This is a genomic window from Salmonella sp. 32031103-2018-00083-FB-01-SM-01 (assembly GCF_017571995.1).
Lineage (GTDB): Bacteria > Pseudomonadota > Gammaproteobacteria > Enterobacterales > Enterobacteriaceae > Salmonella > Salmonella enterica.
In genome coordinates this window covers 229,975-287,645 of record NZ_JAGEQL010000006.1, presented here as the reverse complement: position 1 = coordinate 287,645, position 57,671 = coordinate 229,975, and the positions used below count along the sequence as shown (strand labels likewise).

40 protein-coding genes and 4 pseudogenes (2 of these 44 only partly in view) are annotated in these 57,671 nt (G+C 54.2%); 28 read left to right on the top strand and 16 right to left on the bottom strand.

What is annotated here, in order from left to right; translation table 11 throughout:
• The 8 genes and pseudogenes from bamB to J4614_RS22275 form a co-directional block, all read left to right on the top strand.
• Nucleotides 1–781: the 3' portion of an outer membrane protein assembly factor BamB gene (gene bamB, locus J4614_RS18095; RefSeq protein WP_001177071.1), read on the top strand. Its footprint begins 398 nt before the window's first position; the window shows 781 of its 1,179 coding nt (coding positions 399–1,179); its start codon lies beyond the left edge, outside the window; it ends in the stop codon at nt 779–781.
• A gap of 116 nt (nt 782–897) precedes the next feature.
• Entirely contained in the window at nt 898–2,370 is a 1,473-nt protein-coding gene (gene der, locus J4614_RS18090; protein WP_000249411.1) for a ribosome biogenesis GTPase Der, read from the top strand.
• Between the two features lie 88 nt (nt 2,371–2,458).
• Nucleotides 2,459–2,680 (top strand): zinc ribbon domain-containing protein, encoded by a 222-nt coding sequence (locus tag J4614_RS18085; RefSeq protein WP_000406472.1) that lies wholly within the window; start codon nt 2,459–2,461, stop codon nt 2,678–2,680.
• 346 nt (nt 2,681–3,026) lie between these two features.
• Nucleotides 3,027–5,219, top strand: a complete 2,193-nt coding sequence (gene sinH, locus J4614_RS18080; protein ID WP_058343906.1) for an intimin-like inverse autotransporter SinH — start codon at nt 3,027–3,029, stop codon at nt 5,217–5,219.
• Between the two features lie 57 nt (nt 5,220–5,276).
• Entirely contained in the window at nt 5,277–6,245 is a 969-nt protein-coding gene (locus J4614_RS18075) for a SinI family autotransporter-associated protein (protein WP_001630290.1), read from the top strand.
• Between the two features lie 119 nt (nt 6,246–6,364).
• The gene (gene ratA / locus J4614_RS18070; RefSeq protein ID WP_208293272.1) at nt 6,365–11,968 is read left to right on the top strand and encodes a DUF823/DUF824 repeat adhesin RatA; all 5,604 of its coding nucleotides are present in this window, start codon (nt 6,365–6,367) and stop codon (nt 11,966–11,968) included.
• A 125-nt stretch (nt 11,969–12,093) separates the two neighbouring features.
• Entirely contained in the window at nt 12,094–19,404 is a 7,311-nt protein-coding gene (gene ratB / locus J4614_RS18065; protein WP_208293271.1) for a DUF823/DUF824 repeat adhesin RatB, read from the top strand.
• A gap of 180 nt (nt 19,405–19,584) precedes the next feature.
• Nucleotides 19,585–20,894: pseudogene (locus J4614_RS22275) on the top strand (autotransporter outer membrane beta-barrel domain-containing protein); the annotation flags it as partial.
• A gap of 161 nt (nt 20,895–21,055) precedes the next feature.
• Here J4614_RS22275 and xseA read toward each other — a convergent pair.
• The gene (gene xseA, locus J4614_RS18040) at nt 21,056–22,405 is read right to left on the bottom strand and encodes an exodeoxyribonuclease VII large subunit (protein ID WP_000953169.1); all 1,350 of its coding nucleotides are present in this window, start codon (nt 22,403–22,405) and stop codon (nt 21,056–21,058) included.
• Between the two features lie 160 nt (nt 22,406–22,565).
• Between xseA and guaB the strand changes: the two genes are divergently transcribed.
• The 3 genes and pseudogenes from guaB to J4614_RS18025 all read left to right on the top strand — a co-directional run.
• Nucleotides 22,566–24,032 (top strand): IMP dehydrogenase, encoded by a 1,467-nt coding sequence (guaB, locus tag J4614_RS18035; RefSeq protein ID WP_000944174.1) that lies wholly within the window; start codon nt 22,566–22,568, stop codon nt 24,030–24,032.
• A gap of 68 nt (nt 24,033–24,100) precedes the next feature.
• Nucleotides 24,101–25,678 (top strand): glutamine-hydrolyzing GMP synthase, encoded by a 1,578-nt coding sequence (guaA, locus tag J4614_RS18030; protein ID WP_000138296.1) that lies wholly within the window; start codon nt 24,101–24,103, stop codon nt 25,676–25,678.
• 123 nt (nt 25,679–25,801) lie between these two features.
• Nucleotides 25,802–26,131, top strand: a pseudogene (locus tag J4614_RS18025) (DDE-type integrase/transposase/recombinase); the annotation flags it as partial.
• A gap of 79 nt (nt 26,132–26,210) precedes the next feature.
• Here the strand turns inward: J4614_RS18025 and J4614_RS18020 are convergent.
• Entirely contained in the window at nt 26,211–26,540 is a 330-nt protein-coding gene (locus J4614_RS18020; RefSeq protein ID WP_077906412.1) for a DUF1493 family protein, read from the bottom strand.
• Nucleotides 26,525–26,740, bottom strand: a pseudogene (locus tag J4614_RS22330) (hypothetical protein); the annotation flags it as partial. The pseudogene J4614_RS22330 and the gene J4614_RS18020, both read right to left, overlap by 16 nt.
• A 25-nt stretch (nt 26,741–26,765) precedes the next feature.
• Here J4614_RS22330 and J4614_RS22185 point away from each other — a divergent pair.
• Entirely contained in the window at nt 26,766–27,083 is a 318-nt protein-coding gene (locus J4614_RS22185) for a hypothetical protein (protein ID WP_243760076.1), read from the top strand.
• Nucleotides 27,014–27,157 (top strand): annotated as a pseudogene (locus J4614_RS22180) (hypothetical protein); the annotation flags it as partial. The gene J4614_RS22185 and the pseudogene J4614_RS22180, both read left to right, overlap by 70 nt.
• A gap of 78 nt (nt 27,158–27,235) precedes the next feature.
• Here J4614_RS22180 and J4614_RS18010 read toward each other — a convergent pair.
• Nucleotides 27,236–27,427: a YfgG family protein gene (locus tag J4614_RS18010; protein WP_000075924.1), complete on the bottom strand. Its 192-nt coding sequence runs from the start codon at nt 27,425–27,427 to the stop codon at nt 27,236–27,238.
• Between the two features lie 178 nt (nt 27,428–27,605).
• Here J4614_RS18010 and J4614_RS18005 point away from each other — a divergent pair, with 178 nt between their 5' ends.
• Both J4614_RS18005 and J4614_RS18000 read left to right on the top strand, forming a co-directional pair.
• A complete protein-coding gene (locus J4614_RS18005) occupies nt 27,606–27,743 on the top strand; it encodes a hypothetical protein (protein WP_001581698.1) in 138 nt (45 codons plus the stop codon).
• A gap of 96 nt (nt 27,744–27,839) precedes the next feature.
• Complete coding sequence (locus J4614_RS18000; RefSeq protein WP_000773651.1) at nt 27,840–30,053, top strand: sensor domain-containing phosphodiesterase; 2,214 nt, start codon at nt 27,840–27,842, stop codon at nt 30,051–30,053.
• 35 nt (nt 30,054–30,088) lie between these two features.
• Here J4614_RS18000 and ppx read toward each other — a convergent pair whose 3' ends face one another.
• From ppx to purM, 4 genes are all read right to left on the bottom strand, one after another.
• Nucleotides 30,089–31,630, bottom strand: coding sequence for an exopolyphosphatase (ppx, locus tag J4614_RS17995; protein WP_001123330.1), 1,542 nt, complete (start codon nt 31,628–31,630; stop codon nt 30,089–30,091).
• A 4-nt stretch (nt 31,631–31,634) separates the two neighbouring features.
• On the bottom strand, nt 31,635–33,701 hold the full coding sequence (ppk1, locus tag J4614_RS17990; RefSeq protein WP_000529555.1) for a polyphosphate kinase 1: 2,067 nt from the start codon (nt 33,699–33,701) through the stop codon (nt 31,635–31,637).
• 188 nt (nt 33,702–33,889) lie between these two features.
• Entirely contained in the window at nt 33,890–34,528 is a 639-nt protein-coding gene (gene purN, locus J4614_RS17985) for a phosphoribosylglycinamide formyltransferase (protein WP_001028588.1), read from the bottom strand.
• Complete coding sequence (gene purM / locus J4614_RS17980; RefSeq protein WP_000130477.1) at nt 34,528–35,565, bottom strand: phosphoribosylformylglycinamidine cyclo-ligase; 1,038 nt, start codon at nt 35,563–35,565, stop codon at nt 34,528–34,530. Before purM ends, purN begins: the two co-directional genes overlap by 1 nt.
• Nucleotides 35,566–35,978: 413 nt before the next feature.
• Between purM and upp the strand changes: the two genes are divergently transcribed.
• From upp to J4614_RS17965, 3 genes are all read left to right on the top strand, one after another.
• Entirely contained in the window at nt 35,979–36,605 is a 627-nt protein-coding gene (gene upp / locus J4614_RS17975; RefSeq protein WP_000706208.1) for a uracil phosphoribosyltransferase, read from the top strand.
• Between the two features lie 87 nt (nt 36,606–36,692).
• Complete coding sequence (uraA, locus tag J4614_RS17970; RefSeq protein WP_000198346.1) at nt 36,693–37,982, top strand: uracil permease; 1,290 nt, start codon at nt 36,693–36,695, stop codon at nt 37,980–37,982.
• A gap of 94 nt (nt 37,983–38,076) precedes the next feature.
• Nucleotides 38,077–38,778 (top strand): DnaA inactivator Hda, encoded by a 702-nt coding sequence (locus J4614_RS17965; RefSeq protein WP_061835882.1) that lies wholly within the window; start codon nt 38,077–38,079, stop codon nt 38,776–38,778.
• A gap of 26 nt (nt 38,779–38,804) precedes the next feature.
• Here the strand turns inward: J4614_RS17965 and arsC are convergent, their stop codons facing one another.
• Together arsC and bepA are read right to left on the bottom strand one after the other, a co-directional pair.
• Entirely contained in the window at nt 38,805–39,164 is a 360-nt protein-coding gene (arsC, locus tag J4614_RS17960) for an arsenate reductase (glutaredoxin) (RefSeq protein ID WP_080167167.1), read from the bottom strand.
• A gap of 39 nt (nt 39,165–39,203) precedes the next feature.
• The gene (bepA, locus tag J4614_RS17955) at nt 39,204–40,667 is read right to left on the bottom strand and encodes a beta-barrel assembly-enhancing protease (protein WP_000489631.1); all 1,464 of its coding nucleotides are present in this window, start codon (nt 40,665–40,667) and stop codon (nt 39,204–39,206) included.
• Nucleotides 40,668–40,874: 207 nt separating this feature from the next.
• Here bepA and J4614_RS17950 point away from each other — a divergent pair, with 207 nt between their 5' ends.
• From J4614_RS17950 to J4614_RS17935, 4 genes are all read left to right on the top strand, one after another.
• Entirely contained in the window at nt 40,875–41,942 is a 1,068-nt protein-coding gene (locus J4614_RS17950; protein ID WP_000892056.1) for an AI-2E family transporter, read from the top strand.
• A 275-nt stretch (nt 41,943–42,217) separates the two neighbouring features.
• On the top strand, nt 42,218–43,405 hold the full coding sequence (locus tag J4614_RS17945; protein WP_001533732.1) for a sugar diacid recognition domain-containing protein: 1,188 nt from the start codon (nt 42,218–42,220) through the stop codon (nt 43,403–43,405).
• Nucleotides 43,406–43,472: 67 nt separating this feature from the next.
• Entirely contained in the window at nt 43,473–44,741 is a 1,269-nt protein-coding gene (locus tag J4614_RS17940; RefSeq protein ID WP_000200859.1) for an SLC13 family permease, read from the top strand.
• 5 nt (nt 44,742–44,746) lie between these two features.
• The gene (locus J4614_RS17935) at nt 44,747–45,886 is read left to right on the top strand and encodes a glycerate kinase (RefSeq protein WP_000706377.1); all 1,140 of its coding nucleotides are present in this window, start codon (nt 44,747–44,749) and stop codon (nt 45,884–45,886) included.
• A 46-nt stretch (nt 45,887–45,932) separates the two neighbouring features.
• Here J4614_RS17935 and bcp read toward each other — a convergent pair whose 3' ends face one another.
• Both bcp and J4614_RS17925 read right to left on the bottom strand, forming a co-directional pair.
• A complete protein-coding gene (bcp, locus tag J4614_RS17930; RefSeq protein ID WP_001068686.1) occupies nt 45,933–46,403 on the bottom strand; it encodes a thioredoxin-dependent thiol peroxidase in 471 nt (156 codons plus the stop codon).
• Nucleotides 46,403–46,975 carry a glycine cleavage system transcriptional repressor gene (locus J4614_RS17925; RefSeq protein ID WP_000189061.1) on the bottom strand — a complete coding sequence of 191 codons (573 nt, stop codon included), beginning with the start codon at nt 46,973–46,975 and terminating at the stop codon, nt 46,403–46,405. Before J4614_RS17925 ends, bcp begins: the two co-directional genes overlap by 1 nt.
• Nucleotides 46,976–47,120: 145 nt before the next feature.
• Between J4614_RS17925 and dapA the strand changes: the two genes are divergently transcribed.
• From dapA to tmcA, 5 genes are all read left to right on the top strand, one after another.
• A complete protein-coding gene (dapA, locus tag J4614_RS17920) occupies nt 47,121–47,999 on the top strand; it encodes a 4-hydroxy-tetrahydrodipicolinate synthase (RefSeq protein WP_000494020.1) in 879 nt (292 codons plus the stop codon).
• Between the two features lie 16 nt (nt 48,000–48,015).
• Entirely contained in the window at nt 48,016–49,050 is a 1,035-nt protein-coding gene (gene bamC / locus J4614_RS17915; RefSeq protein ID WP_000331870.1) for an outer membrane protein assembly factor BamC, read from the top strand.
• A gap of 174 nt (nt 49,051–49,224) precedes the next feature.
• Nucleotides 49,225–49,938: a phosphoribosylaminoimidazolesuccinocarboxamide synthase gene (gene purC, locus J4614_RS17910; RefSeq protein ID WP_001171630.1), complete on the top strand. Its 714-nt coding sequence runs from the start codon at nt 49,225–49,227 to the stop codon at nt 49,936–49,938.
• Nucleotides 49,939–50,068: 130 nt separating this feature from the next.
• Nucleotides 50,069–50,932, top strand: a complete 864-nt coding sequence (locus J4614_RS17905) for a neutral zinc metallopeptidase (protein ID WP_001267523.1) — start codon at nt 50,069–50,071, stop codon at nt 50,930–50,932.
• Between the two features lie 15 nt (nt 50,933–50,947).
• Nucleotides 50,948–52,966 carry a tRNA cytosine(34) acetyltransferase TmcA gene (tmcA, locus tag J4614_RS17900; protein ID WP_208293270.1) on the top strand — a complete coding sequence of 673 codons (2,019 nt, stop codon included), beginning with the start codon at nt 50,948–50,950 and terminating at the stop codon, nt 52,964–52,966.
• A gap of 26 nt (nt 52,967–52,992) precedes the next feature.
• On the opposite strand, the gene J4614_RS17895 is transcribed toward tmcA, so the two are convergent.
• Genes J4614_RS17895 through J4614_RS17885 form a run of 3 tightly spaced genes read right to left on the bottom strand, consistent with a single transcriptional unit; the run spans nt 52,993 to nt 54,708 of the window.
• Nucleotides 52,993–53,193 carry a YpfN family protein gene (locus J4614_RS17895; protein WP_000383842.1) on the bottom strand — a complete coding sequence of 67 codons (201 nt, stop codon included), beginning with the start codon at nt 53,191–53,193 and terminating at the stop codon, nt 52,993–52,995.
• Between the two features lie 27 nt (nt 53,194–53,220).
• Nucleotides 53,221–54,348, bottom strand: coding sequence for a succinyl-diaminopimelate desuccinylase (gene dapE, locus J4614_RS17890; RefSeq protein WP_001277822.1), 1,128 nt, complete (start codon nt 54,346–54,348; stop codon nt 53,221–53,223).
• Nucleotides 54,349–54,351: 3 nt separating this feature from the next.
• Nucleotides 54,352–54,708 (bottom strand): ArsC family reductase, encoded by a 357-nt coding sequence (locus tag J4614_RS17885; protein ID WP_000631923.1) that lies wholly within the window; start codon nt 54,706–54,708, stop codon nt 54,352–54,354.
• A 412-nt stretch (nt 54,709–55,120) separates the two neighbouring features.
• Here J4614_RS17885 and ypfM point away from each other — a divergent pair, with 412 nt between their 5' ends.
• Nucleotides 55,121–55,180: a protein YpfM gene (gene ypfM, locus J4614_RS17880; RefSeq protein ID WP_001386977.1), complete on the top strand. Its 60-nt coding sequence runs from the start codon at nt 55,121–55,123 to the stop codon at nt 55,178–55,180.
• Nucleotides 55,181–55,281: 101 nt separating this feature from the next.
• Here ypfM and acrD read toward each other — a convergent pair whose 3' ends face one another.
• Nucleotides 55,282–57,671, bottom strand: the 3' portion of a protein-coding gene (gene acrD, locus J4614_RS17875; RefSeq protein ID WP_183052478.1) for a multidrug efflux RND transporter permease AcrD. It continues 724 nt past the right edge of the window; only the last 2,390 of its 3,114 coding nucleotides appear in the window; its start codon lies off the right edge, out of view; the stop codon is at nt 55,282–55,284.

The window sequence follows — 57,671 nt, the reverse complement described above, 5'->3', positions numbered from 1 at the left end:
GCTGAATACCAGCGACGGTACCACAGCATGGCAGACGAAGGTCGCAGGCGAAGCGTTGTCTCGCCCGGTTGTCAGTGATGGAATCGTCCTTATCCATACCAGCAACGGTCAGTTGCAGGCGCTAAATCAGGCGGATGGCGCCATTAAATGGACGGTGAACCTGGATATGCCTTCGCTATCACTGCGCGGCGAATCTGCGCCGGCAACCGCGTTCGGCGCGGCTATCGTTGGTGGTGATAATGGCCGCGTCAGCGCCGTGTTGATGCAACAAGGGCAGATGATTTGGCAACAGCGTATCTCCCAGGCCACTGGCCCAACGGAAATTGACCGTCTGAGCGACGTTGATACCACGCCGGTTGTGGTAAACGGCGTCGTTTACGCGTTGGCGTATAATGGTAACTTAACGGCGCTGGATCTGCGCAGTGGTCAGATTATGTGGAAACGCGAGCTGGGTTCGGTCAATGACTTTATCGTCGACGGCGACCGTATCTACCTGGTCGATCAGAACGATCGCGTGCTGGCGCTGACCACTGACGGCGGCGTAACGCTGTGGACGCAAAGCGATCTGCTGCACCGTTTGCTGACCTCCCCGGTACTGTATAATGGTGATTTAGTCGTCGGCGATAGCGAAGGTTATCTGCACTGGATTGATGTTGATGACGGGCGTTTTGTGGCCCAACAAAAAGTAGACAGTTCCGGTTTTCTGACCGAACCGACGGTGGCGGATGGTAAACTGCTCATCCAGGCCAAAGACGGTACGGTCTACGCGATTACGCGTTAATCGTCACGGTTGTGCGTTTTAAAAAACGGCTCCTGGTGTAGGGGCCGTTTTCCTGTTTTTAACAATGGCGCAAAATGCGCGCGTTGTCTGATGATTTTTTTAATGAGGCTTTAAACATGGTACCTGTGGTCGCGCTTGTCGGGCGCCCTAACGTCGGAAAATCCACGCTATTTAACCGTCTGACCCGCACCCGAGATGCGCTGGTTGCGGATTTCCCGGGTCTGACTCGTGACCGTAAGTACGGTCGTGCGGAGGTTGAAGGCCGCGAGTTTATCTGTATCGACACCGGCGGTATTGACGGCACCGAAGATGGCGTCGAAACGCGGATGGCGGAACAGTCGCTGCTGGCGATTGAAGAAGCGGATGTGGTGTTATTCATGGTAGATGCGCGCGCTGGCCTGATGCCGGCGGATGAAGCGATTGCCAAACATCTGCGTTCCCGTGAAAAACCGACCTTCCTGGTGGCGAATAAAACGGATGGTCTCGATCCCGATCAGGCGGTTGTCGATTTTTACTCGCTGGGATTAGGCGAAATTTACCCTATCGCCGCCTCACATGGTCGCGGCGTATTGAGCCTGCTGGAACATGTGCTTCTGCCGTGGATGGATGATGTCGCGCCGCAGGAAGAGGTGGATGAAGACGCGGAATACTGGGCGCAGTTCGAGGCGGAACAAAATGGCGAAGAAGCGCCGGAAGATGATTTTGACCCGCAAAGCCTGCCGATAAAGCTGGCGATTGTTGGTCGCCCGAACGTAGGTAAGTCCACACTCACTAACCGTATTCTCGGCGAAGAGCGCGTGGTGGTATACGACATGCCGGGCACCACTCGCGACAGCATTTATATCCCGATGGAACGCGACGAACGGGAATATGTGCTGATTGACACGGCGGGGGTGCGTAAGCGCGGAAAAATCACCGATGCGGTAGAAAAGTTCTCGGTGATTAAAACGTTGCAGGCGATTGAAGACGCTAACGTCGTACTATTGGTTATCGATGCGCGCGAGGGGATCTCCGACCAGGATTTGTCTCTGCTGGGCTTTATCCTCAATAGTGGGCGCTCACTCGTTATCGTAGTCAACAAATGGGATGGCCTGAGCCAGGAAGTCAAAGAGCAGGTGAAAGAGACGCTGGATTTCCGTCTGGGCTTTATTGATTTTGCCCGTGTTCATTTTATCTCTGCGCTACACGGCAGCGGCGTCGGCAACCTGTTTGAGTCCGTACGCGAGGCTTACGACAGTTCCACTCGCCGGGTGAGCACTGCGATGCTGACCCGTATCATGACGATGGCGGTTGAAGATCATCAGCCGCCGCTGGTGCGCGGTCGCCGTGTGAAACTGAAATATGCCCACGCTGGCGGCTATAACCCGCCGATTGTGGTTATTCACGGCAACCAGGTAAAAGATCTGCCAGACTCCTATAAGCGCTATCTGATGAACTACTTCCGCAAGTCGTTGGAAGTGATGGGGACGCCGATTCGCATTCAGTTTAAAGAAGGGGAGAACCCGTATGCGAACAAGCGTAACACACTGACGCCAACGCAAATGCGCAAACGTAAGCGTCTGATGAAACATATCAAGAAAAGCAAGTAATGCTTTTTCAGTAATATTCCAGGCCTGACAAGCGCTGCGCTATCAGGCCTTTCAAGTAAAAGTGAGTCACGCGCCTGAGGAGAATGTTATGGAAATAACCTGCCCCGTTTGCCATCACGCGCTGGAGCGCAATGGCGATACAGCGCATTGCGAGACATGCGCTAATGATTTCTCGTTACAGGCAATTTGTCCTGACTGCCGCCAGCCATTACAGGTTTTGAAAGCCTGCGGCGCAGTGGACTATTTTTGCCAGAACGGTCATGGTTTAATTTCAAAAAAACGGGTTAACTTCGTCATTTCCGATCAATAAAATCGCTGTCGACGTTGCGCCGCAGAGCAGAGGCGCCGACGTCTTATCCGGCTAAGGACAAAAGCGTTATTCGATACTCCCGTAATATCAGCATCGTATCCTGCCCGGTAGCTATTTTATTCTTTTTATTTATTCAACTATTTATAGGGAATATTATTTCCGAAAATTAATATTAGAAATAAATAATAGCTTTCTTTTTTATTTATTATATCAATATTATAAATCTGTTTCATATTAAACTTTTCTTTTTAGGAATATATTTAGGTCTGTTAGTTATGATTCCATCTGAATCATCCATATAATATCTTTTCATAGCGGCGTGTTTATTTAACGACAGGGATATCATATGGTGCGAAGGATTCGCATTCTGGTTTTGCTATTAGTGTCTGGAGTATCAGTTGCGGTTTCCGGCGCAGATAACTCTGTATCTGCAAATGATGAAAGCCACTCCTCCCTGCCTGATTTAGCCAGCGAATCCGCGAAAAAAGAAGAACAGGAAAATAAAGGAAAGACCTTTAAAGAACAGGGCGCTAACTACTTTATTAATTCCGCCACCCAGGGCTTTGATAATCTCACTCCGGAAGCGCTGGAATCCCAGGCGCGCGGTTATATTCAAGGGCAAGTCACGTCTTCTGCGCAATCCTATCTCGAAGGTATGCTTTCGCCTTATGGTAAAGTGCGCACCAGTTTATCTATTGGCGAAGGCGGCGATCTGGACGGCAGTTCGCTGGATTATTTTATTCCCTGGTATGATAACCAGAGCACGCTTTTCTTTAGCCAGATTTCGGCTCAGCGTAAGGAAGACCGCACCATTGGTAACGTTGGGCTTGGCGTTCGCCAGAACGTCGGCAACTGGCTGCTTGGCGGCAACGCATTCTATGACTACGATTTTACGCGCGGTCACCGTCGATTAGGCCTGGGAACCGAAGCCTGGACGGATTACCTGAAATTCTCCGGCAACTATTACCATCCTCTTTCTGACTGGAAAGATTCCAAAGATTTCGACTTTTATGAAGAACGACCCGCGCGCGGCTGGGATATCCGCATGGAAAGCTGGCTGCCGTTTTATCCGCAGCTTGGCGCTAAATTAGTTTATGAACAGTACTACGGCGATGAAGTGGCGCTGTTTGGCACCGATAACCTGCAAAAAGATCCTCATGCCGTTACCGTCGGACTAAATTACACGCCGGTACCGCTGGTCACGGTTGGTACGGATTACAAAGCCGGTACTGGCGATAGTAACGATTTTAGCGTTAACGCGACTGTGAACTACCAGATAGGCACGCCGCTGGCGGCGCAGCTCGATCCAGAAAACGTTAAAATTCAGCACTCCTTAATGGGCAGCCGCACCGATTTTGTCGATCGTAACAATTTCATCGTTCTCGAATATCGCGAGAAAGATCCGCTGGACGTTACGTTGTGGCTGAAGGCCGACGCCACCAACGAACACCCGGAATGCGTGATTGAAGATACGCCTGAGGCCGCGGTGGGTCTGGAAAAATGCAAATGGACTGTCAACGCGCTGATTAACCACCATTACAAAATTATTTCTGCTTCCTGGCAGGCGAAAAACAACGCCGCCCGTACGCTGGTGATGCCGGTAGTAAAAGCTAATGCGTTAACCGAAGGTAACAACAACCGCTGGAATCTGGTGCTTCCTGCCTGGGTTAACGCCGATACCGAAGAGCAGCGCACCGCCCTGAACACCTGGAAAGTACGCATGACGCTGGAAGACGAAAAGGGCAATAAGCAGAACTCCGGCGTGGTTGAAATCACCGTCCAGCAGGATCGCAAAATTGAACTGATCGTCGACAACATTGCCGATACCGATCGCAGCGATCACAGCCATGAAGCCAGCGCGCTGGCCGATGGCGAAGACGGCGTGGTGATGGATCTCCTGATCACCGATTCCTTTGGCGACGCCACGGATCGCAATGGTAACGAACTGGTGGACGATGCCATGACGCCCGTGTTGTACGACAGCAATGATAAAAAAGTCACCCTGGCCCAGACGCCCTGCACTACGGAAACCCCCTGCGTGTTTATTGCCAGCCGTGACAAAGAAGCGGGGACGGTGACGCTTTCCAGCACCCTGCCGGGCACTTTCCGCTGGAAGGCGAAAGCAGACGCCTATGGCGACAGTAACTACGTTGATGTCACTTTTATCGGCGACAACCTGAGCGCGCTGAATGCGGTGATTTATCAGGTCAAAGCCGCCAACCCTGTCAACCTTATCGGCAAAGAAGATAAGCACCCTACGGTCAATAATACCTACCGTTTCCTGCTGTGGCGCGACAAGAATAAAGACAATGTTTTTCAGATGTCCGAGCAGCTCACGGAAGAAGAGATGGCGCTGTACGACTACCAGTGGGAGTTTACCGGGCAGAGTACAAACGGACATACCGGCGCGCTGGCCAACACCATGAATGAAGATCTTGTCCTGCCAGTAACCAATAAAGAGGCGGCGCAGAAGTTTGCCGCCAATGAGGAAGATGGCGTTCAGGGTTACGGTATACGCGTTACGTATAGCCAGAAATAGCGTCAGCGTTGTGGCTGACCAGCCAGCCGCTGAATTTTGAGAAAAAGGAGAGTCTGAATGCAAGCAACAGTAAAACGGCGGCTGACGAAGGTCGCTTTAGCATTAGTAGTTGCCGGGTATTGCGCCGCGCCAGCGGTGGCGGCAAACGGTAATCTGAAATCGGGGCAGTGGCAGATTGTCTCTGAACAGACGGGCACCATTCAGGGTTCGGTGCCGTGGATTACCCGTGCAGCGGATAAAACCGCGGATACCGACAAAGATCACGTGACGGTAACTATCGATCGCGGTGAACGTAAAATTGTGACCGAAGGCGATAAGCAGTTCCACGTTGGCGATAAGGTCACGGTGAACTGGGCGATTGGCGATACGGAAGGCGACCTGGATACCGACAACGCCGCCACGAAATTGACGGTACAGTGGATGAGATACAGCGACCAGAATGGTAGCAATCCCGAAGAGATTGGCACCAAAGGTAGCGATACCTATGAAATTCAGGCGGGTGACGCCGACCACTATATCGGTATCAAAATCACGCCAACCACCACCACCGGTGATCCTGCCGTGGCAGCTGAACTGCTGTTGAAAGACCTGTCGACCGATGCGGGCGGTGGTGCGGATGGTGACGATATTCCGGAAGGTCCGGTGGTGGATGAAAACGTCCATGTGGTTATCTACGAGTCTGGCTCAACCACCAACCTGCTGGGTACCTCTACTCCGCTCAAAACCAACACAACTTATAAAGTTCTGTTGTGGAAAGATAAAGAGGGTGGTACGGCAGGTAAATACGATACCGGTGAAGAGGTTACCAGCCAGTACGACTACCGTTGGAAATTCGTTGGCACCAGCGCAATTGCAGGTACTGGTACCGGCGGTATCGTTAACGAAAGCTGGAACGATAAAGACCTTGTCATCCCTGCCACCAACGCTGAAGCGAAAACGGCGTTCGAGGGAGCAGACGGCGGCGTTACCGTGGGTAGCGACGGTGTCCAGGGCTTTGGTTTGTCCATCGACTACAGACGCAAATAAGTTGTCCTCAACATACCACTCCCCGCGGGGAGTGGTATTTTCCGCGCACTTTGCTTAGCTGCACGCTAAGCAAAGTGGGTTGAATCACGACAGAGAATGAAAACGGGTGGCTATCGCTCATGAACAGGAATCGGCAAGTGAATAAAGTGGTACATTTCTTACTGACATTACTGATCATGTTTGCAGTGTCGATCGCGCCTGCGCAGGCGCTATTGAAGGGCGGGACCTGGCAAGAGCTGAACTCGACGACCGGCGCGGTTAACGGCACCGCGCCGCTGGCCGACGGTGCCACTATTCCCCTGTATCAGGGAAGTATGCTGCTTGACCCTACCAAGACCTATGATATTGAGTTTACCGCCATGCCGCGCGATTTTAGCGCTGATGCCTCCTCAACCTCGATGCGTGCGGTCAACTCCACCGATACGGAAGGCGATCTCTTTACCGATCCGCCCTCCATCGCCTGGGAAAATCAAGAACCGCCGACCATGAGTCTGGTATGGGCCGATGCCGCCACGCCGGATACGCCGCTCTCGCCGCAGCCGATTCTTAACCAGACCTTTTGCGCCCAAAACCTCGCCGGGCGGCAACTGGTGGCCTGGGCGCAGGTGGAAGATGAAACGAACGTTCCCGCGCTGTGGCTCTATACCCGTACCGGGGTGCCGAACAATGCGGTCATTCCGCTACTTAGCCCGAAAGTGACGCTGAATATCAAACCGGCGGTGAGCGATCCTGTTTCTGTGAGCGGCGATCATATTGACGCCAACTTTGCAGCCTCGAAAGTCAAAGCGGGGGAGAGCATTACCCTCACTGTCTCCACCAAAGCCTGTAATGGCGACGTGGCGCCGAATGCTGCCTTCGTGATCCGTCGCGAGGATGCAATAAATCGCCAGGGCGTGGTCAATAACGCTAACCCGGTGCGCGTTGGCGATACCGAGTTAACGACTACGCAAACAGAATATCACGGTGTAACGGACGGGCAGGGCAACGCCACGGTGGTGGTGACGCAAGAGCAAGGTCCGGGGGTAAAAACACGACTCATCGTCTCTTCGCAAAGCTATCCCACGCTGACCGACAATGTCGACGTCATTTTCACTACCATCACCAGTCCTGACAGTGATAAGGCCAACATGTACGGTCATATGCTTGAGAACGCCACGGCGACGCTGAACGGTACGACCTACACTTTCACCCGCCCGAAACTGGCGGCGGAAACCAGCGGAAATGGCGGCACCGTTGTGGACACCAACGAAACCTGGGCGCAGTTTACCTGGAGTGGCGCGGATAACCATTGCGACATTCTGCCGGATGCCGAACAACTGGTGGCGCTAAGGCATGAGCATAGTGCGTTGGCAACGTACACCGGCTGGCCGGTGACGGGCGATGCGGAATACTGGTCGTCAACCAAAGATCAGATAAACGACTACCACGCTGCCGTGCATATGAACAGCGCGTCGGTCGTCAGGGCCGCCAACAGCGACACGCTACTGGTCAGTTGTGTGGATAAGGCCCAGCCTGCGGCGCATCCGCAGATAACGCTCTCTCCAGAGGGGCCGTATAAAGCACAGGTGGGGGAATCGATTGATTTAGTGATGACCGTTGTGGATCGCGACACGCAAAAGCCGCTGCCTTATCGCTATATGGAGCTGTTCATTGACCCTGCGAAAAACCGCAAAGGAGAGCATCAGGACGCGTGGGATAACCAACGGGTTACAATCAACACCGAAGATATGCGCGCCTCGTCGCCGGAACACTATACCGGTGTGACCGACGCCAACGGCCAGGTACACCTGACGTTAAAACACGACAGCGGCCTGGGCGTAGAAACGCCCATCCGCATCGTGATGCCGGATGATGAAGGCGGCAGCATCGAGTTGCCCTTTAGCGTAATTTTCACCGTGATAACCAGCCCGGATGTGGACGGCGCCAACATGTGGGGCCATATGCAGGGCGTGGTGGACGCGGGCAACCTGTATAGACGCCCGCTGCTGGCGGTGGAAACCAGCCACAAAGACGGTCAGTTCAGCGAAAACAACGAAGAGTGGGCGACGTTTAATTCAGTGGAAAAAGCCACCGCGCAGTGCGGCATCGGCCAGGTGCCGGATCAGTCATCGCTGACGCATTTATACAGCGAACATGCTGGCGGCAAGATGGAAAGCGAACACGGCTGGCCAACCGAAGACTATTACATCGCCGCGGACAGCGACGCTTCGGGAACGGCGCACGTCAACCTTGAAAACGGCGATAGCGGTAAATTTACCAATCAACCGAATTACCTGACCTGCTCGGCCAACGAAATGGTGGCGGTGCTGGACGTCTACTTCAACGATGACCCGGCGACCAAAAACAGCGATGCGGTTGCCAAAGTGGGTGAGCAGATTAAGCTGAACATTCATTCGCGCAACGCCCTCAACGGCATGGCGATCGCCTATACCGACTTCACCGTCACCATAGCGAACGGCAAACGGCGCGACGGGTTGACGACCGGTTTTACCGACACCAGCAATGGTCAGATGCTGTTTGATGACGTGGGCTACCTTGCCGGGCAGGCTTATCATGGGATCACCGACGCCAACGGCGATGCGACCATTATCCTCACCCAGCCGAAGGGAGTAGGGCTGCTGACGCCGTTAAGCATTGCGCCCGTCGATTCATTAATCAGCACGCCCGTTTCCCGCAGCGTGAAGTTTACCGTCGCCACCAGCCCGGATACGCCAAAAGCCAAAATGTGGGGCCATATGGCTGATACCATCACCGTCGGCGATCTGACCTTTGAGCGGCCTAAGCTGGCGGATGAAGTGACGCCGGAACGTACTCAGGCTGAGGCTAACGAAACCTGGGCGCGCGTTCTGCATCCTGACGCGGCGGGCAACCCGGATAAGGGCGGCTGCGCGGCGAACCGCCTGCCGCGCATCGATCAGCTTGAGGCGTTGTACAACGCCAACAGCGACGGCGTGATGAAAAGCACCCAGGGCTGGCCGACGCTGCTTAACTACTGGTCTTCGACCTTCCAGAGCGCTACCACGTGGAAACTGATCTCGCTGTTTAGCGGCAGTGAATTCGCCAACGCCAACGTCTCCATTTACGCCAGCTGTCTGGCCAGCGATAACCCGGCGGCGGCCTCGATTACCATTGAACCGGTGGATGCGTCGCAGTGGTACGATGGCAGCGGCGTTCACGCGGTCAAAGCGAAAAAAGGCGACACGATGCAACTGAAGGTGACGGTGAAGGACGCCAGCGGCAACCCGATCCCGGAAGCGCCGTTTGTGCTCACCCGCGGCGACGGTTACGATCGCAGGGGCGAGAAGTACACCGCCAGTGAGGGCAACGATCAGCAAGGCATCGTCACGCCCGTGGTGATCGATGGCGAATCCCTGGCCTGGACCACCACCAAAATGGGGATGCTGACCGGCGCTGACGGCACCCGCATCATCAGCGTTACCCGCCCGGACACACACGGCACCCGAACGGCCATTATCGCCGCGCTGTATGAAAATGCCGCCGTGAGCGCCAGCATTGACACCATCTTTACCGTCATCACCAGCCCGGATGTCGACGTTGCCCGCATGTGGGGGCATATGTTGCCGTCGCTCACGGCGGCGGATGGCGCGGAGTATCAGCGTCCACAGCTCTACGCTGAATTAGCCAATCAGGCAAGTGCCGCGCAATATACCGAAGACAACGAAATCTGGGCGGGGCTTTATGGGCCAGACAGTTCAAAAACCGACCCCGCTGTTAACTGCGCTGCGGGCTATTTCCCTTCCGTCGAGGCGCTGGATTCGCTCTACAGCAAATACCCAAACCGCACGATAAAAACCGCCCAGGGCTGGCCGATCAACCGTTCTTACTGGAGCGGTTCCAGTTCCGGGTCGTTAACCGGCGGAAAGCCCCGATCCTATTACATTGTCGATCTGGATGATGATTCGCGCCGGGGCGTCGTTAATGACGGTGTGAACGACAGGCAATACCAAATTTGCGCAACGACGCCGAAGACGCAGGCTACGCAAATTACGCTCACCTCCACGCTGGCGACGGATGACACTATTCAGGCGGTGAAGGCTAAAAACAGTGAGTCGATCCCACTGCTCGTCACCACCACCGATGCGGCGGGTAATCCGGTGCCTTATACGACGTTTTCGCTTAAGCGCGACGCCGGGACGCCGCGTAAAGCTGACTACCCGTTTACCAACAGCTACACCATGACGATGACGCCGTCTGGTGGCGCGACGCAAGAGTTTGCCTACAGTTCATCGGTTCTTTATGGGGCGACCGGGGCGAACGGTACGTTGGCCCTTTCGCTTGACGAACCTGGCGGAGTCGGGGTGAAAAGCGTGGTGACTGCCAGCCTGTATGATACGCCGACAGTAACCTCGTCGCTGCCGGCAGTGTTTACCGTCATCACCAGCCCGAACAGCGACAAGGCCAATATGTACGGCCATATGCCGGAAACCTTCACCGCCAGCAACGGCGCGGAGTTTATGCGCCCGCTGCTGTATGGCGAACTCTCATCGCAGAATCATACGTCGAGTTACTTCGAAACCAATGAAACCTGGTTTACGGTGAATAATTTTAATACCGGGAATTATGGCGCGTGCCCGATAAATCAGATGGCCACGCAGGATGATCTCCAGTCGCTGTACCGCGATCACCCCAAAGGTAAGATCACGACCGACATTGGATTACCCATCAAGAAAAAATGGTGGGCAGGCGACAGCCTGGTAAAAAATCAATCCATTTACTGGCAATTTACCGATCTCAATACGGGTAATGGCGGCACCACGTTGGAAACTCCGGGGAATTTCTATTACCAGCTCTGTCTGACGGAACCGCGACAGATGAAGATTGCGTTATCTACGGACGTGTGGAACGCGGATAAATCGGCGGCGGTGGCGAAAACAGGCGAGGCGATACCGATGACGGTAACGGTGACTAACGGCGCCGGGCAGCCGCAGGCGGGGGCGACGGTTATGCTGACGCGTGATTACTCTTATTCGCGTGGCACGGTGGATAGCAAATACATTCAGGCCGGTGTGATTGGCGAGCCGGTTGCGTCCAAAGGCGCGTTATCAGACATGACCCTGACGCCGGTATCGCCTGCGGGTGCGGCAGTGGTGTTTAATAACCAGAGGGGAACCAGCACGAAATGGTATGGCGTCACCGGCGATGACGGTAAGTTGCGGTTCACGTTAAACCAGGATAAATCGCTGGGTTTGAGAACATCCATCACGGCGACGCTTTCGGAGCTGGCTGGCGAGACGGCGAGCGTCGATGCGATCTTTACGGTACCAACCAGCCCGGATACGCCGTATGCGTCATACTGGGGCCATATGCCGGATACCGTTGAGGTTAACGGCGTTACGCTGCGCCGCCCATTCCTGAAAACAGAGATGTCCAAAATGCCGCCAGGCACCTGGCCGCTTAATAATGAAACCTGGGCGGCGAACTATATTGATTATGGTGAAACATCCATTCATGCTACGACATCGCTGCCTTATCTTTGCGGCTCGCTGGAAAACGCCGCGACGCTGGACGATCTGAAGGCGCTGAAGAACATCATTGGCGACCTGCACTGGCCTACGGCTGCGCCGGCGTCGTCGTATACATATGACTATGCATCGCAAACGATGGTTGGCGGTAAGTATTGCTCATTTAACGAAACGACCAATACGGAAAACTGTACGCTTTCAAGTCAAGGTTTTGCTTATGCCTCGTGCCGGGTGCAGTAGGTTGGGTGAGGCGCGCCCAACCTGAGTATCCCTTGCGGCTGGCGTTGTGCCGGTCGCGATGCATTTTTAATTCCTTGTATTAATGGAATGAGCTGCAACGAAATGGACTTTTCTCAGGTACGTCAGTGAAATCGAAAAAGTGTGTCGGTTTTTTATCCTGGTTGCTGTTATGCGCCTTTATTTTAACGCCTTTCTTCGCGCAGGCCGTGCGAAGCAGCGGCGCATGGCAGGAACTCACTGAGCAAACTGCGGCTATTAACGGTACTCCCCCTCAGGCCGATAGTGTGACGATCCCGGTCTATCAGGGCAGCGTTCAGTTGCGATCTGATGCGGCTAATTCTGTTGATTACTCCGCGAAACCCAGCCAGTTCAGCACCAGCGATGCCGGCAGCGCGCTGACCTTAACCAATCCGCACGATACTGAAGGCGATATTTTCGCCGATCCGCCGCTGGCCTGGCAGGCTGAACGCGCGCCCACCGTCACGCTGGTGTGGGCCGACGCCGCCACGCCGGATACGCCGCTGTCTCCGCAGCCATCGGCAAACCTGACGTTCTGTGAGCAAAATATGGCGGGCCGCCACCTGGTGGTCTGGCCGCAACTGGATACCTCAACCGCCGTACCGCCGCTGTGGCTGCTTACCCGCACCGGCGTGCCTTATGACAGCGCGGTAGAGATACTCAATCAAAAGATTGCGGTGGATATTGCTCCCGCCGTGGGCGACCCGGTTACTCTCGTCGCCGATCATCTGGACGAGTCGCTAAACGCCGCGAAGGTCAAAGCCGGTGAAAGCATCACGCTGACGGTGAATACCAAAGGCTGTAACGGCGAGCCTGCGGGCAATATCGCGTTCGTGATTACCCGCGGCGATGCGCTGAATCGCCAGGGCGTGGTGAACAATACCGCGCCGGTACGCGTCGGCAATACCGAACTAACCACCACCGCCACCGAATATCACGGCACCACCAATGCGGAAGGCGTGGCGACGGTGACCGTCACCCAGGCTAACGGTCCGGGGGTAAAAACCCCGCTGGTGGCGCACCCGTCAGGCGCGCCTGCGCTGAAAGCCGACGTGGACGTGATTTTTACCACCCTCACCAGCCCGGACAGCGGCAGCGCCAATATGTACGGCCATATGGCGGACAATTCCACCGCCACGGTGGACGGCGAAAGCTACACCTTTAGCCGCCCCAAACTGGCGGCGGAAACCGACGGCGAAGACCGCGCCGTCAGTATCAACAATGAAAGCTGGGCGCAGTTCAACTGGGCTAATGCGGATAAACACTGCGATATTCTGCCGGATGCGCGCCAACTGGAAGGGTTAAAAATTGAGCGCGGCGATTTATCCACCACCCTCGGCTGGCCGGTGGGGCTGACATCCGGAGATGAAGAGTACTGGTCCTCCTCCCAGGGATCGATCGCCGCCGACCATATCAGCATTGATATGCGTAGCCGCAGCCTTACGCAAATGCCGGACGCCACGCAATCGCTGGTAAGCTGCGTGGATAAAGCCTCGCCTGCGGTTACGCCGAAGTTAGTGATTAGCGCCGATAGTTTTGATTCAACGGTCAATGCCGCGAAAGTCGAGGTTGGCGATGAGATCAATATGAAGATCAGCGTGACCGACAGCGCCACCAACAAACCGCTGCCTTATCGCTACTTTAATGTCTATCTGGGCGACGAGCAGAATCGCCAGAATCAAAAGAACGCCGATATTGACGCGGCGCATCAGTGGTCGGATGAACCGGTCGTCATCACCAATCTGGAAGGCAGCGACGGTCACTATCACGGCGTCACCGACGCCAACGGCCAGTTCTCGCTGGCGCTGACCCAGGATCGGGGCGCGGGCGTGTTAACCCCGGTGCGCGTGGTGCTGTTCGACGGGACGGAAGCGACGCAGAACGTCATTTTTACCGTAGTCACCAGCCCGGACGTGGCGCAGGCGCGCATGTGGGGCCATATGCAGGGCGTGGTGGAGGCGGGCAATATCTACAAACGTCCGCTGCTGGCGGACGAAGCCGCGCAGGACACCGGCTCTGAATTTGAGAATAACGAATACTGGGCCACGTTTAACTCGGTAACGGCGGCGACAAACCAGTGCGGCGCGGGCCAGGTGCCGGGGCAACTGCTGCTGGATACGCTGTATGCGGCCCATTCCGGCAACGCGATGGAAACGACCTACGGCTGGCCGACGCAGAAACACAGCTATATCGCGGCGGATACCGATGGCTCCACCACCGCGCACGTCAACATGGCGACCGGCGCGGACAGCATGTTCAGCGGCGCTGAACCGAACTATCTTTCCTGTTCCGGCAACGAACTGGTGACCATCCTGAACGTTTACTTCGATGGCAACGAGTCGTTACGCAATGCGGTCGCCAAAGTGGGCGAACAGGTAACGATGAACGTGCACTCCGTCAACGCGCTGAACGGACTGACTGTGCCTAACGCCGCGTTTACCGTGACCATGTCGCATGGCAAAAATCGCGACAACGCGACGACCGGTTTTACCGATCCCAGCGACGGAACGTTGGTCATGGGGGGAACCTCGTTTGGCTCCTCCCAGGCGTCGATGACGTATCAGGGCATCACCGATGCCGAGGGGAACGCCACGCTGGTGATTGAACAGCCGCAGGGCGTCGGCTTGCTGACGCCGCTGACCGTACTGCCGCTCCACTCGCTGATCACCGCCCCCGTCAACCGCAGCGTGAAATTCACCGTACCCACCAGCCCCGACACGCCAAAAGCGCATATGTGGGGACATATGGCGGATACTATCACCGTGGACAATATGGAATTCCAGCGGCCAAAACTGGCGGCGGAAGCGACTGCCGCGACCAGGACCGAAGATCAGAATAACGAAACCTGGGCGCGCGTTACCCATGCCGATGCGCTGAACAACCCCAACGCCGGAGGCTGCGAGGTTAATCATCTGCCGCAAGATCACCAGCTTAGCGCACTCTATGCCGCGAACGATGGCAATAAAATTCACACCGTATCCGGCTGGCCGACGTCGTATAACTACTGGTCTTCCACCTTCGCCAGCGCCAGTTCGTGGCAGACGGTATCGCTGGCCTCCGGCGACAAAACCGCTTCCGGCGACGCTTCCGATTTTGTGAGTTGCCTGGTTGGCGTCAATCCCACGGCCGCCTCAATTACCATCGAACCGGTAGATACGTCGCTGTGGTATGACGTCGGCGGCGAGCACGCGGTGAAAGTGAAAAAAGGCGACACCCTTCAGCTCAAGGTGACGGCGAAAGACGCCAGCGGCAATCCGGTCCCGGATGCGCCGTTTGTGCTCAGTCGCGGCGACGGCTATACCCGCCAGGGGGAAAAACACATCGCCGGTAGCGGCGACGGCATCGTTTCTGCGGTGGTTATCGACGGTGAATCGCTCAACGATACCGCCACCAAAATCGGCGAACTGACCGGCGAGGACGGCAGCAAAATTATCAACGTCACCCGCCCGGATACCCACGGTACGAAGGTCGCGATTACGGCGGCGCTGTACGATAACGCCAGCGCGACGGCCAGTATCGACACCATTTTTACCGTGGTCACAAGCCCCGACAGCGATAAGGCTAAAATGTGGGGTCATATGCCGGAAACGGTAGCGGCGGCCAACGGCGAGGTATTTAAGCGCCCGCTGTTATCGGCTGAAATCGCCAGCGGTATTACCCACGGCAGCAATACGGAAAATAACGAAACCTGGGGCAGCGTGAATTTTGAGGTGGCGAAAGATGCCTGCGGCGCGGGATTTGTGCCCTCGCTTGCCGATCTCCAGTCGCTGTACGACACCTGGCCAGGCGGCGCCATGAATACCCAGCAGGGCTGGCCGCTGGACGGTAAAAACTACCAGGACAGCACCGCCGATTTAAGCAGGACGTCGGAAAACCGCTACGTTAAGTCGATTAATCTGCGCGACGGCGGCATCGGTTCGCTGCTGTGGGATGAAAAACTCTATTTTGTCTGCCTGCAAAACGCCCATCCGGTGGCGACGCAGATAACGCTGACTTCGCCGCAGTATAACGACAGCGATGGTTTCGCTAAAGCGAAGGTCGGCGAGACGATTCCGGTCACCATCACCACGCTGGATGCCCAGGGCAAGCCGGTGGCGGACACGCCGGTTATCTTTACGCGCGGCGACAGCATTGGGCGGGCGAATCAGGAGGTTAACGGTTCGCAGGCGGCAGCCATACAGATTAACCACAGCGACGCGCGCAACAGCGGCGTTGAGTATTACACCGCTACCGGCGCGGACGGTACGCTGACGCTGGATATCAGCCAGGACGGGGGCGCTGGCTTTAAAACGCCGCTGATGGCGTCGATAGAGCACAGCAACGCCACAACGACCGCGCCATTGCCGGTTATTTTCACCGTGGTTACCAGCCCGGACACCCCGAAGGCCAGCTACTGGGGCCATATGGCGGAAACGTTAACCGACAGCAGCGGCGTGGCGTACAAACGTCCGCTGCTGGCGAGCGAGTTCAGCGCTACGCCCGGCAAAACGCTGACCATCGCCAACGGCTACTACGACAAGGGCGAAACCTGGGGCATGATAACCGTCGATAAAGCCTGGAACGGCGTCAGCGGCGGCTGCGGGCGCGATTATCTGCCCAGCGTCAGCAACCTCCAGACGCTGTACAATACCTGGCCTGATAATGCCATGCGCAGCCGTAACGGCTGGCCGATGACCAGTTCGGGCAACAACAACGTCAGCCGCTACTGGTGGGCGGGGGATTACGTGATATCGTCAGACGGCGCGCAGTCGCTGTACGCAGCGGTCAACCTGTTTAACGACGGCAATGATGTCAAAACGACGACCAGCACCACGGCTTACTACATGCAGACCTGTCTTGTCTCGGCGCGCCGCGCCGCTGCCAGCCTGACGCTGACGCTGGCAGGCCAGGATGAAGCCACCGGAATCGCAAAGGCGAAGAAGGGCGAGCAGATTGCCGCCACCGTCACGGTGAAAGACGCCGCAGGCCAGCCGATGAAAAACGTGATGGTGAAAATCAGCCGGGGAACGTCGTACAATCGCGCCAATAGCGCCACATCGGCTTCAGGCGCCACAGACGATATTACGCTACGTAATGTGATGCCGTCCGGCCTTGCGACATCCCTGCTGGATACCTCCGCGAAATATCTGTACGTGGAAACTGATGAACTGGGTCAGGTGACATTTACCCTGGCTCAGGACAGTACCACAGGTTTAAAGACCACCATCAGCGCCGCCACGATGGACGGCAGCAACCTGACGGACAGTAAAGACGCTATCTTTACCGTAGTGACCAGCCCGGACAGCGATAAGGCCAAATACTGGGGCCATATGCCGGAAACCTTTACCAACAGTAAGGGGGTTGAATTTAAGCGACCGCTGCTGCGCGCTGAACTTTCTTCAACGGCGGACACGTCGGGTTATACGGAAAATAACGAGTCCTGGTATACCTGGAGCCGTTATCCGAATATGTATCAGGACACCGCCAGCCCGTGCGATCGGCTGGGGTTGCCGACGGTAAATGATTTACAGACGCTATATACCGATTATCCCAATGGCGCACTCACGACAACGCTTGGCCTACCAGTGGCATCAGGAAAATATTGGGGGGCGGGTAACTCAGTACCGGATGCCACGCACTCAGACAGTCAGTTCCAGTATGTCAGACTCAGCGATAATAATACGCTGACAACCAAAGCCAATACCGCCACGGCGCAGCTTTGTCTGGCAAAGCGCCGGGACTTGTCGATAGAACTCACCTCCAGCGCCATGGATGCGGATAAAGGCGCTCCAGTGGCGAAGAAGGGCGAGAGTCTGCCGTTGACCGTCACTGTGAGGGATGGTTCTGGCACGCCGCAGCCCAATACTGCTATCCGTTTGGGACGAACGCTTTCGATAGACCGGGCGGGTGTCGTTGATGGCAGTTCCGGCGGAGGCATGGTACTCACATCGGTTGCGCCGTCTACGGGCTCAATGACGTTTAACTGCACGGTATCTTCGTGCACAAGTTATTGGTATGGCATTACGGATGAGGATGGTAAAGCGCAACTCGAAGTGACGCAGGATGACTCCCGTGGCCTGAGAACACCGCTGCAGGCGATGCTTGTCGACGATCCGCTGACAGTTAGCGATATGGACGTCATTTTCACCGTCATTACCAGCCCGGACAGCGAGAAAGCCAAATACTGGGGACATATGCCGGAAACCGTGACTAACAGCGCGGGCGTGAAGTTCCGGCGTCCGCTACTGGCGGCGGAGATGACATCGAATAGCGGTACTTACCTGGTTAACAATGAAACATGGCCCTTAGTCACCGCAGCGAACACTGAAAAAGCGGGCGCAACCGGCTGTGATGTCGAATACCAGCCGTTGTCAGGCGATCTGCAAACGTTGTATGGCGACAATCCTGACGGCGCAATCGGTACAAACTACGGCTGGCCGGTGGCGGGGAACAAATTCTGGTGGGCGGCGGATCGTGCGCCGAATACCGGATATTACCAATTTATAAACCTGAATAGCGGCGATAAAGGCACCGCCAGTTCATCGACTGCCACCGGCGCTCAGGTGTGTCTGGTCGAGCCGCGTACTTCTACTCCTGCCAGTATTACGCTGACCTCGACGGCGATGGACGGCGCGAAAAACGCGGCGGTAGTGGAGAAGGGAAGCGCGATGCCGTTAACGGTGACGGTAAAAGATAGCAGCGGTAACCCGGTCGCCAACGTCGGTTTTACGTTGTCACGTGGCGATTCGAAAAATCGGGCAGGTACGGTGGTAACGGATGGCGACGTGGCAGCGGATGCCGGAGCAGACGATCTCATGCTTAAAGCGCTGACACCCGCAAGCGCCAGCCAAAGTATGACCACCACCGGGAGTATCTTTACCGGCACTACCGGCAGCGACGGTACGGCAACGTTTACGCTTAATCAGGATAAAAGCCTGGGGCTGAAAACGCCACTCACGGTGAAACTGACGGACAATACGACTCTGCACGCATCACTGGATGTGATTTTTATGGTACTTACCAGTCCGGATACGGATAAAGCGTTGTTCTGGGGAAATATGGCGGATACGACATCCGTTAACGGAAAAACGCTGCATCGTCCGTGGCTTCAGGCTGAGCTGCTGTCAGGCGTGACGCCAGTATTTACCAACGGAGTGCATACAAATAACGAGTACTGGGCGATGGCGCATACGGTGGACAACACTAAATGGGATATTGCCAAACAGTGCGGTAGCCTTAGCAAAGCACCGGATAATAACGACCTGTTGACGCTGTATCATTCCATTAGCTCGTTAGGCTGGCCGACGCAGGGCTATCCCTATTTATCTAAATCAACCTCGAGCGGCGGCATGTATTGCGGCGTGGATGAGAATACCAGGAATCAAAACTGCGCCATTAAGCCGGCAAGTTCAGCAGGTTATGCGACGTGCGTGGATTAACGTATTAAGCGTCTGGCACGAAAAAAATCTGCTTTTCATGTTCCATTGAGCTTCATGAAAAAGTAATCGACACATTCATTGAAAAGTATATGTTCTGCTAATTGGAGTCACCACCGTTTGCCGCGAGTGTGTAAAAGCGCTGTCTCGCTTCTGCAACCCGGCATCTGGCACTACCCATATTTAAAATAACATCCGATGTCGCATGATGATCATACCTTTTTGCTTCATTCTAATGAAGTCCCGCTTTCTATCGAAAGGCCTGAGTCAGAATGGACAATTAGTGCAAAACACCATGCACTGACCTTTGCAATTGTTGCCGCGCTTGGGATCGCCAGCCCGCTGGCCATAGCCGATAATCCGGTGTCTTACATTGACGGAGTCGACCACGACCTGAATGCAGAAACGTCGCCGATTTCCTATTCTGGCATCGCTGAAGGTGCCGCGCTGTACCTCGAAGGCCTACCCACTCAAGGCCAGGGCTGGGAGCCAACTTCAGCCACGGACACGAATATCGTGATTGAAACAGACGGCGGCGAGGCCCCCCTTTAGCGAAGCGAGCGGCACTTTTCCCCTCGGTGATAATGAAACGTTTGAAGTTACCTGCGAGCTGAGCAAGGTTTCCCCCGTACCTGGCGGCTGGGACGGCGAAACGCTGTTCAAAGAAGGCGACGGTACGCTCATCCTCAGCAACACGGCGAATGGCTATGGCAATACCACCATTACCGGCAGTACGCTGACGGCTGACCATGCGGATTCGCTGGGTACTGGAGCTGTTGCCAACATCGGCGTGCTTCAGGTCGGGCGAGGGCAAGATGGAAAATACGCTTTCCGGCAGCACCGGTAACCGTGGCGCGGACGGTAGCCAGTTCACCAGCAGCGGCAACGTAGACGGCTACAACCTTGGTGTCTATGCCACCTGGTTTGCCGATGCTCAAACGCATAGCGGCGCGTATGTCGACAGCTGGTACCAATATGGTTTCTACAACAACAGCGTAGAGAGCGGTGATGCGGGTTCTGAATCTTACGATTCAACCGCTAACGCTGTCTCGCTGGAAACCGGTTATCGCTACGATATAGCGCTGAGTAACGGCAATACTGTCAGTCTGACGCCGCAGGCGCAGGTTGTCTGGCAGAATTACTCAGCGGATAGCGTGAAGGATAACTACGGCACCCGGATCGACGGTCAGGATAGTGACAGTTGGACAACGCGCCTGGGTCTGCGAGTTGACGGCAAGCTGTACAAAGGCAGCCGTACGGTTATCCAGCCGTTTGCTGAAGCTAACTGGCTGCACACCAGCGATGATGTGTCGGTATCGTTTGATGATGCTACGGTGAAACAGGATCTTCCGGCTAACCGTGCGGAGCTGAAAGTAGGTCTGCAGGCAGATATCGATAAGCAGTGGAGCGTTCGCGCTCAGATTGCCGGGCAGACTGGCAGCAATGATTTTGGCGATCTGAACGGTAGCCTCAATCTGCGCTATAACTGGTAAGTTAGACAAAACCGGGCGGGTATTCCCTGCCCGGTTTTGAGGCGAATGACAAACCGGTTGATCGTCATATTATGGCTACACCTTATCCAATGTGGCGCGTAGGTTGGCTGAGGCGAAGTCGAACCCCAACATCGCGCTGCAAAGGGTGGGGGAATGTTGGATTACGTGCCCGGCGTGACAGATTTGACTTCACTTTCAAGCCAGCCGTCCTCCAGTCTCGTGGTCATGATATCGCCTGCTTTGACCTGTTTGATCTTTTTCAGCACTTTGCCGTCCGTTGTCGTCGAAACCGTATAGCCGCGCGCCAGCGTGGCTAACGGGCTGACCGCCTCCAGATGCGTGACCGCGTTGCCAAAGCGTTCGCGCTGTTCGCTTAACCGTGAGCGGATATTCTCCGTCAGACGATATTCCAGCTGTTGGATGCGCGACTGCGCGCGGTGAATGCGCGGCTGCGGATTTTGCTGGCTCAGGCGTTGACTTACGCGCTGTTGGCGCTGAGTGGCCTGCTTAATCCTGGCCTCAAGCGCAAATCCCATCCGTTGGCGTAGACGTTCCAGGGCGGTTTGCTGACGGGCCAGACGCAGTTGCGGATGTTGCTGTTGCAGACGGTGAAAAATCTGCGTGAAACGGCGGCTACGGTTGGCGAGGTAGTAGTCCATCGCCATGCCCAGACGCTGCTGGGCGGATTGAATCTGGCGCAACAACTCCTGCTGGTTACGGCTGACAATTTCTGCCGCTGCTGATGGCGTCGGCGCGCGCAGGTCGGCGACAAAATCAGCTATCGTGACGTCCGTTTCGTGACCGACGGCGCTGACCACCGGAATGCGGCTGGCAAAAATAGCCCGCGCCACGCGTTCGTCGTTAAAACTCCACAAATCTTCCAGCGAACCGCCGCCGCGTCCGACGATCAGTACATCACACTCGCCCCGCGCGTTCGCCAGTTCGATAGCACGAACAATCTGCCCCGGCGCGTCGTCGCCCTGGACCGCCGTCGGGTAGATAATTACGGGCAGGGATGGGTCACGACGCTTTAGCACGTGGAGAATATCGTGCAACGCTGCGCCGGTTTTCGAGGTGATCACCCCCACGCAGTGGGCCGGGGAGGGTAACGGTTGTTTATGCTGCTGATCGAACAACCCTTCGGCCTGCAGTTTGGCTTTTAGCTGCTCATATTTCTGCTGCAACAAGCCTTCGCCAGCCGGCTGCATACTTTCGGCGATGATTTGATAATCGCCGCGCGGCTCGTACAGCGTAATATTGGCGCGTACCAGCACCTGCTGCCCGTGCTGCGGGCGGAACGTCACCCGGCGATTGCTGTTACGGAACATCGCACAGCGCACCTGAGCGGTATCGTCTTTGAGCGTAAAGTACCAGTGGCCCGACGCAGGCTGCGTGAAATTAGAAATCTCGCCGCTGATCCATACCTGTCCCATCTCCTGTTCTAACAGCAGACGAACCGTCTGGTTAAGGCGGCTTACGGTAAAAATTGAGGAAGTTTGAGAGGATAACATGTGAGCGGGATCAAATTCTAAATCAGCAGGTTATTCAATCGATAGTAACCTGCTCACGGGGGATCGCAAGCACTATTTGCAAAAAAATGTAGATGCAACCGATTACGTTCTGTATAATGCCGCGGCAATATTTATTAACCTCCCAGGTGAGATATTGCCCATGCTACGTATCGCTAAAGAAGCCCTGACGTTTGACGACGTCCTCCTTGTTCCCGCTCACTCCACCGTTTTGCCGAATACTGCCGATCTCAGCACGCAGTTGACGAAAACTATTCGTCTGAATATTCCTATGCTTTCTGCGGCGATGGACACCGTGACGGAAGCGCGCCTGGCAATTGCCCTGGCTCAGGAAGGCGGCATTGGTTTTATCCACAAAAACATGTCCATCGAGCGCCAGGCGGAAGAAGTTCGCCGCGTGAAGAAACACGAGTCCGGCGTAGTGACCGACCCGCAGACCGTCCTACCAACCACCACGTTGCATGAAGTGAAAGCCCTGACCGAGCGTAATGGTTTTGCGGGCTATCCGGTGGTAACTGAAGATAACGAGCTGGTGGGTATCATCACCGGTCGTGACGTGCGTTTTGTGACTGACCTGAACCAGCCGGTGAGTGTCTACATGACACCGAAAGAGCGTCTGGTGACCGTTCGTGAAGGCGAAGCCCGTGAAGTCGTGCTGGCAAAAATGCACGAAAAACGCGTAGAAAAAGCGCTGGTCGTTGATGATAACTTCCATCTGCTTGGCATGATTACCGTAAAAGATTTCCAGAAAGCGGAACGTAAACCAAACTCCTGTAAAGATGAGCAGGGCCGTTTACGTGTCGGTGCGGCGGTCGGCGCAGGCGCGGGCAACGAAGAGCGCGTTGACGCGCTGGTGGCGGCAGGCGTTGACGTACTGCTGATCGACTCTTCTCACGGTCACTCTGAAGGTGTGTTGCAACGTATCCGTGAAACGCGCGCTAAATATCCTGACCTGCAAATCATCGGCGGCAACGTTGCGACGGGCGCAGGCGCTCGCGCGCTGGCGGAAGCCGGTTGCAGCGCGGTGAAAGTCGGTATCGGTCCTGGCTCCATCTGTACCACTCGTATCGTGACTGGTGTGGGCGTTCCGCAGATCACCGCTGTTTCCGACGCAGTTGAAGCGCTGGAAGGCACCGGAATTCCGGTTATCGCTGACGGCGGTATCCGCTTCTCCGGCGACATTGCCAAAGCCATCGCCGCAGGTGCAAGCGCGGTAATGGTGGGCTCTATGCTGGCCGGTACCGAAGAATCCCCGGGCGAAATCGAGCTCTATCAGGGCCGTTCGTACAAATCATACCGTGGGATGGGCTCGCTGGGCGCGATGTCCAAAGGCTCTTCTGATCGTTACTTCCAGAGCGATAACGCTGCCGACAAACTGGTGCCGGAAGGTATCGAAGGCCGCGTAGCCTATAAAGGTCGCCTGAAAGAGATCATTCACCAGCAGATGGGCGGCCTGCGCTCCTGTATGGGACTGACCGGTTGTGCTACCATCGACGAACTGCGTACTAAAGCGGAGTTTGTGCGTATCAGCGGTGCGGGTATCCAGGAAAGCCACGTTCACGACGTGACCATCACCAAAGAGTCCCCGAACTACCGTCTGGGCTCCTGATTCTCTTCGCCCGACTTCATGTCGGGCGATTTATTTAATCTGTTTCACTTGCCTCGGAATAAGCGTCAATGACGGAAAACATTCATAAGCATCGCATCCTCATTCTGGACTTCGGTTCTCAGTACACTCAACTGGTTGCGCGCCGCGTGCGTGAGCTGGGCGTTTACTGCGAACTGTGGGCGTGGGATGTGACAGAAGCGCAAATTCGTGACTTCAACCCAAGCGGCATTATTCTTTCCGGCGGCCCGGAAAGCACCACCGAAGAAAACAGCCCGCGCGCGCCGCAGTATGTCTTTGAAGCAGGCGTGCCGGTATTTGGCGTCTGCTACGGGATGCAGACCATGGCGATGCAGCTTGGTGGTCATGTAGAAGGTTCTAATGAGCGTGAATTTGGTTACGCGCAGGTCGAAGTATTGACCGACAGCGCGCTGGTTCGCGGTATTGAAGATTCCCTGACCGCCGACGGCAAACCGCTGCTGGACGTGTGGATGAGCCACGGCGATAAAGTGACGGCGATTCCGTCCGACTTCGTGACCGTCGCCAGCACCGAGAGCTGTCCGTTCGCCATTATGGCCAACGAAGAAAAACGCTTCTACGGCGTACAGTTCCACCCGGAAGTGACTCACACCCGCCAGGGTATGCGTATGCTGGAGCGTTTTGTGCGTGATATCTGCCAGTGTGAAGCCCTGTGGACGCCGGCGAAGATCATCGACGACGCTGTAGCCCGCATCCGCGAGCAGGTGGGCGACGACAAAGTAATCCTCGGTCTCTCCGGCGGCGTGGATTCTTCCGTCACCGCCATGCTGCTGCACCGCGCGATCGGTAAAAACCTGACTTGTGTATTCGTCGATAACGGCCTGCTGCGCCTCAACGAAGCCGAGCAGGTGATGGACATGTTTGGCGACCATTTTGGCCTGAATATCGTTCACGTTCCGGCGGAAGAGCGTTTCCTGTCCGCGTTGGCTGGTGAGAACGATCCGGAAGCCAAGCGTAAGATCATCGGTCGCGTTTTCGTTGAAGTATTCGATGAAGAAGCGCTCAAACTGGAAGACGTGAAATGGCTGGCGCAGGGGACTATCTACCCTGACGTTATCGAATCTGCGGCGTCTGCAACCGGTAAAGCGCACGTCATCAAATCTCACCACAATGTCGGCGGCTTGCCGAAAGAGATGAAGATGGGGCTGGTTGAACCGCTGAAAGAGCTGTTCAAAGACGAAGTGCGTAAGATTGGTCTGGAGCTGGGCCTGCCGTACGATATGCTGTATCGCCATCCGTTCCCGGGGCCGGGCCTCGGCGTGCGCGTACTGGGTGAAGTGAAGAAAGAGTACTGCGACCTGCTGCGCCGTGCGGACGCTATCTTCATTGAAGAACTGCGCAAAGCGGATCTGTATGACAAAGTCAGTCAGGCGTTCACCGTCTTCCTGCCGGTCCGTTCCGTAGGCGTCATGGGCGATGGTCGTAAGTACGATTGGGTGGTCTCTCTGCGTGCCGTCGAAACCATCGACTTTATGACCGCGCACTGGGCACATCTGCCGTATGACTTCCTGGGTCGTGTTTCCAACCGCATTATCAATGAAGTCAACGGGATTTCCCGTGTGGTGTATGACATTAGCGGTAAACCACCGGCTACCATTGAGTGGGAATAAGCCGATAACCCTTCCTGTGTTTTCATGAACAGGTAAAAGGAAATTTAACCCTCTGTTTTTGCAGAGGGTTTTTATTTATGTGCATAGATGAGTTTTCTGTGTAGTGCACAGCTTCTGGCGGTAAATTTGACGTAATTACGAACCCACGAAGGTTGGTTGTATCTTGCCGTGGTCGTTGATTTGTTCTCGCGCAAAGTTATCGGTTGGTCAATGCAACCACGAATGACAAAAGACATTGTTCTGAATGCGCTTCTGATGGCCGTGTGGCGACGCCATCCCCAAAAACAGGTGCTGGTTCATTCTGATCCGGGTAGTCAGTACACCCGCTATGAATGGCTGAAATCGCACGGACTGGAGGGCAGTATGAGCCGTCGTGGCAACTGTCATGACAATGCGGTTGCAGAAAGCTTTTTCCAGCTACTGAAGCGTGAACGGATAAAGAAAAAGATCTACCAACGACTCAGAAGTGCCCTGGTTATCCGTGGCTATACAACCCAAATAAGGGGCATTTAAAATATAGTAACTTTATTCTTCAACTATATAACCAACGTCCAGCTTTAGCACTTTCAACGAGCATACCAACCGTTAGTGGCTTACGCGGATCAGTCTCTTTACTTCCAAAGTACTCTGGATTCAGATAGTTGAGTATGTCAAATCCTTCTGGATCTATATTCCAACGCTTGAAGTACTCTTGTAGAAGTTCTTCACTATCTTCAAAAACGAGTTTAAGATCATCCCTAATACTGGTATCAAGCGTGATGGTTCGCTTTGGCCCACAGAGAAAGTACTTTTTAGTGTTATATTTCTGATCGATAAAATCGATAATTTCTTTCTCAATATCTCTCATTAGAAGTACGTCCACTGAATGCGATCTTTAGGAACCGCCACACGATTAAATGTATCTTTAATATCACGCTGGATATCATAAATCGTAGTGAATGTCATAACCCAACCGAGCCAGGGTACATTACGACCAACGAAACGACCTAAATTATTCGTTGAGCTTAGCTGCAATGAATTGATGGTTTTGCCTGTCAACGTTGGTAATCTGATCCCACGTGGCTCTTTACAAAACAAATTCTGACGTATGGGACTGGTCACCTTATTCTCCTCCCACGATGGTTATCTTCCTGATTTCGCATTGGATCTGGCGGATAGGGCGGAACCGCAGGTGACCTTTGAGTATACGTTTACGGTAAAGCACTGCATCGACACAATAGCGGGTTTCCTGAAGCGCGTTGAGGTTGAGCCGCATCCGGCTATCGTAGAGATACTCACACAGTTTGAGAGTACCGTACGCCAGTGCCCGCTGGGATGCCAGATTTGCCCTGAACTTGTGCCAGCTACCGGGAGTTTAACCACGCTGAAGGCTATCGGATTTTGTATTCGGTCGAGGGAATCTTAGTAACCGCGCATATGATCTTATCACCCAGGCAGGATATGCCGCGGTTGCTCTTTAAGCGTCTGATCATGGCCTGAACCCATTGAGTGGGATTGTCTTTTTGCGTTAACGCTAAAGCTCCTTTTTCTTGCGCGGGCTTTTTAACGGATAACAGCTTAACGTTGTCCCGGCGTGGTGACAGAAAGCGATGACTGTTGCGCTTCTTTTTTATCCTGATGGTGCTGCCAGGCGCCGATAGAAGAGTAGACGAAACGTCCAAAGAAGAAGAGAAAACTGATAAGCAGTACGATACGGGTCATGCGAGTGTTAAATCGATGTCGTTTTCGCATACTGTTGGCCTGACTCACAAAGGGTTCCTTAACGTTGGCCCAGCGGTATGGGCGGGATCAGGCTGGGTTCTTCAAGGGTATTATCAAGGCGAAGAACGTAACAAGCCTGCGTTCACTCTACATTAAGGCATACTGCGAACCGATGGTCAATTCCTCTTAATGTAAAATTGCGTCAGTTGATTTATCTTATATTGTTATGGAAGATAATTTTAGTATTTACATTAATAATAAATTAATGATAACAAAGAATAAAAAGACGAATAAAGGCTGCAGGAGAAAGGTAATAATTGACTTAAATCAAATGTTACTTTTGTTTAATAATTACAATCGATGACTATCGTGTGATGTATATCGCATCATCAATTTAAAGTCAGGTGGGATGCCTGTCTGTTAACGCCCCTTTGGGATTGGGGGGTTCTGCTGAGCATCTATGAAACTAAATAAAACTTATATAAATATCAGAGATAAATGGTGGGGACTACCGCTCATTCTCCCTTCGATTTTACTACCTGTTTTAAGTAGCGCAAATACTTATGCGCTTACCAGCACTGGAAATGTGGTTCTTTTTTACCTGCCGTTAGCTTTTATGCTTAGTCTGATGCTCTTTTTCGGCTGGGCAGCACTGCCGGGTATTGTGCTTGCTATCTTCTGGCGCAGATACCCGCAGACAGGGCTGTATGAAACCCTTTCTGTGACAATGCACTTTATCATTACTATCGTGCTAAGTTGGGGCGGCTATCGTGTCTTTTCCCCCCGGCGAAATAATGTTTCCCACGGCGACGCCCACCTGTTGTTTCAACGAATGTTCTGGCAGGTATTTTGTTCAGCAACATTATTTCTGGTCATCTACCAGTTTGCCGCTTTTGTTGGCATGTACGAAAGTAAAGCCAGCCTGATGGGGGTAATGCCCTTTAATATCAACACGCTGATTAATTACCAGGCGTTACTGGTCGGTAACCTTATCGGCGTGCCATTGTGCTATTTTATTATTCGTACTCTCCGCAATCCCCTGCACCTGCGCGGGTATTATCAGCAATTAAAGCTACAGATTGATAGCAAGGCCACTAAAAAAGAGATCGTTATTTGGCTGGCCGTATTGACTACACTAATGTTTATACTGTGCATGCCATTGACTGATAATAGTTCAATATTTAGTACCAACTATACGCTTTCGTTATTATTGCCGGTCATGCTGTGGGGCGCGATGCGCTATGGCTATAAGTTTATTTCAATTATCTGGGCCGTCGTGCTAATTACGTCAATTCATTATTATCAGCGTTATATGCCCTGGTATTCAGGTTATGATACGCAATTAGCGATTACCTCTTCGAGCTATCTGGTTTTTTCTTTTATTGTTAATTATATGTCTGTACTGGCCACGCGCCAGCGCGTAGTGAGTGGTCGCGCACGGCGGCTGGCCTATCTTGACCCGGTGGTACATCTTCCCAATTTACGTGCGTTAAACCGCGCGCTCCAAAATGCGCCCTGGTCTACGATCTGTTTTTTACACGTGCCGGGTCTGGAGCTATTGGGTAAAAATTATGGCGTCATGCTACGCATCCAGTATAAGCAAAAGCTCTCTCACTGGATTACGCCGATGTTGGCCTCAAATGAGTGCGTCTACCAGATGTCAGGGCACGACCTGGTGCTGCGTCTTAATACAGAGGCGCATCAGCAGCGTATTGAAGCGCTGGATAAACATATTAAGCAGTTTCGGTTTATCTGGGATGGACTGCCGCTACAGCCGCCTGTCGGCGTGAGCTACTGCTGCGTGCGTTCTCCGGTTAGCCACCTTTATCTTCTGCTGGGCGAATTAAGCACCAGTTCCGATCTTTCGTTGACGACTAACGCGCCGGAGGATTTACAGCGGCGCGGCGCAATGCACCTGCAGCGCGATTTGAAGGGCAGAATTGCGATGATGAATCGCCTGCAACAGGCGTTGGAGCACGATCATTTTTTCCTGATGGCGCAGCCTATTTTCGGTGTACGTGGGGACGTTTACCATGAAATTTTACTGCGACTCAGGGATGACAACGGCGACGTTATCAACCCGGACAATTTTTTACCCGTGGCGCATGAGTTTGGTTTGTCTTCCGCTATCGATCTCTGGGTGATTGAAAACACGCTGCGGTTTATGGCGGCCAGCCGGGAATATATGCCCGCGCATCGTTTTGCCATTAATCTGTCGCCAACATCGGTATGTCGCGCCCGTTTTCCTGCAGAAGTTAAGCAGTTGCTTAAACAATATCAGGTTGAACCCTGGCAACTGGTTTTTGAGGTAACGGAAAGCAACTCTCTCACCAATGCTGAGCAGGCGCAGTTGACGCTGGGACAGCTACAGCAGTTTGGCTGTCAGATAGCGATTGATGATTTCGGTACAGGCTACGCCAGCTATGCGCGGCTGAAAAACGTTAACGCCGATATTCTTAAAATTGACGGCAGTTTTATTCGCAATATAGTGTCAAACAGTCTCGATTATCAGATCGTGGCTTCTATTTGTCATTTAGCGCGAATGAAAAAAATGCAGGTCGTCGCGGAGTATGTCGAGAGCGAAGAAATACGAAGCGTCGTGCTGTCGTTGGGGATCGACTATCTTCAGGGATATTTAATTGGCGAGCCGCAGCTATTATCTGAGATTCAGTAAAGGCAGACGCCGCGGCGCGGCGTCTGATCCACAATTTACGCGGCGATCTCCGGCGAGCTTTCTTCCTCAATATTGAGACGCCAGCCAGTTACCGCTTCCCAGTACTGCTGTTCTTTTTCCAGATCAAGCAGTACCAGCGCATTCTGGCTGAACCAGTCATGCGGAAAACATAACGTCCAGTGGCTGTCATCGGTCGTTAGCCGCAGCGTCGGCGGCGTGGTGGTCGCCTGTCGCTGATTGTTCAGTAATACGCCCAGCCGAAGTAGCTGAATTAACGGCAGATACTGTTTTTTCTTAAACAGCGTAAAGCGGGGCATATCATCCAGTTTTATGGCTTTACGATGATAACGCACCAGCGTCGCCATCATCATTTGCTGCTCCTGATTAAAGCCGGGCAAATCGCTGTGTTGCAGAATATAAGCCGAATGGCGATGTAAACCGCTGTGATTAATATTCAGTCCAACCTCATGCAGCATTGCCGCCCAACGGAGCAACGCTTCAAGCTGCGGATGCGCCAGTTTTGGCTGCTGGGCCTGCCACTGCTCGTACATCTGCATGGTGGTTTCCAGCACGCGTCTGGCCTGTTCTCTGTCAATGTTGTATTGATTGGCCAGACTTTTTGCGGTACGGCTGCGAACATCCTGATGGCGGAAGCGGCCTTCCATTTCATACAGCACGCCTTCGCGCAACGCGCCGTCGGAAAGGCGAAGCTCGCGGATAGCCAGAGCATCAAAAACGCCGCACAGAATCGCCAGGCCCGGCACAAAGACCGCTTTTCGTTCTTCAGACAGACCCGGCAGGCTGAGCGCATTAAAGGAGCGGTGCTTCAACACTTCTGACTTCAGTTTATCGAGGCGCTCCGGCGTAATGAAGCCATCTTTCTCACCCAGCGCCAGGAGAACTTCATGAGCGGCCTTAATCGTACCGGAAGCGCCCATCGCCACGTTCCAACCCTGAATACGATACTGCCAGGTTAAGGTTTCCAGTTTTTGCGCTGCCGCCATTCGGGCGCGCTGGAAGTTTTCTTTATTGATAACGCCGCCGGGAAAGTAGAGCTGCGCGAAGCTCACGCAGCCCATACGACGGCTTTCAACCAGCCTGGGTTCGAAGTTTTCGCCAATGACCAGCTCTGTTGACCCGCCGCCGATATCGATCACCAGCTTGCGGCCTTTTTCCGGCTGCGTATGTTCTACGCCCATAAAAATCAGGCGCGCTTCTTCGTTACCGGAAATAATCTCTATCGGGTAGGGAATAACCTTTTCCGCGCGTTTGAGAAAATCAGCGGCATTTTGCGCCTGACGTAACGTATGGGTGCCTACGATACAGACGCTGGAAGGGGAGAAACCTTGTAAGCGTTCAGCAAACAGCGACAGACAGCTAAGCCCCCGTTCCATGGCTTCTTCGCTGAGTTTGTTATCCGCGCCCAGCCCGTCCGCCAGATGGACGCGCTGTTTTAAGCGCCCGATAATCTGCATTGCGCCGTCAACCACGCGGGCAATGACCATATGAAAGCTGTTTGAGCCGAGATCGACCGCAGCGAACTCCTGTGGGCGAGGGGATTTATCGTAAATTGGCATAGCGTTAGTCTGGTTGCTCGAGTGATTTGATGTAGTCATAAATTGCCAGCTGCGCCTGGACTTTACGGCGATTGCCGCGCGGCACGTAGCGGTTGCTGAGTTCTTTATCGATAAAACGCGCTTTTACCGTGTCGCTAAACAGAATGTCAATGATATCCAGGACGCGTTGTTTAAGCCGCGGGTCGAGGATAGGCGTAGCGACTTCGATACGGTAGTCAATATTACGCGTCATCCAGTCAGCTGAAGAGAGCCAAACTTGCTTATCACCGCCGTTTTCGAAAATATAAACCCGATCGTGCTCCAGATAGCGATCCACAATGCTAATCGCACGAATATTATCGCTAATGCCTTCCAGTTGCGGAATAAGAGAACACATACCGCGCACCAGCAGATTGACCTGGACGCCCGAACCCGACGCGGCGTATAGCCTGTCGACCAACCCTTTATCGACCAGGTTGTTAAGCTTTAACGTAATCCCTGACGGTAAGCCTTGCTGGGCATTGGCGATTTCACGATCGATCATCTCATACAGCAGACGCCGTGAGTTTTGTGGAGAAACCATCAAATAATCGAAAGTGACCGGGCGATAGGGGTTTTCAATAAAATTAAAGACCCGGCGCACTTCATTGGTAATGCGCGCATCGGCGGTCAGCAGCGAATAATCGGTATACAGCCGCGCTGTTTTTTCGTTGAAGTTACCGGTGCCGATATGCGCATAACGCACCACGTCATCGCCCTCTTTTCGTGAGATGAGGAAGAGTTTGGCGTGAATTTTCAGCCCAGGCGCAGAGAAAATAACATGGACGCCCGCTTCGGTTAACCGCTTGGCCCAGTGAATATTCGCCTCTTCATCGAAGCGCGCCTGCAACTCCACCACCACGGTGACTTTTTTGCCGTTATGGGCGGCATGGATCATCGAGTCAATAATGCGCGAGTCTTTCGCTACGCGATAAATATTGATTTTGATCGCCAGCACGCTTGGGTCAAACGACGCCTGACGCAGCAGTTCCAGCACATGTTCAAAGGTGTGATAAGGATAATAGAGCAGCACATCACGTTCACGAATCGCGTCGAAACCGTTACGAAACTTCTCTTTATCAAACCAAAGATGGCGTAACCGCGGTAACGGTTTATTGACCAGGTTGGCTTTACCGACATTCGGAAAATTAATAAAGTCTTTAAAATTGTGGTAGCGCCCGCCGGGTACGATTGAGTCATACCGGGAGATCGTCAGTTTTTCCCGCAGCACGTCGACCAGCGCGGCGGGCATATCGCGTTGATAGACAAAGCGCACAGGTTCAGCGGTCAGGCGCTGCTTCAGGCTGGAAGACATCAGCTCCATCAGACTGGATTCCATCTCATGCACCAGGTCATATTCGGCATCGCGGGTCATTTTCATCGAATAGGCATTAAGCGCGTCATAGTCGAAGAACCCTTTAAAAATGTCATCCAGGCAGTAGCGCAGAATATTATCCAGAAGGATCATCGGCTTGCGTCTGCGCGGTGTCTCCGGCGGCAGATTAACGAAGCGTGGGACTTTGTCGGACGGTATCTCCAGCAGCGCATAGTTGATGGTGTCGCCGCGGATAATCTCCACCGCCAGATAGGTGTAATCATCCTTTAAAAACTGAACAAGATCCGTCTCCCGGTTAATGAGAATCGGGGTAATATGCTGGCGCAAATAGTGCTTAAAATAGTGGCGCAACCAGCTTTGTTGGTTCACCGAGAGCTGACGCTCGTTGATCAGAAAGATTTGATTACGCGCCATTTCCAGCAGTAATTCGTTGTACAGGCCGTCGAACTCCTGGTCTGCTTTCAACACGCGGGACTGAATTTTGCCTAACAAATGGCGTGAATGAGAATTTGAACCCTGTTCTTCGCTGATAATAATGCGTCGTTTCAGTTCAGCGAAACGCACTTTGTAGAACTCGTCGAGGTTATTAGAATAGATTCCCAGGAACCGCATCCGCTCAATCAACGGGTTGGATTTATCCGCTGCTTCCTGTAACACGCGTTCGTTAAATGCTAACCAGCTCAGTTCTTTCTCGATATATAGCTTTTCCTGACCCATTACTACCTATACTCCGTTTTATTCACGGGACACTGCCTGATGATTATGGCGAGCATTACGCGTTAATGTCCAACTGCGCCAGAAAAATATGACAATAAACTGATAGCATAAAGGAAGGGAAAAGAGTAGGCCGGATAGGCATTTATGCCGCCATCCGGCAAGCAGACGCAGTCCTGTTCGATGACGTATTATTCGTCAGACGCATAACCTTGCGGCGGCAGACGACGCCCGTCCAGCCAGGCGGCGTTATCGCGCATCTTTAGACGCCCCTGCGCAAACCAGCCAATCACCAGCGGATAAATCGCATGTTCCTGAGTTTGTACGCGTGCGGTGATATCATCTTCGCTGTCGTCGGCAAAAACCGGCACCTTCGCCTGGAGAATGACCGGGCCGCCGTCGAGTTCGTCTGTCACGAAATGCACCGAGGTACCGTGCTCCTCATCGCCGTTTTCCAGCGCCTGGCGATGGGTATGCAACCCCGGATATTTTGGCAGCAGGGAAGGGTGAATGTTCAGCAGACGCCCGTAGTAATGCGCGACAAACATCGGACTCAGAATACGCATAAAACCGGCCAGCACGACCACATCGGGCGCATACGCGTCTATCTTGCGAATCAACTCGCGATCGAAGGCGTCGCGGCTGTCAAACCGATCGGCAGTCAGCGCTTGCGCCGGAATACCGGCTTCTCTGGCGCGTTCAAGGCCGAACGCGTCGGCCTTATTGCTGAATACTGCCCTGAGGGTGCCTTTAATTTTCTTCGCTTCGCAGGCATCGATAATCGCCTGTAAATTGCTTCCATTGCCGGAAATCAGCACCACAATATTCATTATTCAATAACCACACGCTGTTCGGAATCAGAGGCTTTGATGATACCGATTTTCCATGCGTTTTCACCTTTCTCGTTTAGCAGAGCAAGCGCTTTGTCTGCTTCCGGAGCGGAGAGCGCAATCACCATGCCGACGCCGCAGTTAAAGGTACGGTACATTTCATGTCGGCTGACATTACCGGCAGTTTGCAGCCAGGTAAAGATAGCGGGCCACTGCCAGGACGACTCATTAATTACCGCCTGGGTATTCTCCGGCAGAACGCGCGGAATATTCTCCCAAAAGCCGCCGCCGGTGAGGTGGGCGATAGCGTGTACATCGACGTTTTCAATCAGTTCCAGAACCGATTTTACGTAGATACGGGTCGGTTCAAGCAGATGATCGGCCAGCGGCTTCCCTTCCAGCAGAGTGGTCTGTGGGTCGCAGCCGCTAACGTCAATAATTTTCCGCACCAGCGAATATCCATTCGAGTGCGGGCCGCTGGAGCCGAGCGCAATCAGCACGTCGCCTTCGGCAACCCGGGAGCCGTCGATGATTTCTGATTTTTCGACTACGCCGACGCAGAAACCCGCCACATCGTAATCTTCGCCGTGATACATGCCCGGCATTTCCGCCGTCTCGCCGCCGACCAGCGCGCAGCCGGATTGCAGGCAGCCTTCGGCAATACCGTTGATCACGCTGGCAGCGGTATCGACATCCAGTTTACCCGTGGCATAGTAATCGAGGAAAAACAGCGGTTCCGCGCCCTGAACGACCAGATCGTTTACGCACATCGCCACCAGATCAATACCGATAGCGTCGTGACGCTTTAAGTCCATCGCCAGGCGAAGTTTGGTGCCTACGCCGTCAGTGCCGGAAACCAGTACCGGTTCACGATATTTTTGCGGCAACGCGCACAGCGCACCGAAACCGCCCAGACCGCCCATAACCTCCGGGCGGCGAGTTTTCTTCACTACGCCTTTGATTCGATCAACCAGAGCGTTACCCGCATCAATATCGACGCCGGCATCTTTATAGCTAAGAGAGGTCTTATCGGTCACTGCCTGGTTCCCCACGTTTTTTCTTGCGGTAAAAGTTAAATTCGGCGCAATTCTAACAGGGAAAGCAAACGTTTGCGAGCGTGGTCTGCGCCCTGGATATCCGGGCGATTTTTTTGGCATGGTTTCGGTCGCTGCTTGAAAATTTCTCTGTTGGTAAAAAAGAAAAGGATATCCAGCACCTGGTTTACGACAGGTGGTCTGGACAGGCCATTCACCCTTAAAATTGCTAAGATTCAATCGGTTGTTAGCCTTTATCGCCTGTTTCAACGTGAGTGATTTATACTCACTTTTCCGCTATCAGCGCTTTTGGTTGATCCAGGTCAAGCATACATTGTGTTGCGCCAGAGAGGAAAAGCGGTATAATCCGGCGATTTTTTTTGTGGTTGCCAGTCATCTGAGGATAGGAGAAGAGTATGAAGATCGTGGAAGTCAAACACCCACTCGTCAAACACAAGCTGGGTCTGATGCGTGAAAACGACATTAGCACTAAACGCTTTCGTGAACTCGCCTCAGAAGTAGGCAGCCTGCTGACGTATGAAGCGACAGCCGACCTGGAAACGGAAAAAGTCACCATCGAAGGCTGGAATGGCCCGGTGGAAATCGACCAGATCAAAGGTAAAAAAATTACCGTTGTGCCGATTCTGCGCGCGGGTCTGGGCATGATGGAAGGCGTTCTGGAAAATGTACCGAGCGCGCGTATCAGCGTAGTCGGGATGTACCGTAACGAAGAGACGCTTGAGCCAGTACCTTATTTCCAGAAACTGGTATCGAACATTGATGAGCGCATGGCGCTGATCGTCGACCCGATGCTGGCGACTGGCGGTTCTGTCATCGCGACCATCGACCTGCTGAAAAAAGCAGGCTGTAGCAGCATTAAGGTGCTGGTGCTGGTCGCCGCGCCGGAAGGCATTGCGGCGCTGGAAAAAGCGCACCCGGACGTTGAACTGTACACCGCCTCTATCGATCAGGGGCTTAACGAGCACGGATACATTATTCCGGGGCTTGGCGATGCCGGCGATAAGATTTTTGGTACCAAATAAGTGAATAAATAATTAAAAGCCGACTTTAAGAGTCGGCTTTTTTTTGAATAAAACAACTCATAACAAACACACTTAGAGGAAAACACTATGACGCGCCGTGCTATCGGGGTGAGTGAAAGACCGCCGCTTTTACAGACAATCCCGCTTAGTTTACAGCACCTTTTCGCCATGTTTGGCGCGACCGTGCTGGTGCCAGTTCTGTTTCATATCAACCCCGCGACGGTGCTGTTGTTTAACGGTATCGGAACGCTGCTGTATCTCTTTATCTGCAAAGGTAAAATTCCGGCCTACCTCGGATCGAGCTTTGCCTTTATTTCCCCGGTACTACTGCTGTTGCCGCTGGGTTATGAAGTGGCGCTGGGCGGTTTTATTATGTGCGGCGTGCTGTTCTGTCTGGTCTCTTTCATCGTTAAAAAAGCGGGCACCGGCTGGCTGGATGTGATGTTCCCGCCTGCGGCAATGGGCGCAATCGTTGCCGTCATCGGTCTGGAGCTGGCTGGCGTCGCGGCGGGGATGGCCGGATTGCTGCCTGCGCAAGGGCAGTCGCCGGACACGAAAACAATTATCATCTCCATGGTCACACTGGCGGTGACGGTGTTCGGCTCCGTACTGTTTCGCGGTTTCCTGGCGATCATTCCGATTTTGATCGGCGTGCTGGCAGGCTATGCGCTGTCATTCGCGCTGGGAGTGGTCGATACCACGCCCATTGCCCAGGCACACTGGTTTGCGCTGCCGACCTTCTATACGCCGCGTTTTGAATGGTTCGCGATCCTGACGATTCTGCCCGCGGCGTTGGTCGTGATCGCCGAGCATGTCGGTCATCTGGTGGTGACGGCGAATATCGTCAAAAAAGATTTAGTGCGCGATCCCGGTTTGCACCGCTCGATGTTCGCTAACGGACTGTCGACGATCGTCTCCGGTTTCTTCGGCTCCACGCCGAATACCACCTATGGGGAAAATATTGGCGTCATGGCGATCACCCGCGTTTACAGTACCTGGGTTATCGGCGGCGCGGCGATTTTCGCCATTCTGCTTTCCTGCGTCGGCAAATTGGCGGCGGCGATTCAGATTATCCCGTTACCCGTGATGGGCGGCGTCTCACTGCTGTTGTACGGCGTTATCGGCGCGTCGGGGATTCGCGTATTGATTGAATCAAAAGTCGACTACAACAAAGCGCAAAACCTGATCCTCACCTCGGTGATTTTGATCATCGGCGTGAGCGGCGCGAAAGTGCATATCGGCGCGGCAGAATTGAAAGGGATGGCGCTGGCGACCATCGTCGGGATTGGCCTGAGCCTGATTTTTAAACTGATTAGCCTGTTGCGTCCGGAAGAAGTGGTACTGGAGGCAAATGATGCGGAGTCTCCGCATCAGTAACGGGTTGCCGGGCAGCGATGCTGCCCGGTTCTATCTCAAGGGAATTATGTGGTAAACTCAGCGCGATTTTATGTCATCCTGGGTTGAGGTATCTCTGAACACACCGGCACAGCTCTCTTTGCCACTTTATCTTCCTGACGACGAAACTTTCGCAAGTTTCTGGCCGGGGGATAACGCCTCTCTACTGGCCGCGTTACAAAACGTGTTGCGCCAGGAACATAGTGGATATATCTACCTTTGGGCGCGTGAAGGCGCGGGCCGCAGCCATTTGCTGCACGCCGCCTGCGCTGAACTGTCGCAGCGTGGAGATGCGGTAGGCTACGTCCCGCTCGATAAACGCACCTGGTTCGTGCCGGAAGTGCTCGACGGTATGGAACACCTCTCGCTGGTGTGTATTGATAACATTGAATGTGTCGCTGGCGATGAACTGTGGGAGATGGCGATCTTTGATCTTTATAACCGCATTCTGGAGTCCGGTAAGACGCGGTTATTGATCACCGGCGATCGTCCGCCAAGACAGTTAAATCTGGGCTTGCCCGATCTCGCTTCCCGTCTGGACTGGGGGCAAATCTATAAACTCCAGCCTCTTTCCGATGAAGACAAACTTCAGGCGCTACAGTTGCGCGCCCGGTTACGGGGGTTTGAACTGCCGGAAGATGTCGGGCGGTTTTTACTCAAACGTCTTGATCGCGAAATGCGCACGCTGTTTATGACGCTGGATCAGCTCGATCATGCGTCGATCACTGCCCAGCGAAAACTGACGATCCCGTTTGTCAAAGAGATCCTGAAACTGTAATACGCCGCGACGGCGGCGTTCAACGGTTAACCGAGGATGTCCAGCACCTGCTCAGGCGGTCGGCCAATGCGCGCCTGACCATTTGCCACCACAATGGGGCGCTCCATCAGTTTAGGGTGTTCAACCAGCGCCTGGATTAACGCCTCTTCACTCAGCTGGCTATCCGCCAGGTGAAGCGTCTTATAGAGATCTTCTTTCTGGCGCATCAGTTCGCGCGCGCTGGACATGCCCAACATACGCAGCAGTTCCCGCACGGTGGCGGCGTTGGCGGGCGTATCCAGATAAAGCACCACTTCCGGTTCCACGCCGTTAGATTTCAGCAGGTTCAGCGTGTCGCGGCTCTTCGAGCAGCGCGGGTTATGGTAGATTTTAATCGTGTCGGTCATGAGTTCTCCTTGTGACACCATCCGGCTAATAAACGGCGATTACATTTTCGTGTATGGCTTGAAGCGTTCCTGTAACTGGCGCAGCTGGTCGATACGCGCATCGTAACGCGCCTGTTGCTGGCTACCCAGTTTTGCCTGGGCGCTGGCGCTACTGAGCAGTGAAATTGCCTGATCCAGTCGTCCCGCCAGCGCATAACTTTCAGCGCGCGCCGCCAGCTCCTGATCGCGGTTGTTCAGCGCGGCTTCGGCCTGAGCAAGCAGATCCCAGCCGTTACCGTCATCTTTATGGCTAAAGGTGTAGCGATTCAGAATGGTTTCCGCCGCTTTCGGCTGGCCTCCCTGGAGGTACGCATTGGCGAGGTTTAACTGCAGCACAGGATTAACGCGCAGATCGCGGGCGTTTTTCAGGCGATTAATCGCGTCGTTGGCTCTTTTCTGTCCGAGGTCAATATCGGTGGCGAGGTCAAGATACCAGGCATTGTTCGGTTCCGCGCTTAATAGCGGCTGCAACGTTTTGCGTGCTTCATCGTACTTGCTCGCTTCCATCGCCTGCAACGCCCGGCCATATTGCGCCGCATGTTGCTGACGCACGTTGCCTTTAGACCACTGATCCAGCAGGTCGCTGGTAAGCTGGTTACGTCCGGAATTGTACATTCCCAGGGCGCGCGCTTTGGCGAGATAGAAGTCAGCGGAAGATTGCACCACGACCGGGCGCATCTGGTTGGCACGGTTGCGGGCATCCGCAAGGCGGCTTTCCGGTAAGGGGTGAGTGAGCAAAATTTCAGGCGGTCGCGTGGAGTAACGCGCCTGGTCGAGCAGTTTTTCGAGGAAAGAGGGCATCGCCTGTGGGTCAAATCCGGCGCGTTGCAGTACCTGAATACCAATACGGTCGGCTTCTTGCTCATTTTGCTGGGTGAAACTTATCATTCCCTGGCGCGTTCCCGCCAGAGTACCGGTTAGTGCCGCCATACCGGCCTGTGGGCTGGCCATGGCCAGCAAAATGGAACCCAGCGCGCCCACCCAGGTAAGCGGCGCGCTGCGCTTTTGATCTTCCATCGCGCGCGCCAGGTGGCGCTGCGTCACGTGGGAGATTTCATGCGCCATGACTGAAGCTAGCTGGCTTTCGTTATCCGCGTAGCGAAAAAGCGCCGAGTGCAGCACCACATTGCCGCCAAAGAACGCGAACGCGTTGATTTCGTCATTATTGATCAAGAAAAAATGGAAGGGCGTTTTGACGGAGTCGGCGTGCGAGACCAGACGCATACCCAGCGCGTTAATGTATTGCACCAGCAGCGGATCGTTGATTAACGGCGCGCTGCCGCGTAGCTGGCGCACATAAAAGTCGCCCATTTGCATCTCTTGTCCGATAGAAAGCGTGCTTCCTGCCGAGGTTCCCATATCGGGCAGCGTGTCGGCAGGGTCGGCAAATGCGGGCGCGACCTGACCGAGAGCCAATGCTGCAATGAGGGTTGCCACCAGGTTTTTTTTCAACTGCCTGAACATAACCTCTATCCTGTTGTTTTGAGATAGCCCTTTGACCAACGTCGTGAAATATCGTTCCACGCTCCGACACTTCATAAGTGTAACTGTGATGAGCACAGACTCACTATTTTAGTTTCCTGAATCAACGATAAAAAGCGAAGTCTTTTTTGTGACATTTCGATACAATTCGGCATCACAATCCCGCAGTTGAGTTCTGGGAAGGGTTTTATGCTCGAAATGTTAATGCAATGGTATCGCCGTCGCTTCAGCGACCCGGAGGCGATTGCCTTGCTGGTTATTCTGGTGGCTGGTTTTAGCATCCTCTTTTTCTTTAGCGGCCTGTTAGCGCCGCTGCTGGTCGCTATCGTACTGGCCTACCTGTTGGAGTGGCCGACGGCGCGCCTGCAGGCGATTGGCTGTTCCCGGCGCTGGGCAGCCTCCATTGTCCTTATCCTCTTTGTCGGCATTCTGTTATTAATGGCGTTTGTGGTGATGCCGATTGCCTGGCAGCAGGGTATTTACCTGATTCGTGATATGCCCGGTATGCTGAATAAACTGTCCGATTTTGCCGCGACCTTGCCGCGACGCTATCCGGCGCTGATGGATGCGGGCATTATTGATGCGATGGCGGAAAACATGCGCACCCGGATGCTTAACATGGGCGATTCGGTGGTGAAGTATTCGTTGGCTTCGTTAGTCGGGCTACTGACGCTGGCGGTATATCTGGTGCTGGTGCCGCTGATGGTCTTTTTCCTGGTAAAAGATAAAGAGCAGATGCTGAATGCCGTGCGCCGCGTGCTGCCGCGTAATCGCGGGCTGGCGGGGCAGGTGTGGAATGAGATGAATCAGCAGATCACCAACTATATCCGCGGAAAAGTGCTGGAGATGGTGGTGGTGGGCGTGGCGACCTGGCTGGGCTTTTTGCTGTTTGGCCTCAACTATTCGCTACTGCTGGCGGTACTGGTGGGCTTTTCGGTCCTGATCCCCTATATCGGCGCTTTTGTGGTGACAATTCCGGTGGTGGGCGTCGCGCTGTTTCAGTTTGGTCTGGGGACGGAATTCTGGAGCTGTTTTGCCGTTTATCTGATTATTCAGGCACTGGATGGCAATCTGCTGGTACCGGTACTTTTCTCCGAAGCGGTGAATTTGCATCCGCTGGTGATTATTCTGTCAGTGGTGATTTTCGGCGGTCTGTGGGGTTTCTGGGGAGTGTTTTTCGCCATTCCATTGGCGACGCTGATTAAAGCCGTTGTCCATGCCTGGCCGGATGGTCAGGTGACAGATGCCTCATCCTGAGCGGTCTGTACAAAAGTTGTAAAGCGTGAACGACATCATAGTGCCCTGCCGCCATTTTGCGCACGCCTGATGAGGGACAAGCGCTTAGAAAGCCGCTCTTTTTTTAATGCCGCGCCGTGTTGCGGCATTTTTATTGTCGGAACCTACAAAATTCTCGCTGTAAAGCCGCCAAAATTTGGTGACTTAACCTAAGCATTCTTCTGAGAAATTCGTTAATAAGTGACATCATTGATGCGAGATTGCTTTTTTAATGTAAAGCGATAACGAAACAGGGAATGAGTGTGTTGAGAAAACATTACTTGAAAGGGTATACCGCGCGGCAAATTGTACAGCGAGCCATGAAAATTATTCCTTACTCGGTAAACGTCATGGATGAACATGGCGTCATTATCGCGTCTGGCGAACCTTCGCGGCTTCGCCAGCGTCACGAAGGGGCCATTCTGGCGCTGAAGGAAAACCGTATTGTAGAAATTGATTCCGCTACCGCCAATCAGCTAAAAGGCGTGCGATCCGGCATTAATCTTCCCATCTCTTTTCATGAACAGCTTATCGGCGTGGTCGGCATTACCGGCGAGCCGGAGGAGGTTCGCGCGTATGCCGAGCTGGTTAAAATGGCGGCGGAGCTGGTGATCGAGCATATGGTGCTGATCGAACAGCGACAGTGGGATAAACGCTATCGCGAAGAGCTGATCAACCAATTGATTTTGCGAGAAAATTCAACAGAGTCGTTGCGCTCCATGGCGGCCTATCTGGGTATTGATCTGGCGGTTCCCAGAGTGGTGCTGATTATTGAACTTTCCCAGCCGGATCGCGAAGCGTTGCGCAATGTAATGGATTATTTCGAGAATCACGCGCGCAACCATTTGGTGACATTTACCGAATTTAATGAATTAATCATTATTAAGCCTATCACGTTAAAAGAGGGAAAGTGGAATACCCGCCAGGAAATGGGCGAATTGCAGATTTTTAAATCATGGGCTGCATCATCGGGCTTTAGCCGTATTTTGGTTGGGGGTTATTTTGCCGGCGAGACGGGATTGCACCGATCTTTGCTCACTGCGAGAGCCACGCAGGCGATGGCGAAAAGACAAAAGCTGCGCAGCCAGTACATTTTTTATCATGACCATGCGCTTCCCGCGCTGCTAAGCGGGCTGTCTGAAAGTTGGCAAGTGCAGGAGTTATCGCGTCTGTGGCTGCAACTGGCGCAACATGACGCGAAAGGCGTATTGCAACAGACGCTGCGAACCTGGTTTGAACATAATTGTGACCTGACGCAAACGGCCAAAGCATTGCATATTCATGTGAATACATTGCGCTATCGCTTACAGCGCTGTGAGGATATTACACACATAAAAATCAACGAGTTAAAAAGTACGCTTTGGCTTTATATCGGTATGGAGCTCCAGGCCGAATCTGTACCGTCCGACAAGTTACCGCTGCCAGGTCGAATCGAAATTTGTTGAAAGCTCCAGCGGATTTTTAGGCGGGTTTTTCCATACTGCGCGCTCCATGTTAAAGGAGGCGCAGTATATGACGTCGATATCCACCCTGGGAGCCATTGCCGCATTGGTTGTGGCCATCGTATTAATTTTAAGAAAAGTGTCGCCAGCCTACGGCATGATGGCGGGCGCGCTGGTCGGCGGTTTGATTGGCGGCGCCGATCTTCTGCAAACCGTGTCGCTGATGGTGTCAGGCGCGCAGGGCATCGTTAATGCCGTATTGCGTATTCTGGCCGCAGGCGTACTGGCGGGCGTATTAATTGAGTCCGGGGCGGCGAATACGATTGCTGAGACGATTGTCCGCAAAGTGGGGGAAACCCGGGCATTATTGGCATTAGCCATTGCCACACTATGTTTGACCGCTGTCGGCGTATTTATTGATGTGGCGGTGATTACCGTCGCGCCGATTGCGCTGTCGATTGCGCGTAATGCAGGCCTGTCAAAAAGCGCTATTCTGCTGGCGATGGTTGGCGGCGGCAAAGCGGGTAACGTGATGTCACCCAACCCGAACGCTATTGCCGCCTCTGATGCGTTTCATGTTCCTCTTACCTCTATTATGCTGGCGGGCGTGGTTCCGGGCATCGTTGGGCTTATTATCGCCTATCTGTTAGCGAAACGGCTGAATAATAAAGGCGCGGGCGTCGCCGATCATGAAGTGACTCACCATGATGACTCCGTCGCCAGACCCGGCTTTCTGGTGGCGATTAGCGCGCCTCTGGTCGCTATTTTTCTGCTTTCTCTCCGTCCGTTTGCCGGCATTTCCATTGACCCGTTAATTGCCCTGCCCGTAGGGGGATTGGTCGGTCTGCTGTTGATGGGACGCGCGCGCCACTGTAACCAGTACATGGTCGCTGGTCTGATGCGTATGGCACCTGTCGCTATTATGTTGCTGGGAACCGGTACGCTGGCCGGCATTATCGCTAATTCCGAACTTAAAGATGTCCTGATTCATGGCCTCACCGCTTCGGGATTGCCATCCTGGCTGCTGGCACCCGTGTCTGGCGCCATGATGTCAATGGCGACGGCCTCAACCACAGCGGGAACGGCGGTGGCGTCCGGCGTTTTCTCTCCCACGTTACTTGAACTTGGCGTTTCCGCCCTGGCGGGAGCCGCTATGATCCATGCGGGCGCCACGGTGCTGGACCATCTGCCGCACGGCAGCTTTTTCCACGCGACGGGCGGCAGCGTCAATATGCAAATTCATGAACGTTTAAAGCTAATGCCGTATGAAACGCTGGTGGGGTTAGCCATTACCTTTATTTCTACTCTGATGTTCGGTTTCTTTGGTTTTGCAGGATAATCCCTATGAAAATTGTTATTGCTCCTGATTCATTTAAAGAAAGTTTGTCCGCAATGGCGGTCGCTGAGGCGATAGAAAAGGGGTTCCGCGAAATTTATCCTGACGCCGACTACGTTAAAGTGCCCATGGCGGATGGCGGGGAAGGAACCGTACAATCAATGGTGGAAGCCAGCGGCGGGCGTTATGTTGACCAGTGGGTACAAGGCCCGCTTGGGCAGCCGGTGGCCGCGCGCTGGGGAATGCTGGGCGATAGCGATACCGCCGTGATTGAAATGGCGGCGGCATCCGGGCTGCATCACGTTTCGCCTGAATTGCGCAACCCGCTTAATACCACCAGCTACGGCACCGGCGAGTTAATCGTCGCGGCGCTGGAGCGTGGCGTAAAGCGTATTATTCTGGGAATTGGCGGCAGCGCGACGAATGACGGCGGCGCGGGAATGATGCAGGCGCTTGGCGTTATATTGCGCGATAAACAGGGACGCTCGCTTTCTCCGGGCGGCGAGGCGCTGGCGGCGCTGGCCTCTATCGATCTGTCCGGTTGTCACCCATTGCTGCGTAAGGTATCGATAACCGTGGCGTGCGATGTCAACAATCCGCTGTGTGGTCCCCAGGGCGCATCGGCCATCTTTGGCCCACAAAAAGGGGCGACAGCGGAAATGGTGAACACCCTGGACGCGGCGCTGGAAAACTGGGGCCGACATATTTATCAGGCTACGGGGCGTGAGGTGATTAATGCTCCCGGCGCGGGCGCGGCAGGTGGAATGGGCGCCGCGCTTTTAGGATTGCTCAATGCGGAATTACGCGCCGGCGTAGAGATTGTTGTGGAAACGCTACAGCTTGAGCAGGCGGTTAAAGATGCCGATCTGGTGATTACCGGAGAAGGGCGGCTGGACAGCCAAAGTATTTGCGGCAAGACGCCGATTGGCGTCGCCAGAGTGGCGAAGCGGTATCATAAACCGGTTATCGCGCTCGCCGGTGGGCTGCAACACGATCATCACGTTGTGTATCAGCAGGGTATCGATGCGGCGCTGTCGATTTTGTCGCATATCGTTACGCTGCCGGAAGCCTTACACGAGGCGGAATATAACCTGAGCCTGTCGGCGCGCAATGTGGCGGCGATATGGCGTCTGGCGCGGCAAGCCTGACGGCGCATTCCCTTTCCAGGCCGCACATCAGCGCGGCCTGAGGCTTTTACGCGTTTTCTTTCAGCCAGTTCAGCACCACATCATGGTGATTGCTGGTTTTAAAATCATTAAAGACGTGTTCAATCTTACCATCAGCGTCAATCAAAAAGCTGATGCGGTGAATGCCGTCATACGTTTTGCCCATAAACGACTTTTCGCCCCAGACGCCGAACTGTTCACACACCTGATGGTTTTCATCGGACAAAAGGGTAAAGTTCAGCAGCTCTTTTTCAGCGAAACGGGAGAGTTTTTCAGGTTTATCGGTGCTGATGCCCAGCACGTCCACGCCTGCTTTTTTGAGCTCGTCCATGTTATCGCGTAAGCCGCAGGCCTGCACGGTACAGCCGGGTGTCATGGCTTTTGGGTAGAAATAAACCAGAACGCGCTGTCCCTGGAAGTCGGTCAAATTTACTTGTTCCCCGTCTTGATCCGGCAAGCTAAATTTCGGTGCGATATCACCGGCTTTCAGTGGATTCATTACTTAACTCCATCCTGTTCATCATGTTGTGAGTAATTGACGACGTTTATACTGCCTTGCGCATTGAGTTCTGTACATAGTGCTTTAAAGGCTTGCTCAATATTTGCGGAATTTTGCGACGCCGGGCTATGTGCGGTGATTTGAATAAATAATTGCGCAGCTTTATCACCTTCAGCCGGCTGTGTGCGGGAGACCAGCTCCGCAATATTCATTTCATGACTATTAAACAGCGCGGTGAATCGCTCAATTAAATGCGGGGAGTCGGCGACCTCAACCTGAACCCATACCGTCGCGGGCATTGCCGGGCGGGGGCGGTCGGACGTCCGTTTCATCACAATCAGCAGATCCAGCTCCGCGCCTTTTAACGGCAATGTCGATTCAATCAAGGTAATCGCGTTCCACGTGCCGGACAACAACATAATAAACGTGAATTCATCGCCCAGCATCGCCAGTCGGCTGTCTTCGATATTACAGCCGCAACTGCTGACATGGCGAGTAATGGTATTCACAATACCGGGCCTGTCGGCGCCCAGCGCAGTGATAACCAAATAGTGTTGTGATGACGGTGTCAAACCAGTTATTCCTTTGAGCGGTGAGGTAATCTTAAGGAAACCATAAAAAAAACCTGCATACAACAATCAGAACGGCTTTGGTCGCTTGCTTTTATTGCCATACCAAACGTACCATTGAGAGACTTGTTTGCACAGAGGATGGCCCATGTTCACGGGAAGTATTGTCGCGCTTGTTACGCCGATGGATGAGAAAGGTAACGTCAGTAGGTCTTGCCTGAAAAAACTCATTGATTATCATGTCGCCAACGGTACCTCGGCGATTGTTTCGGTTGGCACCACCGGCGAGTCTGCCACGCTAAGCCATGATGAACATGGCGATGTCGTGATGATGACGCTGGAACTGGCTGACGGACGTATTCCGGTTATCGCCGGCACGGGCGCAAACGCGACCGCGGAAGCGATTAGCCTGACGCAGCGTTTTAACGATAGCGGCATTGTTGGCTGCCTGACGGTGACGCCGTACTACAATCGCCCCACGCAGGAAGGTTTGTTCCAGCATTTCAAAGCCATCGCGGAACACACTGACTTGCCGCAAATTCTGTATAATGTGCCGTCCCGTACCGGCTGCGACATGTTGCCGGAAACCGTGGGTCGTCTGGCGGAAATAAAAAATATTATCGCTATCAAAGAGGCGACAGGGAACTTAACCCGCGTTCACCAGATCAAAGAGCTGGTTTCAGACGATTTTATTCTGCTTAGCGGCGATGACGCGTCTGCGCTGGACTTTATGCAACTGGGTGGTCATGGCGTGATTTCCGTTACGGCTAACGTAGCGGCGCGCGAGATGGCTGACATGTGCAAACTGGCGGCGGAAGGGCAATTTGCCGAGGCGCGCGCTATCAACCAGCGTCTGATGCCGTTACACAACAAACTATTTGTCGAACCCAATCCTATCCCGGTGAAATGGGCATGTAAGGCATTGGGTCTTGTGGCGACCGACACGCTGCGCCTGCCAATGACGCCTATCACGGACCATGGTCGTGACATCGTCAAAGCAGCGCTTCAGCATGCTGGCCTGCTGTAAAGTTTAGGGAGATTTGATGGCTTACTCAGTACAAAAGTCGCGCCTGGCGAAGGTTGCGGGTGTTTCGCTTGTTTTGCTGCTCGCTGCCTGTAGTTCCGATTCGCGCTACAAGCGCCAGGTAAGCGGCGATGAATCCTATCTGGATGCCGCGCCGCTTGCTGAACTTCACGCCCCGGCAGGAATGATCCTGCCGATAACGACCGGCGACTACGTTATTCCGGTCACGAAGGGGAGCGGCGCGGTTGGTAAGGCGTTGGATATCCGTCCGCCAGCGCAGCCGTTAGCGTTAGTGAGCGGCGCGCGTACCCAGTTCTCTGGCGATACCGCTACGCTATTGGTGGAGAATGGCCGGGGCAGCACGCTGTGGCCGCAAGTCGTCAGCGTGATTCAGGCGAAAAATTATCCGATTGAAAAACGTGACGATGCCAGCCAGACCCTGACGACCGATTGGGTGAACTGGAACCGCCTGGATGAAGACGAACAGTATCGCGGACGTTATCAAATCTCGGTGAAGCCGCAGGGCTATCAGCAGGCGGTAACGGTAAAACTGGTTAATCTGGAACAGGCTGGCAAGCCGGTCGCTGACGCGGCGTCGCTGCAGCGCTATAGCACGGAAATGATGAACGTCATTTCCGCCGGTCTGGATAAGACCGCTACGGATGCGGCAAATGCCGCGCAGAACCGTTCCGCCGCAACGATGGATGTGCAGAGCGCCGCTGATGATACCGGTTTACCTATGCTGGTCGTTCGCGGTCCGTTCAACCTCGTGTGGCAACGCCTCCCGGCCGCGTTGGAAAAAGTGGGCATGAAAGTCACCGACAGCACTCGCTCTCAGGGCAGCATGGCGGTAACGTACAAACCGTTGTCTGACAGCGACTGGCGGGATCTGGGCGCTAGCGACCCGGGCCTGGCATCCGGAGACTATAAATTGCAGGTCGGCGATTTAGATAACCGCAGCAGCTTGCAGTTTATCGATCCTAAGGGGCATACTCTGACGCAAAGCCAGAACGACGCGCTGGTTGCCGTCTTCCAGGCAGCGTTCAACAAGTAATTTAACAGGGCTGGAGTAATCCGGCCCTTTTTTCTGATAAGATACGCAAACGTGTGCGTCGGTACAAAAACGCGATTTAACCGCTATTTCGCACCACAATTACAGGCCGACGTCTCCGGCAGGCGTAGCAGGAAATGAATACTTATCGTTAATTCACACCCAGGAGTGTTAAAGATGCAAAAGCAAGCTGAGTTGTATCGTGGTAAAGCGAAAACCGTATACAGCACGGAAAACCCGGACCTGTTGGTGCTCGAATTCCGCAATGATACGTCAGCAGGGGATGGCGCGCGCATTGAACAGTTTGATCGCAAAGGCATGGTAAATAACAAATTCAACCATTTCATTATGACCAAACTGGCCGAGGCGGGCATCCCGACCCAGATGGAACGTTTGCTGTCTGATACCGAGTGTCTGGTGAAGAAGCTGGAGATGGTGCCGGTTGAATGTGTGGTGCGCAACCGTGCGGCTGGGTCGCTGGTCAAGCGTCTGGGCGTGGAAGAAGGCATGGAGCTTAACCCGCCGATATTCGATCTGTTCCTGAAAAACGACGCGCTGCACGACCCGATGGTGAATAGTTCCTACTGTGAAACGTTCGGTTGGGTAAGTCAGGAAAATCTGGCGCGTATGAAAGAGTTAACCTACAAAGCCAACGACGTACTGAAAAAACTGTTTGATGACGCGGGTCTTATCCTGGTGGATTTCAAACTGGAGTTTGGCCTGTATAAAGGCGAAGTGGTGCTGGGCGATGAGTTTTCACCGGACGGTAGCCGCCTGTGGGATAAAGAGACGCTGGACAAAATGGACAAAGACCGCTTCCGCCAGAGTCTGGGCGGTCTGATTGAAGCCTATGAAGCCGTCGCGCATCGCCTGGGCGTGAAATTAGATTAATTCCGCTTCTGACCGGGGGGCAACCGCTCTCCGGTATCATCCTTTCCTCATTCTGATAGCGTTTACCTGTGGTAATCCTGCGCCTGACCGCCTACGATCATCTGTATAACAAAGAGAGAATGAGGTGATTATGCGCTGGCAAGGGCGTCGTGAAAGCAACAATGTAGAGGACAGACGTAATCGGCCAGGCGGCCCCTCGCTGGGTGGCCCAGGCTTTCGTCTTCCGCGCGGAAAAGGCGGCATCATTCTGTTGGTGGTGGTGTTGGTCGCAGGGTACTATGGGGTGGATTTAACCGGTCTGTTGACCGGCCAGCCGGTTTCGCAGCAGCAGTCGACGCGTTCGATAAGCCCCAATGATGATGAAGCGGCAAAATTTACCTCGGTGATTCTGGCGACGACCGAAGATACCTGGGGTCAACTCTTTCAAAAAATGGGGCGCGGCTATCAGCAGCCAAAACTGGTGATGTACCGTGGTATGACGCGCACCGGCTGTGGTGCGGGTCAGTCCGTGATGGGGCCGTTTTACTGCCCGGCGGACGGCACCGTTTATATCGATCTCTCATTTTACGATGATATGAAAAATAAGCTGGGCGCGGACGGTGATTTTGCTCAGGGTTATGTCATCGCCCACGAAGTCGGCCACCACGTACAAAAACTGTTAGGTATTGAGCCGAAAGTACGCCAGTTACAGCAAAACGCGTCGCAAACGGAGGTGAATCGCCTTTCGGTGCGCATGGAGCTACAGGCGGATTGCTTTGCCGGCGTGTGGGGACACAGTATGCAGCAGCAAGGCGTACTGGAGGCGGGCGATCTGGAAGAGGCGCTCAATGCCGCACAGGCTATCGGCGACGATCGCTTACAGCAACAGGGGCAGGGGCGCGTCGTGCCGGATAGTTTTACCCACGGCACCTCAGAACAACGCTACAGCTGGTTTAAGCGTGGCTTTGACAGCGGCGACCCGGCGCAATGTAATACGTTTGGCAAAAACTTTTGATAAACCGGGGCAGGGATGTCTGATATCGATGCGCTACAGGCGTTAACGTCGCAAATGACACAGGAAGGCATTCGCCGTTTACTGGTCATCAGCGGCGATGCGGCGTGGTGCCGGAAGCGGGCCGAGGCGATACGCGCTGCGCTGCCCGGTGACTGGCTGTGGGTTGCGCCTGACGCGCCCGCACAGCCGTGCTGTACGCCACAGGCGTTACAAACGCTGTTGGGCCGTGAATTTCGTCATGCGATATTTGATGCCTGGCAGGGCTTTGACGCCGCAGCGTTTGCCGCCCTGAGCGGGACCTTGCAGGCCGGAAGCTGGCTGCTTCTGCTGATGCCGCCGTACGAGACGTGGGAAAGCAGGCCTGATACTGATTCACTGCGCTGGAGCGACTGCGCGCAGCCTATCCCCACACCGCAGTTTGCACAGCATCTTAAACGGACTCTTTCCCGCGATCCGCAAACGCTGCTTTGGCGACAGCGCCAGCCGTTTTGCTGGCCATCTTATCCTTCCCGTGAACGCTGGCGACCCGCCACCGGCGAGCCGCAGCCGGAGCAGGCGGCTATCTTATCGCGTTTACGTGAAATGCCGCCCGGCGTGGCGACGGTGATTGCCCCCCGTGGGCGCGGCAAATCGGCGCTGGCCGGGCAATTCATCTCCCGGATGGCGGGCACGGCTATCGTGACCGCACCGGCGAAAACGGCAACGGATATCCTGGCAGCGTTTGCCGGTGAGCGGTTCTGCTTTATGGCGCCGGATGCGTTGCTGGCGAGCGGGGCAAGAGCCGACTGGCTGGTAGTTGACGAGGCGGCGGCAATCCCCGCGCCGCTGCTGCTGCAACTGGTTTCGCGCTTTCCCCGCATACTACTCACCACCACCGTTCAGGGCTACGAAGGCACCGGACGCGGTTTTTTACTTAAGTTTTGCGCCCGTTTTCCGCAGCTTCACCGCTTCACGCTTCGTCAGCCTGTCCGATGGGCGCCAGAATGCCCGCTGGAAAATATCGTCAGCGAGGCGCTGATATTCGACGATGAAGCGTTTGCGCAGGCGCCACATGGCGCGATAGCAATCTCGGCGTTTTACCAACAGGCCTGGGGGGAGACGCCCGCGTTGCCGAGGGCTGTGTATCAGTTACTGTCGGGGGCGCACTATCGTACTTCGCCGCTGGATCTGCGCCGAATGATGGATGCGCCAGGGCAGCATTTTTTGCAGGCTACGGCGAATAACCGTGTGGCGGGCGCCCTCTGGCTGGTCGAAGAGGGCGGGCTATCCGCAGAACTCAGTCAGGCTGTATGGGCCGGTTTTCGGCGTCCGCGTGGAAATCTGGTGGCGCAGTCGCTGGCGGCGCACGGTAGCGACCCTTTAGCCGCGACGCTGGTCGGGCGTCGCGTAAGCCGTATCGCGGTGCACCCCGCCCGCCAGCGCGAAGGCATCGGTCAGCAGTTGATTGCCTGCGCGTGCATGCAGGCGGCGCAGTGTGATTATCTTTCCGTCAGCTTCGGCTATACGCCGGAGCTGTGGCGTTTCTGGCAACGCTGCGGCTTTGTACTGGTACGGATGGGCAACCATCGGGAGGCGAGCAGCGGTTGCTATACGGCGATGGCGTTATTGCCGCTGAGCGACGCGGGAAAACGGCTGGCGCAGCAGGAACACCGACGTTTGCGCCGCGATGCGGATATCCTGACGCAGTGGAACGGCGAGGCGATACCGCTGGCGGCGTTACGCGAACAGGCGCTTAATGATGAAGACTGGCGTGAGCTGGTCGGTTTTGCGTTCGCGCACCGCCCGCTACTGACATCGTTAGGTTGCCTGCATCGTTTACTGCAATACAGCGCATTGCCATTACCGGCGCTGAGAGGGCGGCTGGAGGAAAAAGCCAGCGATGCCGAACTGTGCGCCCGGCTACGCATTTCAGGCCGTAAAGCTCTGCTGGCGTTGCAGCGTGCGCAGGCGGCGCAGGCGCTGATTGCGCTGGATGCCGGACGAACGCAGCGTTTGCGCGACGTAATGCCCGGCAGTGGGGACCATGCCGGATAGCGATACCTGTCCGGCATGTTATCCGGTTACTTTTTCGGCTGATCTTTCTTCGGCCAGTCTTCTTCATCGTCCCACTTATCGTTAAAATCGCGATGCGGGGGCAGCTCAGGTTTATTGGCAAGGAATTTCTTATGGTCGATGCGTTTGAGATCTTTGATCACATTCAGCAGTACGCCTACCAGAAACACCAATACCAGAATCCACCAATATTTTGCCAGCCAGTCCATGCTTATTTCCTCTTACCGGAACGCTCATCAGGCGACGAGCTGTTCCATAATACGTTGATACATACGGGCCAGTAGCTGGAGATCGGCGGCATTCACACATTCATTAATTTTATGAATGGTGGCGTTCACCGGCCCCAGTTCTACCACCTGCGCTCCCATACGGGCGATAAAACGTCCGTCGGACGTACCGCCCGTCGTCAGTAATTGCGGTTTAATTTCATTATAGTGCTCAATGGCGTTTACCACCGCGTCCACCAGCTTGCCGCGTGCGGTCAGGAACGGCTGGCCGGAAAGCCACCAGTCTACGGTATAACGTAGCTGATGCTTCTCAAGCAGCGCATGTACCCGCTCTTTGATCATCTCATCGGTCAGTTCCGTGCTGAAACGGAAGTTAAACTGCACGAACAGTTCGCCGGGAATGACATTATTGCTGCCGGTGCCTGCCTGGATATTGGCTACCTGCATACTGGTGGCCGGGAAAAAGTCATTGCCCCGATCCCACTCGATAGCGACCAGTTCATTAAGAAAAGGCGCGGCGCGATGAACAGGGTTATCCGCCAGATGCGGATAGGCGACGTGCCCCTGAACGCCATGAATAGTGAGGTTACAGGTGAGGGAACCGCGACGCCCGTTTTTGACGACATCACCCACAATTTCAGTACTGGAAGGTTCGCCGACCAGACAGTAATCCAGCCGCTCGTGACGGGCCATCAGCGCTTCAACCACCTTTACGGTGCCATTTTTTGCGCTGGCTTCCTCATCAGAGGTAATCAAAAATGCGAGACGGCCCCGGTGATGAGGATGCTGCGCAACAAATCGTTCAGCAGCCACCACCATGGCCGCCAGTGAACCTTTCATATCCGCCGCGCCGCGACCGAACAACATTCCGTCGCGAATCGTAGGTTCAAACGGCGGATTGATCCAGCGATCGACATCGCCAGCCGGTACGACGTCAGTATGCCCGGCGAACGCCAGCGTTTCGCCACGCCCACGCCATGCCCAAAAATTTTGCGTGTCGCCAAAATCCATATGCTCAATGGTAAAACCGATTTTACGCAGGCGTTCAATCATTAATGCCTGACAGCCTGCGTCATCCGGACTCAGGGAGGGGCGACGAATAAGTTGCTGTGTCAGCTCAATAACCGGGCACGACATAGACTACACCTCATCAAAAAACTGCTGATAACGGGATTCACTGAAACCAAGCAGCATAGGCTTCCCGGGCGCGCAGAGCAATGGGCGTTTGATGATTGCCGGCTGTTCAACCATGAGAGCAGCGGCGGAGTCGGCATCGGTAATCCCGCTGCGGTCGCCTTCATCCAGTTTGCGCCATGTTGTGCCGCGCGTATTCAGTAAAGGCTGCCAGCCGAGTTCGGCAATAAAGGTATTAAGAAGAGGGAGGTCTATGCCATCCACACGGTAATCGTGAAAACGATAATCAATGCCATGCTCCTCCAGCCAACGGCGCGCTTTTTTGATCGTGTCGCAATTCTTAATGCCATAGAGGGTAATCATATTGAATCCTTTAACGCGAAATTCGAATAAATAATCAATAGTATCGTCTGCGGGATAATAAGTGTGGCTGTTAATGGTTATTTATCCAGCGCTGATCGGCAATCAATATAACATTGTTGAGTGAATGTGAATAATGATTCCAAAACGTTCCAAATGTGGCTTGTTTATAATTCGCGGGACAAATCCTATTTTGCGTATATGCAATTGATTGTTTTTTAACCCGATTTGATAAAGTAGTAGAAAAGGTATTAATGTTGCTAAATATTGCAGTAAGTCACATAAAATTTACGGCTACAGCGCCATAGTAATATCATAGACAGCATAACCAGAGGATATCGCAACAATCGGTTAAATGAACTTCTCTCTATACCGCTAACTACGTAGAATACCCATAATAATAAGAGAGGCTATTATGATTGAACGTGAACTGGGGAACTGGAAAGATTTTATCGAAGTCATGCTTCGTAAATAAATGCCTGGAAGGCACCGCGCTCCCATAGGGGATAAGAAAAGGCGACTCAACGAAAGTCGCCTTTTTTGTGCCCGACACCCTGTATCAGGCTGGCCGGGAGCTTATTCCGGGCGCGGCTTCAGCGGGAAGCGGCGACGTATCAGCACGAAAAACAGGGGTACAAAGAAGATAGCCAGAATGGTTGCTGAGATCATTCCCCCCATCACGCCGGTTCCGACAGCATGCTGGCTACCCGAGCCTGCCCCGGTGCTGGTGGCCATCGGCAATACGCCAAAGATAAACGCCAGCGAAGTCATCAGTATCGGTCGCAGGCGCTGGCGGCTGGCGTACAGCGTGGCGTCTAACAGCGCGTGTCCCTTCTGATTCATTTCGTTAGCGAATTCCACAATCAGAATCGCGTTTTTCGCCGAGAGGCCGATAACGGTCAACAGCCCCACCTGGAAGTAAACATCGTTTTCCAGCCCGCGCATCCAGGTAGCGAGTAGCGCGCCAATGACGCCGAGCGGCACAACCAGCATCACCGAGAAGGGCACCGACCAGCTTTCATACAATGCCGCCAGACACAGGAAGACGACTAATAGCGAAATAGCGTACAGCGCGGGCGCCTGCGCGCCGGAGAGCCGTTCCTGGTAAGACATGGCTGTCCATTCCAGGCCAAAACCTCCCGGTAGCTGATGCACCAACGACTCCATGACATCCATCGCCGTCCCGGTACTGATCCCCGGCGCGGCCTCTCCGACAATTTCTACCGCCGAATAGCCGTTATAGCGTTCCAGACGCGGCGATCCGGTTTCCCAGCGCGAGGTGGCGAAGGCGGAGAAGGGGACCATGCCGCCGTCTTTGTTACGGACATACCAAAGATTAATATCATCCGGCAACATACGATATTTCGCCGCGGCCTGAACATAGACCTTCTTCACGCGGCCCCGGTCCATAAAGTCGTTGACGTAGCTCGATCCCCAGGCTGTTTGCAGGGTGTCGTTGATATCGTCAATCGATACGCCCAGCGCCTGCGCTTTCCTTTGGTCAATATCAATTTGCAGTTGCGGGCTGTCGTCCAGGCCGTTGTGGCGCACGCGGGTCAAGGAACTGTTTTTCCCGGCCAGCTCAATGAGTTGATCTCGTGCGGCCATCAGCGCGTCATGGCCTGCTCCGGCGTGATCCTGTAATTCCATATCAAAACCGGCGGAGCTGCCCAGACCGCTAATTGCCGGCGGGCTGCTGGCGAAGACGCGAGCTTCTTTAATCTGGTTAAACGCTTTTGTCGCTCGCTCAATAATGGCGAACGAGGAGCCGGTGGTGGGATCGCGCGCGTCCCAGTCTTTCAAGCGAACAAACATGCGCGCGACGTTTTGCCCATTCCCTCCAGGGCCGGAACCTACCGTCGAGAAGACCGACATAATGTTATCTTTCTCATGGGTGAAGTAATAGTTTTCAACCTTTTCAACGACTTTCAGGGTCTGCTGTTGCGTAGAACCGCTCGGTAGCTGGATAGACGTAGTGAACATACCCCGATCTTCTTGCGGCAGAAAGGAGGTGGGGAGGCGCAGAAACAGGAACACCATGCCGCCAAGCAACAGAGCATAAATCAGAATCCAGCGCAGGCTGCGATGCAAAATTTTCGCTACGCCTTTCTCATAACGTTCGGCATTACGATTGAAGGTACGGTTAAACCAGCCGAAAAATCCGCGTTGCCCGTGTTGTTCGCCTTTGTGCAGCGGTTTTAATAACGTTGCGCACAGCGCCGGCGTCAGGATCATGGCGACCAGCACCGACAGCACCATTGCCGAGACAATGGTAATAGAAAACTGACGATAAATCGCCCCGGTGGTACCGCCAAAGAACGCCATCGGCACGAATACCGCAGACAGTACCATCGCGATACCGACCAGCGCCCCCTGGATTTGTCCCATGGATTTGCGCGTCGCTTCACGCGGCGTGAGCCCTTCTTCGCTCATGATACGTTCGACGTTTTCCACCACCACGATGGCATCGTCGACCAGGAGCCCGATTGCCAGCACCATCGCGAACATGGTTAATGTGTTAATACTGTAGCCGAACGCGTAAAGCACGGAGAAGGTGCCCATTAATACTACCGGCACGGCGATCGTCGGAATCAGCGTGGCGCGAAAGTTTTGCAGGAACAGGTACATCACCAGGAAAACCAGCGCGATAGCCTCCAGCAACGTTTTGACCACATCGATAATCGAGGCTTTAACAAAGGAGGTGGTTTCATACGCGATCTTGTATTCCAGGCCGTGAGGGAAGTACTGCGCCAGCTCGTTGAGGCGATCCAGCACCAGCTTCGCGGTCGCCATTTCATTCGCGCCGGAAGCCAGCTTAACCCCAAGACCGGAAGCCGGATTGCCGTTAAAACGGCTGAGGTAGTCATACTTTTCCGCCCCCAGCTCCACGGTGGCGACATCGCCCAGTTTGACCTCGGAACCGTCCTGATTAACGCGCAGGGTGATATCGCGAAATTGTTGCGGCG

What these genes read in the sequence shown, in the direction of transcription:
- J4614_RS17950 (WP_000892056.1), top strand. Translation starts at nt 40,875, where the DNA reads ATGCTCGAAATGTTAATGCAATGGTATCGCCGTCGCTTCAGCGACCCG.
- bepA (WP_000489631.1), bottom strand. Translation starts at nt 40,667, where the DNA reads ATGTTCAGGCAGTTGAAAAAAAACCTGGTGGCAACCCTCATTGCAGCA.
- dapE (WP_001277822.1), bottom strand. Translation starts at nt 54,348, where the DNA reads ATGTCGTGCCCGGTTATTGAGCTGACACAGCAACTTATTCGTCGCCCC.
- J4614_RS18000 (WP_000773651.1), top strand. Translation starts at nt 27,840, where the DNA reads ATGAAACTAAATAAAACTTATATAAATATCAGAGATAAATGGTGGGGA.
- sinH (WP_058343906.1), top strand. Translation starts at nt 3,027, where the DNA reads ATGGTGCGAAGGATTCGCATTCTGGTTTTGCTATTAGTGTCTGGAGTA.
- ppk1 (WP_000529555.1), bottom strand. Translation starts at nt 33,701, where the DNA reads ATGGGTCAGGAAAAGCTATATATCGAGAAAGAACTGAGCTGGTTAGCA.
- J4614_RS17905 (WP_001267523.1), top strand. Translation starts at nt 50,069, where the DNA reads ATGCGCTGGCAAGGGCGTCGTGAAAGCAACAATGTAGAGGACAGACGT.
- J4614_RS17945 (WP_001533732.1), top strand. Translation starts at nt 42,218, where the DNA reads ATGAGTGTGTTGAGAAAACATTACTTGAAAGGGTATACCGCGCGGCAA.
- J4614_RS18085 (WP_000406472.1), top strand. Translation starts at nt 2,459, where the DNA reads ATGGAAATAACCTGCCCCGTTTGCCATCACGCGCTGGAGCGCAATGGC.
- bamC (WP_000331870.1), top strand. Translation starts at nt 48,016, where the DNA reads ATGGCTTACTCAGTACAAAAGTCGCGCCTGGCGAAGGTTGCGGGTGTT.
- guaA (WP_000138296.1), top strand. Translation starts at nt 24,101, where the DNA reads ATGACGGAAAACATTCATAAGCATCGCATCCTCATTCTGGACTTCGGT.
- xseA (WP_000953169.1), bottom strand. Translation starts at nt 22,405, where the DNA reads ATGTTATCCTCTCAAACTTCCTCAATTTTTACCGTAAGCCGCCTTAAC.
- purC (WP_001171630.1), top strand. Translation starts at nt 49,225, where the DNA reads ATGCAAAAGCAAGCTGAGTTGTATCGTGGTAAAGCGAAAACCGTATAC.
- ratA (WP_208293272.1), top strand. Translation starts at nt 6,365, where the DNA reads ATGAACAGGAATCGGCAAGTGAATAAAGTGGTACATTTCTTACTGACA.
- J4614_RS17935 (WP_000706377.1), top strand. Translation starts at nt 44,747, where the DNA reads ATGAAAATTGTTATTGCTCCTGATTCATTTAAAGAAAGTTTGTCCGCA.
- der (WP_000249411.1), top strand. Translation starts at nt 898, where the DNA reads ATGGTACCTGTGGTCGCGCTTGTCGGGCGCCCTAACGTCGGAAAATCC.
- upp (WP_000706208.1), top strand. Translation starts at nt 35,979, where the DNA reads ATGAAGATCGTGGAAGTCAAACACCCACTCGTCAAACACAAGCTGGGT.
- dapA (WP_000494020.1), top strand. Translation starts at nt 47,121, where the DNA reads ATGTTCACGGGAAGTATTGTCGCGCTTGTTACGCCGATGGATGAGAAA.
- J4614_RS17940 (WP_000200859.1), top strand. Translation starts at nt 43,473, where the DNA reads ATGACGTCGATATCCACCCTGGGAGCCATTGCCGCATTGGTTGTGGCC.
- tmcA (WP_208293270.1), top strand. Translation starts at nt 50,948, where the DNA reads ATGTCTGATATCGATGCGCTACAGGCGTTAACGTCGCAAATGACACAG.
- purN (WP_001028588.1), bottom strand. Translation starts at nt 34,528, where the DNA reads ATGAATATTGTGGTGCTGATTTCCGGCAATGGAAGCAATTTACAGGCG.
- guaB (WP_000944174.1), top strand. Translation starts at nt 22,566, where the DNA reads ATGCTACGTATCGCTAAAGAAGCCCTGACGTTTGACGACGTCCTCCTT.
- J4614_RS17895 (WP_000383842.1), bottom strand. Translation starts at nt 53,193, where the DNA reads ATGGACTGGCTGGCAAAATATTGGTGGATTCTGGTATTGGTGTTTCTG.
- J4614_RS17885 (WP_000631923.1), bottom strand. Translation starts at nt 54,708, where the DNA reads ATGATTACCCTCTATGGCATTAAGAATTGCGACACGATCAAAAAAGCG.
- ppx (WP_001123330.1), bottom strand. Translation starts at nt 31,630, where the DNA reads ATGCCAATTTACGATAAATCCCCTCGCCCACAGGAGTTCGCTGCGGTC.
- arsC (WP_080167167.1), bottom strand. Translation starts at nt 39,164, where the DNA reads ATGACCGACACGATTAAAATCTACCATAACCCGCGCTGCTCGAAGAGC.
- uraA (WP_000198346.1), top strand. Translation starts at nt 36,693, where the DNA reads ATGACGCGCCGTGCTATCGGGGTGAGTGAAAGACCGCCGCTTTTACAG.
- J4614_RS22185 (WP_243760076.1), top strand. Translation starts at nt 26,766, where the DNA reads ATGGGACTGGTCACCTTATTCTCCTCCCACGATGGTTATCTTCCTGAT.
- bcp (WP_001068686.1), bottom strand. Translation starts at nt 46,403, where the DNA reads ATGAATCCACTGAAAGCCGGTGATATCGCACCGAAATTTAGCTTGCCG.
- J4614_RS18075 (WP_001630290.1), top strand. Translation starts at nt 5,277, where the DNA reads ATGCAAGCAACAGTAAAACGGCGGCTGACGAAGGTCGCTTTAGCATTA.
- J4614_RS18005 (WP_001581698.1), top strand. Translation starts at nt 27,606, where the DNA reads ATGGAAGATAATTTTAGTATTTACATTAATAATAAATTAATGATAACA.